Below are 54,210 nucleotides of genomic sequence, written 5' to 3' on the forward strand. Positions count from 1 at the left end.
ATCCAGCGCAGTTCCCGCTCAACGATTGCCTGTCCTGCAGGTAGAATCGGCGCATCTTTCCGAGTACGTACACATGGCCCCCGAACTGACCCCCGAGCAGATACAGCAAGCCTTGCAAGGCATCAGCATTCCCCCGCAACCGCAGATCCTCGTCGACCTGCAGTTCGAGCAATACATGCCCGACCCGGACCTGGGCACCATTGCCCGCTTGATCGCCCAGGACCCAGGCCTCTCCGGCGCGCTGCTCAAACTGGTCAACTCGCCGCAGTTTGGCCTGAGCAACAAGATCGGCTCGATCCAGAAGGCGGTGAACCTGCTGGGCAGCCGTTCGATCATCAACCTGATCAACGCTCAGTCGATCAAGGGTGAGATGAGCGATGAAACCATCGTTACACTCAACCGCTTCTGGGACACCGCCCAGGATGTGGCCAACACCTGCCTGACGCTGGCCAAGCGCACCGGGATCCAGGCGGCCGATGAAGCCTACGCGCTCGGGCTGTTTCACGACTGTGGCGTGCCGCTGATGCTCAAGCGCTTCCCCAACTACATGGACGTGCTGGAGGAGGCCTACGCGCAGGCCAACGAAGGCTGGCGCGTGGTGGACACGGAAAACCGGGCGCTCAACACCAACCATTCGGTGGTCGGCTATTACACCGCCCGCTCGTGGCGTTTGCCGGAGCACCTGATCATGGCCATCGCCAACCACCACAACGCCTTGGCCGTGTTCAGCGATGAGTCCTCGCACAATGCCCATCCGCAGTTGAAGAATCTGCTGGCCATACTCAAGATGGCCGAGCATATCTGCGCCTCCTACCGGGTGCTGGGCAGCCAGAGCGTCGACCATGAGTGGAACGCCATCGCGCCGTTGGTGCTGGACTACATCGGGCTGTCGGAATACGACTTCGACAGCCTCAAACAGAACATCCGAGAATCGAGCGGGCACTGATCCATGCCGGAACTGCCAGAAGTCGAAACTACCCGCCGCGGGATCGCGCCTTTCCTCGAAGGCCAGCGCGTCAACCGTGTGATCGTGCGCAACAGCCGCCTGCGTTGGCCAATCCCCGAAGACCTCGACGTACGCCTGTCGGGGCAACGCATCGTCAGCGTGCAACGGCGCGCCAAATACCTGCTGATCAACGCCGAGGTGGGCACGCTGATCAGCCACCTGGGCATGTCGGGCAACTTGCGGCTGGTCGAGGGGGGCTCGCCGGTGGGCAAGCACGAGCATGTCGATATCGAGCTGGAGTCGGGCCTGGTGCTGCGCTACACCGACCCGCGGCGCTTCGGGGCGATGCTCTGGAGCCTCGACCCGCTCAACCACGAACTGCTGCTGCGCCTGGGCCCCGAGCCGCTGACCGAGCTGTTCGATGGTGAGCGCTTGTTCCAGCTGTCACGCGGGCGCTCGATGGCGGTCAAGCCGTTCATCATGGACAACGCGGTGGTGGTGGGGGTGGGCAACATCTATGCGAGCGAGGCGCTGTTCGCGGCTGGCATCGATCCGCGGCGCGAGGCCGGCGGGATTTCCCGGGCGCGGTATCAGCGCTTGTCGAGCGAGATCAAACGCATTCTGGCGGCGGCTATCGAGCGCGGCGGCACCACGTTACGCGATTTCATCGGCGGCGACGGTCAGCCGGGGTACTTCCAGCAGGAGCTGTTCGTCTACGGACGCGGCGGGGAGCTGTGCAAGGTCTGCGGCACGACCTTGCGCGAGGTCAAGCTGGGCCAGCGGGCGAGCGTGTACTGCCTGCGCTGCCAGCGTTGAGCCGGGCGGCCTGGGCGCTGCAGGAGCGGCTCAAGCCTTGCCGGTGATCTGGCGGTACTTGGCCATCAGCTGTTCTTCGGTTTCCGGGCGGGCTTCATCCAGCGGGATGCAGTCAACCGGGCAGACCTGCTGGCACTGCGGTTCGTCGTAATGGCCTACGCACTGGGTGCACAGGTTGGGGTCGATCACGTAGATCTCTTCGCCTTGAGAGATCGCTGCGTTCGGGCACTCGGGTTCGCAGACGTCGCAGTTGATGCAATCGTCGGTGATGATCAGGGACATGGGGACTCCGGCCGGGGCATCGCGCCTGGGCATGTAGCTAACTGAGCAAGGGCGCAATTGTGCCGCATTCACGCCCGCAGTGCACGCGGGCGCGTCGTTGCGCCCCTGTGGCTATTGCTTGAAGCGCTCGGTCAGCGCCTCGGCCACAACCGGGTGCACGAACTTGGTGATGTCGCCGCCCAGCGCTGCAATTTCGCGCACCAGCGTCGAGGAGATGAACGAATAGCGCTCCGATGGGGTAAGGAACAGGCTTTCCACATCGGGGGCCAGTTGCCGGTTCATGTTCGCCAGCTGGAATTCATACTCGAAATCCGACACCGCCCGCAGCCCGCGCAGCAGCACATTGGCACCCTGCTCCTTGGCAAATGCGGCGAGCAGGGTGGAAAAACCGAGAACGGTGACGTTCGGCAGGTGGCGGGTAACCTCCTGAGCCAGCGCCACCCGTTGCTCCAGCGGGAACAGCGGGTTTTTCTTGGGGCTGGCTGCCACGGCAATGATCACGTGGTCGAACAGCCGTGAAGCACGCTCGACCAGGTCGCCATGGCCCTTGGTAATCGGGTCGAAAGTACCCGGGTACAACACTCGGTTCATCGCTTGATCCTGGCAGGAGTGCGTTGGGGAGTCGGATGGTAGCGCAGCGACTGCGCCCGGCCAAGTCGCACGGCCCAATGATGGCACTGTAGACAGTGCGGGTATTGCCTGTCACGGGGCCGACCGGCGGTAGAGCGGGCATTCGCGGCTGTCGGGCACGTGCGCCTCGGCGCCGCACGCGGCTACACAGCGGGCTGCAGATGACCGTAAGATGAAGCTCGCTATGCGCCACCCCGTCATCGATAAGGAGTTAGTCATGCCGCTTGCGCAATTGATCACCCCGCAGCAGTTGGCCGAGCGTCTGGAGGCGCCCGGGGTGGTGATCCTCGACTGCCGTTTTTCACTGGACGATGTCGACTACGGTCAGCGCAGCTACGCCGAGGGGCACATCGCAGGTGCGCATTTCGCCGATCTTGAGCGTGACCTCAGCGGGGCGGTGAGCAAGGGCCGTACCGGGCGGCATCCGTTGCCAGATCCGGCGCAGCTGTCAGCCCGGCTCAGGGAGTGGGGGATCAGTGCCGACAGCGAGGTTGTGCTGTACGATGATGGCCCAGGGCTGTTCGCGGCGCGAGCCTGGTGGCTGCTGGCCTGGCTGGGCAAGCGCGACGGCGTGGCGCTGCTCGACGGTGGCCTGAAGGCCTGGCATGCGGCGCACCTGCCGCTGAGCCTGGATCCGCCGGACAAGCGCGAAGGCACCTTCAGCGGCGCGGCAAACCCTGCTCTGGTGATCGATACCGAACATTTGCTCAAGCGCCTGCACAACCCGTCCATGACCTTGATCGATGCCCGCGGCCTGCCGCGTTTTCGTGGCGAGGTCGAGCCGATCGATCCGGTCGCCGGGCATATTCCGGGTGCCCAGTGCCAGGCCTTCACCGACAACCTCGATGCCGACGGGGCTTTCCGCACGCCCGAGCAGCTCAAGCAACGCTTTGCCGCCGCCCTGGGCGAGCGCCCGGCCGAGCAGCTGGTGGCGTATTGCGGCTCGGGCGTGTCGGCTTGCCACAACCTGTTCGCCATGGCCTTGGCCGGTTATCCCCTGGGCCGTCTGTATCCCGGTTCGTGGAGCGAGTGGATCACCGATCCAGCGCGTGAAATCGCCACGGGCGACTGAGCCTGCGGCCCGCTAGACCCCGTCCACCAGCCACTGCGGGATGCGCCGTTCCAGATAATAGTGCGGCCGGCGCAGGCTGCCTTCGACAAACCCCACGTGGCCGCCACGCGCATGCAGCTCGAACTGCGTCTGCGGCGCCAGCTCCTCAGGGCTGGGCACGCTGTGGCTGAACACGAAGGGGTCGTCTTTGGCGTGGATGATCAGCGTGGGGGTGCGGTTGTCGGCCAGGTAGTAGCGGCTGGAGGCGCGCTTGTAGTAGTCGTGAACGTCGCGAAAGCCGTTGAGCGGTGCGGTGACCTTGCCGTCGAACTCCCAGAACGTCTTGAGGTTGCGCAGCGAGCCCAGGCCGTCGAGTGTCTCCACCGTGGCGTGATGGCCACCGTCGCGCAGATGGCGCTGCTTGTTCTGCACGTAGGCCAGCATTTCGCGCATGAAGTGCGCCTGGTAGACCTTGGAAAAGCCCAAACCGATGCGATCGGCGCACTGGTCCAGGCGAAACGGCACTGACACCGCCACCGCCGATTGCAGCTGGCTCTGCGCGCCGCGTTCGCCCAGGTATTTGAGCAGCACGTTGCCGCCCAATGAATAGCCCACCGCATGCAGGGGGGGCAGCGGGCGCTTGGCGCGCAGCAGTTCGATGATTTCGGCAAGGTCTTCGCTGGCGCCGGAATGGTAGCTGCGTGGCAGCAGGTTGGGTTCGCCCGAACACCCCCGCCAGTTCACCGCCACGCTGGCCCAGCCGCGCGCCTCAAGGGCCAGTTGCAGGCCTTTGACATAGGGCGAGTTGGACGAGCCGGTCAGGCCATGCAGCACCAGCACCAGCGGCGCCTCGGGCTGGTGCGGGCCGTACCAGTCCAGGTCGATGAAGTCGCCATCGGCCAGCCACAGCCGCTCGCGTTCGCGCTCGATGGGCGCAAGCTTGCGCCACAGCGGCCCCCACAGGGTTTGCAGGTGCGGGTTGGCCAGGCCGGTGGCGGGATGAAAAGGGGAGGTGCGGGTGGACATGCTGTGGGACTCCAGGTAAGCCCTGGCAGCTTGCCACGAAACACCGCCTGTAGGATCAACGCCAGTCAGTTGAATGATGGGGCTGGTAAGCGCCGGCAATCATCAGACGCGGCTCAACTGACGGGTATGGGTCGCGCTATGCGTCGGCAAGGCTGGGCAGATGCTGTTGTGCCTGGCGTGGGCCGACCGTGAAGAAGCTCATCCGCTGCACATCGATCCAGCGTTGCAGGGCCTGGTGCACCTGCGCGGGCGTCAAGGCTTGGAGTTGCTCGAGGTGCCGGGACAGGTAGTCCACCGGCAACCCCAGCTGGCTGTGTTCAGCCAGTTGCGCTGCGCTGCGATCGTTGCGTGCTGCGGTGAGTAGCAGTTCGCCTGCGTACTGGTTCAAGGCGCGTTCCAGCTCGGCCGCGCTGGGGCCTCGCTCGACCAGGCAGCCGATGATTGCCAGGACCCGGCGGCGAGAGGCTTCGGTGTATTGGGCAGCGATGTCCCACTCCACCCGCAGCACGCCCCCGGCGCGCCACAGCGTTAGCACGGCGCTGATGTCATAACTCAATGCACGACGCTCGCGCAGTTCGCTCGACAAGCGCGAACCGAGGCCGCCACCCAACACCTTGCAGCCCAGCACCATCGCTGCGTGGTCGGGATCGCCAGGGTGCAGTTGCAAGGGCATGGCCAGCATCGCCTGCACGCCGCTGCCGGCGCCGGGCAGTTCGCGTCGTGTGGTTTCGCTGGGCCGCGGCGTCGGCAATGCGACCGCGGCCCAGTCCTGCGTCAGCGCCGCGCTCAAGCTGCCCGTGAGGGCGTGTGCCTGGGCCAGGGACAGGTTGCCCACCACGGCGATATCCACGTTCCGCGCGCTGTAGGCGCGGCGGTGGAACGTGCGCAGGTCGTCCTGGGTGAGCGCGCTGACGGCGCTCACGGTACCGTAGACGTAGGATTCATAAGGGTGGTCGGCAAACAACTGGCTCAATACTGCCCGTTGCAATGCGCTGGCGGGGTTTCGCTCGACCTGGCTCAGGTGTGCGAGCAGGCGCGCCTTGATCTTGTCGAGCGCTGGCGCGTCGAAGCGTGGGCGGCTGAGCAGCGTGCTCAGCAGGTGCAGCGCGGGTTCGAGCACATCGGGTTGGTTCAGGCAGCGCAGCGACAACGTCGCGTGGTCCCGGTGCACCTGCCGGGTCACTGATGCGCCAAGGTCTTCGAAGGCAGTGGCCAGGCCTTGGGCGTCATAGTGGTCTGCGCCTTGGTCGAGCATGTACAGGGTTGCCGCAGCCAGCCCAGGGGCAGGCCCGTCCAGACGGCTGCCGGCGTCGAAGCGCAGCACGATGTCGATGATCTCCAGTTCAGCGCTTTCGATGAAGCGCACGCGGCTGTCGTGGGCGGTCTGCCAACGGTGCACAGGGCGATCGATGCTCGGCAGGTGGCTCAAGTCGATGCGCCCGACCGACTCCAGCGTACCGAAATCGATGGCCTCGGTATGCCGCTCGGGATCGATGCAGGTTAGATCGTCGGCCGTCCGGGACGCGGGTTGGATAGCAATCATTGGGCGTTTTCCTCGGGCTGTGTGTAGGTCACGGTCAGGCGCTCACGGGTCAGGTACTGGCGGGCGGCGTGTTGAATGTCTTCGGTGCTGACAGCCTCGATCCAGGCACGCGCCTGCGCGAACGCTTGCGGGCCGGCGCCGCTGACCTGATAGCGGCCAACGTCGTAGGCATGGTCTTGCAAGGCATCACGGCGAAACACCTGGTGTGCGAGCAACTGCGTCTTGGCTCGCTGCAGTTCGGCGGCGGTGACGCAGTGGTGGATGAGACTGTTGACGATGTTCAGGATGCGCTCGCCCGCTTGCTGCGGGGTGATCTGGCCGGGGCTGATGAGCGCCCGCAGGGTGAGCAAGGTGTCGCCGCGAGCCAGCCAGTCGAATTCGCTGAGCACACCTCGCAAGATGGTCTCATCGCGTACCAGCGCGCTGTGCAGTCGTGAGCTGGCGCCCGTGCTGAGCAGCGTCAGGGCCACGTGCAGTGCGTACACGGCTTGCGGGGCCGGCGCCGTGCTCAGGCTAGGGGTGTTGAAACTCAGCGCTACGCCTGGACGCAGGCCTTTGATCTGCACGGTCTGGCGGCGCTCGCCCAGTGCGGTCGAGTGGCTGAAAGCGACGGCGCGCTGGGTCGCGATGGCGGGCAGGTCAGCGAAATGACGCTCGACCCGCGTGCGCAGCTCGGGCAGGGTCAGATCACCGGCGACTACCAACGTGGCGTTGTTGGGGTGGTAATGGCGGGCATACCAGTCCCGAACCTGGGCCAGCGTCATGGCCTGCAGCTCGTCGAGCGCCTCGTATCGTGACCGGGCATACGGGCTCGGGCCGTGCGCCAACCTCAGGTGCTGAAGGTTGGCCTGCTCGTCGGGTGAGATGTCCACACGTAGCCGGTATTCATTGATCAACGTATCGCGGACGGTGCTGAAGGCCTGTGGGTCGAGCAGGGCGTGGGCCATGATGTCGGCCTGCGCTTCGAGCACGATCTCCAGTCGATTCACGGGCAGGGTGGTGACGTAGAGCGTGGCGTCATCGAGCGTGAATGCGCGAGGGTGCGCGCCGAGGCGGGCCAGCACGTTGCTGTACTGCCCCCGAGGCAGCTTGCGGCTGCCCGTGAAGACCAGATGTTCCAGCGTATGGGACAACCCCGACTGCCCGGCAGGCTCATCGCTGGCGCCGACGTGGTACCAGAGCTGGGCCGTGACCAAGGGGGCTCGATGATCTTCCAGCAAGACGACCTGAAAACCGTTGTCCAGCGTGAAGTGGTGCGTGGCAGCAGGCGCGGCGTGCTGCACGAGCGACGTGGCTGCAGGGGAGGTGGGCATGACCGAAGTGCTCCTTGTGTGGGAATCAAGGTGCAGCAGCTTCGGTCAGGCGAGGTGGGGGGCGGTGTTACTTACGTCAGTGCTGTTTGCAGTCAGCCACGCTGCCAGAGCGCGTAATGCACCTGGCCGGTCTTTTTCTCGCGGTGCAGGCGCCAGTTGCCGGGCATCTGCAAGGTGGAAGGCGCGGCCTCGCTTTCGGTATAGATCCACGCGTGCTGGCGCAGCCACTGTTGCGACTCCAGCAGGGCGCAGGTCTCGGTGAGCAGGTCCTTGTGGAAGGGTGGGTCGAGGAACACCAGGTCGAACTGCTGCTTGGCCGGGCCTTGCAGGTAGCGCAGGGCATCGGTTTGCAGAATCTGCCCGCGAGGGCTTCGCAGCAGTTCCAGGTTGTTCTTCAGGTTGGCGATGGCGGCGGCGTTGCTGTCCAGCGCCACGGCGCTCTCGGCGCCGCGCGACAGCGCTTCGAGCACCAGCGCGCCGCTGCCGGTGAAGGCGTCCAGCACGTGGGCGCCCTCGATGTAGGGCGCCAGCCAGTTGAAGACGGTTTCACGAACACGGTCCGGGGTCGGGCGCAGGCCTTCACCGTCAGGCACGGCGAGGCGGCGGCTGCGCCACTCGCCAGCGATGATGCGCAAGTGCCCGGCGCCTTTGCTGGCCGTTGCCGGCCGGTTGGGGGTCGTTGCTCTGGCCATTAGTGCTCCGGTACGCCGAGTGGCTGGTCGGCGGGTCGTTCAGTGGGCGGCGGCAGTGGTTTCTGCGGCACGGTCGGGCCGACCGTGACGATTACCAGCTGGTTGGCGGCCAGGTGCTTGTTCATCGCGGCCTTGACCTGCTCGACGGTGAGCGCCTGGGACTGCTGCATGAAATCTTCCAGCCAGGTCAGTGGCAGGTTGTAGAAGCCGATAGCGCCCAGCTGGCCGACGATGCTGGCATTACTGGCCGTGGACAGCGGGAAGCTGCCGGCCAGTTCACGCTTGGCATCGTCCAGCTCTTGCTGGGTAGGGCCGGTCTTGAGGTAGTCGGTCAGCAGGTCCTGAACCAGCTTGAGCGTGCCTTCGCTCAGCTCGGCACGGGTTTGCAGATCGATGGTGAAGGGGCCGCGCACCTGCATCGGGGTGAACGAGGAGTACACGCCATACGTCAGGCCGCGCTTTTCCCGCACTTCGGTCATCAGGCGCGTACCGAAGGCGCCGCCACCGAAGATCTGGTTACCCATCGACAGCGCGGCCCAGTCCGGGTCGTTACGGTCGATGCCGAGCTCGGCGAGCATCAGGTGGGTCTGCTTGGAGGGGAAGTCGATGTGCTTGACCTCTGCCTTGGGCTCGTCAGGCTGCGCCGGGGCCGCCAGGGCTGGGCCCTTGGGCAGGGCAGCAGAGACTTTTGCGGCGATGCTTTGAGCTTCGCTGCGGCTGAGATCGCCGACCAGGGCAATGACCACGTTACCTGCGGTGTAGGCCTTGGCATGGAAATCGTGCAGTTGCGTCTGGGTGATGCCGGGAATGGACGCTGCGGTGCCTTCGCTCGGCGTGCCATACGGGTGGCTGCCGTAGAGCGCGCTGGACAACGCCTTGCTGCCGAGCTTGGCGGGGTTCTGTTTGTCGTACTCGAACCCGGCCAGCAGTTGGTTCTTGATGCGTTTGAGGGAGTCTTCGGGGAAGGTCGGCTTGCCGACCACGTCAGCGAACAGGTCCAGCGCTGGCGTGCGCTTGTCGGCCGCACTCAGACTGCGCAGGCTGGCCACGGCCATGTCGCGGTACGAGCCATTGCCGAAGTCGGCGCCGAGGTTTTCGAAACCTTCGGCGATGGCGGTGACGTCCTTGCCCTTCACGCCTTCGTTGAGCATGGCGTTGGTCAGGGTGGCCAAGCCCTGGACACCGCCGTCCTGGCTGCTGCCGGCGGCGAAGGTCAGGCGCAGGTCGAACATCGGCAGTTCACGGGCTTCGACGAACAGCACGCGGGCGCCTTCGGCGGTTTTCCAGTTCTGCACGTTGAGCTGGCGGCGGCTGGGCGCCTTGCTGTCGAGCGCTTTGAGCGTTTGCAGGCCGGTGGGCTTGGCGCTGTCGGCGGCGTGAACGGGTGTGGCCAATACGGCCGATACAGCCAGTGCCAAGGCGATCAGGCGGTTGCTGAAAGAGATCTGGCGCGGTGCGCTGCGATCACTCATGAGCGGACTCCTCGGGCAGTACATGGGCAACGCTCAGGCGTTCGCGGGTGAAGTAGGTGCGGGCGGCGTCCTGGATGTCCTTGGGCGTCACGCGCTTGAGGGCATCGAGTTCGCTGTCGATGAGCTTCCACGACAGGCCGACGGTTTCCAGCTGGCCGATGGTGGTGGCCTGGCTGCTGATCGAATCGCGGTCAAAGACCAGCCCGGCAATCACCTGCGCCCGTACGCGCTCGAGTTCCTCGGCGCTGGGCGGGTTGTTCTTGAGGTCGTCGAGCTGCTCCCAGAGGCCTTTTTCGACGTCGGCGAGGGTCTTGTTCTTCTGCACGTTGGGCGTGGCAGAAATCAGGAACAGGCTGTCGCCACGGGTGAAGGCGTCATAACCGGACGAAGCGCCGGCGACCAGCTCCTGGCCACGTTCAAGGCGTGATGGCAGGCGTGCGCTGTAGCCGCCGTCGAGCAGGGCCGAGATCAGCCGCAGGGCATGCACGCTGCGGGCGTCTTCGGCGGTGGCCAGGCCTGGCACGTTGAAGCCGTAGATCAGGCTCGGCAGTTGTGTGGCCACATGCACGGTGAGCTGGCGCTGACCGGGCTCGGCCAGCTCCAGCGGCAACTTGGCGGGCGGTATGTCGCGCTTGGGAATGGCGCCGAAATACTGCTGCGACAGGGCCTTGATCTCATCGACTTTGACATCGCCCACCACCACCAGCGTGGCGTTGTTGGGCGCGTACCAGGATTCGTACCAGTGACGCAGTTCCTCGACCTTCATGCGCTCCAGGTCAGCCATCCAGCCGATGGTGGGCGTGTGGTAGCCGCTGGCCGGGTAGGCCATGGCGCTGAACAGCTCGAAGGCCTTGGCATTGGGTTTGTCATCGGTGCGCAGGCGGCGCTCTTCCTTGATGACTTCGATTTCCCGGGCGAACTCGTTGGCGGGCAGGCGCAGGCTGGCCATGCGGTCGGCTTCGAGCTCGAAGGCCACCGGCAGGCGGTCACGGGCCAGAACCTGGTAGTACGCGGTGTAGTCATCGCTGGTGAAGGCGTTTTCTTCGGCGCCGAGGTCGCGCAGGATGCGCGAGCCCTCGCCTGGGCCAACCTTGGCGCTACCCTTGAACATCATGTGTTCGAGGGCATGGGACAGGCCGGTCTGGCCTGGCGTTTCGTAGCTGGAGCCGACCTTGTACCAGATCTGCGACACCACCACGGGGGCGCGGTGATCTTCACGCACCACCACTTTCAGGCCGTTATCGAGGGTGAATTCATGGGTTGCCTGGGTATCGGCGGCAAGGGCGGCGAATGGCAAGCAAACGGTGCCGAGCAGCAGGCCGACAGCGCGGCGGGCTAGAGCATTCATAGGGGGGTTCAACCTGTTCGGCGGCCCGCTAGGATTTAGCGTCGGCGGGCCTGGAGGTGCTAGGATACTGATCCGGTCGCCTGGCGACCATGCCTGTCGCCGTTCTGGCCTGCGGGCCCTTAAGACAAAACGTTACGCATGAACCAGTCGGATCAAAGATAGTCTGTTCTGCGTCTATTGAATTCCTGATGCGCCACTGCTGGCTCATCGCTGCCTTGAGATAGCCGTCTCCATGTTTGGTTCCAACGACGACAAGAAAGCGCCGGCCGAGGCTGGTCAGAAAAAAGGCCTGTTCAGCTGGTTTCGCAAGAAGCCCCAGGCAGCCGAAGAACAGCCTGCCGCCGAGCCGCCAGCCCAGGCGCTGCCTGCGGCTGAGGTCGAGGCCGAGGTTCTGCAGCCTGCGCCGGAGCCAGCCGCGCCTGTGCAGCCCGAGACGCCGGTTGCACCCCAAGCCGAGACGTTGCGGGCCGTTCCTGGGTCAGTGCCCGAAGGGGTAGCTCCAGCAGCCGAGGCGCCGGTCAGCAACCTGGTCCTGCCGGTTGCCGAAGAGCCCGTGGCGCTGGTGCCGGATCTTGAGCCTGCGCAACCACCGGTGATCCCCGAGCGGGCGGGCCTGACGGAGGCGGAGGTTACGTCAGCGCTGGCACCTGCGCCGACGGCCGCCCCAATTCCAACACCGGCACCTGCGCCGACGCCCGCCCCGGTTCCAACACCGGCACCTGCGCCAACGCCTGCCCCGGTTCCAACACCGGCACCGGCACCTGCGCCGACGCCTGCCCCGGTTCCAGCGCCGGCACCTACGCCTACGCCAGCCCCGACTCCAACACCGGCGCCTGCGCCGACGCCTGCCCCAGTTCCAACACCGGCACCTGCCCCGACGCCAGCCCCGGCTCCAACACCGGCTCCAACACCGGCACCTGCGCCGACGCCAGCCCCGGCTCCAACACCGGCACCTGCGCCAACGCCCGCCCCGACACCGGCACCTGCGCCAACGCCTGCGCCAGCACCCACACCAGCACCTGAGCCGACGCCCGCCCCAGCGCCGATTCCTGCCGCTGTCGCGCCTGTGGTACCTGTCGAGCAACCCGCACAGTCCTTGCCTGCTACGCCGGCAGTAGCGGATCAGACGGCATCCGAGCCTGCTGCTGCGGAGCCGTCCAAGCCCGGCTTCTTCGCCCGCCTCAAACAAGGCCTGAGCAAAACCAGCGCCAGCATTGGCGAAGGCATGGCCAGCCTGTTCCTGGGCAAGAAGGTCATCGATGATGACCTGCTCGAAGAGATCGAAACCCGCCTGTTGACCGCCGACGTTGGCGTCGAGGCCACCTCGGTGATCGTGCGCAACCTCACCCAGAAGGTCGCCCGCAAGCAGCTCACCGACGCCGACGCGCTCTACAAGTCGCTGCAGGAAGAGCTGGCGGCCATGCTGCGCCCGGTCGAGCAGCCTTTGAAAGTGGTGTCGCAGAACAAGCCCTACGTGATCCTCGTGGTGGGTGTGAACGGCGCCGGCAAGACCACCACCATCGGCAAGATGGCCAAGAAGCTGCAGCTCGACGGCAAGAAAGTCATGCTGGCCGCCGGCGACACCTTCCGCGCAGCCGCCGTCGAGCAGCTGCAAGTGTGGGGCGAGCGCAACAACATTCCGGTGATCGCTCAGCACACCGGTGCCGATTCCGCGTCGGTCATCTTCGACGCCGTGCAGGCCGCCAAAGCCCGTGGCGCCGATGTGTTGATCGCTGACACCGCCGGGCGCCTGCACACCAAAGACAACCTGATGGAAGAGCTGAAAAAGGTCCGCCGGGTGATCGGCAAGCTCGATGCCGACGCGCCGCACGAAGTGCTGCTGGTGCTCGATGCCGGTACTGGCCAGAACGCCATCAGCCAGGCCAAGTACTTCCACCAGAGCGTGGAACTCACCGGCCTGGCCCTGACCAAGCTCGACGGCACTGCCAAGGGGGGCGTGATCTTCGCCCTGGCCAAGCAGTTCAACCTGCCGATCCGCTTCATCGGCGTCGGCGAAGGCATCGATGACCTGCGCAGTTTCGAGGCCGAACCCTTCGTCAAGGCGCTGTTCGCCGAGCGGGATACCCCATGATCAAATTCGAACAGGTCGCCAAGCGCTACCCCAACGGCCACATCGGCCTGCACGAGTTGAGTTTCCGGGCGCGCCGGGGCGAATTCCTGTTCGTCACCGGCCACTCCGGCGCCGGCAAGAGCACCTTGCTGCGCCTGCTGCTGGCCATGGAGCGGCCCACCAACGGCAAGCTGTTGCTGGCCGGGCAAGACCTCGGGCAGATCAGCAACGCGCAGATCCCGTTTCTGCGTCGGCAGATTGGCGTGGTGTTCCAGAACCATCAGTTGCTGTTCGATCGCACCGTCTTCAACAACATCGCCTTGCCCCTGCAGATTCTCGGACTGTCCAAGCCCGAGATCGCCAAACGTGTGGACTCGGCGCTGGAGCGCGTCTCGCTCTCCGACAAAGGCGAGCTGTTCCCGGCAGACCTCTCCACCGGGCAGCAGCAGCGGGTCGGCATCGCCCGCGCCATCGTCCACCAGCCAGCGCTGTTGCTCGCAGATGAGCCGACCGGCAACCTCGACCCGCGCCTGGCGGCCGAGATCATGGGCGTGTTCGAAGACATCAATCGCCTGGGGACCACCGTGCTGATCGCCAGCCACGACCTGGCGCTGATCGCCCGCATGCGCCACCGCATGCTGACCTTGCAGCGCGGCCGATTGATCGGTGACGGGGAGGCCGGCCAATGAGCACCATACCGACACGCAAAGTCGCTGAACGCGTCGCGCCCAAAGGCGCCGAACAGCCGAAGAAAAAGGGCGGCAACCACGACGATGACGGCCCGGACCTGCGCAGCCTGCTGCGCGCCTGGGCCGAAAGCCACCGCGCGAGCTTGGCCGACAGCCTGCGCCGCTTGGGCAAACAGCCCATCGGCAGCTTCTTCACCTGCCTGGTGATGGCGGTGGCCCTGAGCATGCCGATGGGCCTGTCGCTGCTGCTGAAGAACGTCGAGGTGCTCGGCGGCTCATGGCAGCGCGCGGCGCAGATTTCTCTGTACCTGAAAATCGACGCCAGCAGCACCGACGGTGAAGCCTTGCGCGATGAGATCAAGGGCATGCCCGGGGTCGAGCAGGCGCAGTACATCAGCCGCGACCAGGCGTTGGAGGAATTCAAGCACCAGTCCGGGCTGGGCGAGGCGATTCGTGAGTTGCCGGAAAATCCACTGCCCGGTGTGGTGGTGGTGACCCCGACCGAGGTCGACAAACCGGCCCTCGAAGCCTTGCGTCAGCGCTTGGCGGAGCTGCCGCGCGTCGATGTGGCGCAGCTCGATCTGCTCTGGGTCGAGCGCCTGGCCGCGATTCTCAAGCTGGGCGACCGCTTCGTGTTCGGCATGGCCGTGATGCTCATTTCTGCATTGCTGTTAGTGATTGGTAACACCATTCGTCTACATATCGAGAACCGCCGCACAGAGATCGAGGTGATCAAGCTGGTGGGTGGTACCGACAGCTACGTACGGCGGCCTTTTCTTTACATGGGCGCCCTCTACGGCCTGGGTGCCGGGGTGCTGGCCTGGGGTATTCTGGCCTTCGGCCTGAACTGGCTGAACGAGGCAGTGGTGGGCCTTTCAGGCCTGTATGGCAGTGATTTCGCCCTCGCAGGCGTACCAGGGTCGGATGGACTTTCACTCTTGATCGGTGCTGTACTGTTAGGGTATATCGGTGCGTGGATTGCGGTAGCTCGCCATTTGAACGAGCTGGCACCGCGCTAGTGTCAGTGGCCAACATAGCGATTTCTTCATCCTGGAACTTGCGTACCGGTTTGCGGGTCAATGTTGGCAGTGCTCACAAGGCACATGTCTTAAAGTTGGAGGTTCTTGAATGACCACATCGTTGCAACCTGCCTATGCCCTGGTACCGGGTGCAAACCTGGAAGCCTACGTGCATACGGTCAACAGCATCCCGTTGCTGACGGTCGAGCAGGAGCGTGATCTGGGCGAGCGTCTCTATTATCAGCAGGATGTCGAAGCCGCTCGCCAGATGGTGATGGCTCACCTGCGTTTCGTTGTGCACATTGCACGCAGCTACGCCGGTTATGGCCTGGCCCAGGCTGACCTGGTCCAGGAAGGCAATGTCGGCCTGATGAAGGCCGTCAAACGCTTCAACCCGGAAATGGGTGTGCGCCTGGTGTCGTTCGCCGTGCACTGGATCAAGGCCGAAATTCACGAGTTCATCCTGCGCAACTGGCGCATCGTGAAAGTCGCCACGACCAAGGCGCAGCGCAAGCTGTTCTTCAACCTGCGCAGCCAGAAGAAGCGTCTGGCTTGGCTGAACAACGACGAAGTGCATCGCGTGGCGGAAAGCCTAGGCGTTGAGCCCCGTGAAGTGCGCGAGATGGAAAGCCGTCTGAGTGGCCATGACATGGCCTTCGATCCGGCCGCCGAGGCGGACGACGACAGCGCTTTCCAGTCGCCTGCGCATTATCTGGAAGACCACCGCTACGATCCCGCCAGTCAGCTGGAAGATGCCGATTGGAGCGATAACGCTTCGACCAACCTGCACCAGGCGCTTAGCGGCCTTGACGACCGTAGCCGCGACATCCTCTACCAGCGCTGGCTGGCCGAGGAGAAAGCGACGCTGCACGAGCTGGCTGACAAGTACAGCGTTTCTGCCGAGCGTATTCGCCAGTTGGAAAAGAACGCGATGAACAAGGTCAAGGCCTTGATCGCAGCCTGATCACGCTGCTGCAAACATGCTGCTGTAAAAAAGCCGCTGCCCTCGACAGGCAGCGGCTTTTTCATGTCCGGGTGGCGTTGGCCATCGCTCTCAGTGAGCGTTCCTGAGGGGTTGTGCTGATGGCAGCCGGTGATGCCCTGCGCTACCTGGGCAGGTCAGTAACCCCCGTCAAAACCGCTGACCTGCTTCCAGTTGCATCAAGTAGCTGTCGCCGCCCAGCTGGCTGATCTGCCGGCTGATCCAACTGGCACGACTTGCCACATAAGCACTTGGCCGGCCGGCATTCCACTTGATCGGGCTAGGCAGTACCGCCGCCAGCTGCGAGGCCTGCTGACGGCTCAGACGGCTGGCATCCACTCCGAAGTGGTACTGCGCCGCCGCTTGTGCGCCAAACACGCCAGGGCCCCATTCGGCGCTGTTCAGGTACACCTCAAGGATGCGTTCCTTCGACCACAGCAACTCCATCAGCCCGGTGAACCAGGCCTCCAGCCCCTTGCGAAACCAGCTGCGCCCCGACCAGAGGAACAGGTTCTTGGCCACTTGCTGGGTCAGGGTGCTGGCGCCGCGCAGCTTGCCGCCGCGTTCGTTGTTGGCGAACGCCGCCTGGATGGCTGGCACGTCAAAGCCCCAATGGCTGGCAAATTTCTGATCTTCGCCGGCGATGACGGCGATCTTCAGATCGTCGGCGATGTGCTCCCAGGGTTGCCATTCGCGCTGCAGGTCGATCGGTTCACCACTGAACCACGATTGCACCTTGCGCTCGACCATCAGCGCCGTGCCGGGCGGCGGCAGCCAACGAAAGACCACTACCAGCACGATGCTGCCAGCGACAAACCACAACAGAGCCCGCGTAAGGCGGCGGATGAGCGATGACAGCATGACGATGGCTTGGCCGGACCGAGGGAAGCGGCCATTATACAGACCCACTTCCAGGAGTCGTCCCATGCTTCGCAGCTTCCTCATGCTCGCCGCAGTCTTCGGCTTTACCGGCGTCGCCCTCGGCGCCTTCGCCGCGCATGGTCTGAAGAACCGCCTGAGCACGGATTACCTGGCCATCTTCCACACCGGCGTCACCTACCAACTGGTGCACGCGCTGGCCATCCTGGCGCTGGCGGTGCTCTCGGTGCAGTTGCCCGGCCGTCTGGTGGGCTGGGCCGGTTGGCTGTTCGCGCTGGGCATCGTGCTGTTCTCAGGTTCACTCTACGCACTGACCCTCAGTGGCATCGGCAAGCTCGGCATCATTACCCCGATCGGCGGCCTGTGCTTCCTCGCAGGCTGGTTGTGCCTGGGGCTGGCGGCCTGGCGCCTGGGCTGACCGATCGGTCGCCATTGAGCCGAATGCTGGTCGTCAGACTTGGGTAAAAAGCCCGTCAGGGGCTAGAATGCTGGCCCCCAAAAGCACAACGGTGGCCGTGCGCATGCGCATTCATTTGAACGGTGAACCTTACGAACTGCCAACCGGCGAAAGCGTTGCGGCCTTGTTGAGCCGTCTCGACATGGCCGGGCGCCGCGTCGCGGTGGAATTGAACCAGGACATCGTGCCGCGCAGCCAGCACGACAGCACGCTGCTCAACGAAGGCGACCAGGTCGAAGTGGTCCACGCCATTGGCGGCGGTTAGGCCGCGCCCCAGCGTTCCCTTGGCAAGCCCTGCACCCTTTCTTCAAGGAGTCCCGATGAGCAACGTTCGCACAGACAAGCCCTTCACCCTGGCCGGCCGCACGTTCCAGTCGCGCCTGCTGGTCGGCACCGGCAAATACCGTGACATGGACCAAACCCGCCAGGCCATCGAAGCCTCGGGCGCCGAAATCGTCACCGTGGCCGTGCGCCGCACCAACCTGGGCCAGAACCCCGGCGAGCCGAACCTGCTCGACGTGTTGCCACCTGACCGCTACACCATCCTGCCGAACACCGCCGGCTGCTATGACGCGGTCGAAGCCGTGCGCACCTGCCGGCTGGCCCGCGAGCTGCTCGATGGCCACAATCTGGTCAAGCTCGAAGTGCTGGCCGACCAGAAAACCCTGTTCCCCAACGTGATCGAAACGCTCAAAGCCGCCGAAGTGCTGGTCAAGGACGGTTTCGACGTGATGGTCTACACCAGCGATGACCCGATCATCGCCCGCCAGCTGGCCGAAGCCGGCTGCATCGCTGTCATGCCGCTGGCCGGTCTGATCGGTACGGGTCTGGGTATCTGCAATCCCTACAACCTGCAGATCATCCTCGAAGAATCCAAAGTGCCGGTGCTGGTCGATGCTGGTGTGGGCACTGCTTCCGATGCCACCATCGCCATGGAAATGGGCTGCGAGGCGGTGCTGATGAACTCGGCCATCGCCCACGCGCAACAGCCGGTGATGATGGCCGAAGCCATGAAGCACGCCATCGTCGCTGGTCGCCTGGCCTACCTCGCCGGCCGCATGCCGAAGAAACTCTATGCCAGCGCCTCGTCGCCGCTGGATGGTCTGATCAAGTAAGAGCCCCTGATGACTGACTCGCAAGAAACGCCGATCCCCGCCGAGGGCGATCAACGCCCGCACCGCCGCATCAAGAGTTTCGTGATGCGTGCCGGGCGCATGACCGAAGGCCAGCAACGCGGCCTGGACGTCGGCGGCCCGCAATTCATCCTGCCGTTGGCCGATGCGCCGGTGGACTACGACCAGGTGTTCGGTCGCAGTGCCCCGCGCACGCTGGAAATCGGTTTCGGTATGGGCCACTCGTTGCTGGAGATGGCCGCTGCCGCGCCTGAGCAAGACTTCATCGGCGTCGAAGTGCACCGGCCCGGTGTCGGCGCGCTGCTCAATGGCGTGCTGACCGACGGGCTGAAGAACCTGCGGGTGTACGACTGCGATGCCATTGAAGTGCTCAACCGCTGCGTGGCTGACAACAGCCTGGACCGCCTGATGCTGTTCTTCCCCGACCCCTGGCACAAGGCGCGTCACCACAAGCGCCGCATCGTGCAACTGGAGTTCGCCGAGCTGGTGCGCAGCAAGCTCAAGCCCGGTGGCGTGTTCCACATGGCCACCGACTGGCAACCGTATGCCGAGTACATGCTCGAGGTAATGAACGCCGCGCCCGGCTACCGCAACCTTGCCGCAGACGGTGCCTACGTGCCGCGCCCGCAAGAGCGTCCGATCACCAAGTTCGAGCGTCGTGGCGAGCGCCTGGGTCATGGTGTGTGGGATTTGAAGTTCGAGAAGCTGGCCTGACCCGCTCAGCAGCGTCAAGCGCCGCCTTGTGCCGTTACCTCAGCCATTCAAAGGCGCCGTAGCAACACGCTCGCTCACAAAAACCTCAATGCAGGAGCGAGCTTGCTCGCGATGAGCGCCTGGGCAACGCGTTCATTGCGGATAAACCCGGTGCTTTGAGGGCTTCGCGAGCGAGCTCGCTCCTACATGATTTGCGTTTGCTGGGGGGAGAGGCGCTTGCGGGCGGTTTTTCCGTGCGCCAGCCAGAGCCGGTTCAGCCGCGCCGATCTGCCACAATGCCGACCAACGCGATCACCACTAGCAACACCGGCGCCAGCGCGTAATTGTTGAACTGGCTCAGCCCCTTCAATACCCAGGGCGTGGCGTAGATCAGCGCAGCGCCGCTACCGATCATCACCAGCAGCGCCATGGCGGGCACCCGCAGGGCCCCGCTGAGGCTGCCCATGCGTTGCTCGGCCCACGCCTTGATGTCGGTGCCGAACAGCACCAGCAGGCAGCCGACGAACGCCAGGGAAATCTCCGAAAGATGGCTGCGGCTCCAGCGCGAAGCGGTTGCAAGCAGGTCAAGTACCACGTCCATGAATCATCCTCAGGTCAGGAAGTACTGCAGCAGGTCATTGAGGAACAATTGGCCACGCGCGGTGGCGGCCAGACGATCCGGTTCGACCTGCAAAAGGCCCTTTTGTTCGGCCAGGCGGCGGGCGGCCGCCAGCTGTGCCAGTGGTTGGCCCGTGCGGCGGGTGAACAGGTCGGCTTCCACGCCCTCGGTCAGGCGCAAGGCGTTGATCAGGAACTCGAATGGCAACTCATCGACGGGTAGTACTTTTTCCCCGGCCTTGTAGGGTTTGTCGGGGTTGAGGTAGTCCTTGGGCAGGCGGGTCTTCCAGGTGCGCACGATGCGCCCGTCCGCCAGCGACAACTTGCCATGCGCCCCCGCGCCGATGCCGATGAAGTCACCAAAGCGCCAGTAATTGAGGTTGTGCCGCGCGGCGCGCCCGGGCTGGGCGTAGGCCGACACCTCGTACTGGGCGAAGCCGTTATCGGCCAGCAGCGCCTGGCCGGCCTCTTGGATATCCCAGAGGATATCGTCTTCAGGCAGCTCCGGCGGCTGGTTCCAGAACACCGTGTTGGGCTCGACGGTGAGCTGGTACCACGACAGGTGCGTCGGCCCCAGGTCCATGGCCTGGCGCAGGTCGCCCAGGGCGTCGTCGAGCGACTGCTCGGGCAGGCCGTGCATGAGGTCCATGTTGAAGTTGTCGAAACCTGCCGCCCGCGCCATGGCGGCCGCGCGGATGGCTTCATCACCATTGTGGATACGCCCCAGCCGCTCCAGCTTGGCCGGTTGAAAGCTCTGCACGCCAATCGACAGGCGATTGATGCCCTGCTGGCGGTAGGCCTTGAACTTGTCCTGTTCGAAGGTGCCGGGGTTGGCCTCCAGGGTGATTTCGATGTCAGGCGCAAAGGCAATGCGCCGCTCCACGCCCCTGAGCAGGCGGCCCAGCTCAGCGGCGCTGAACAGGCTTGGCGTACCGCCGCCGAAAAAGATCGAGCTGATTACCCGGCCCTGAACGGCAGGCAGTTCCTGGTCGAGATCGGCCAACAACGCATCGATGTACGCCGCTTCCGGCAGCTCCGGCCCGGCCTGGTGCGAGTTGAAGTCGCAGTACGGGCATTTGCGCACGCACCACGGGATATGGATGTACAGCGCCAGCGGGGGCAGTTCGGGCAGTGCGAGGCCAGTCGCTCGCGGATGGAGCAACTGGAGGGACGGCGTGTCGGTCATGCCAGGCCCAGACGCTGACGCAGCAGCACCATGGCGCGCGCGCGGTGGCTCAACTGGTTCTTTTCCAGCGGCGCCAGTTCAGCGCTGGAGCAATCGCGCTCGGGCACCCAGAACAGCGGGTCGTAGCCAAAACCGTGCTCGCCGCTCGCTGCGGTCAGAATGCGCCCGTGCCACAGGCCTTCGCAGAGGATCGGCAGCGGGTCATCGGCGTGGCGCACCAGCGCCAGCACGCAGACGAACTGCGCGCCGCGCTGCTCGGCGGGCACATCCTTCAACGCCGCCAGCAGCTTGGCGTTGTTCGCCGCATCGCCCTGGCCATCGGCATAGCGCGCCGAATAGATGCCCGGCGCACCGCCAAGGAAATCCACCGCCAGCCCGGAGTCGTCGGCCAGCGCCGGCAGGCCGGAGATACGTGCCGCATTCCGTGCCTTGAGGATGGCGTTCTCGACGAACGACAAACCGGTTTCTTCGGGTTCGACCTGGCTGAACTCGCCAATCGAGCGCAGTTGCACCGATTGGCCGAGCATGGCCTGGAGTTCTTTGAGTTTGCCGGCGTTGTGGCTGGCCAATACGAGCTGCTGGAAATTCATCATTCGCCTGGGAACACTTCCTGGTTGAAGCTGAGGGTATGGCTGACGCCGCCGGTCTCGAGGGTGAGGTCAAAGACCATCACCTGGGCCTGATCCACCTTGAACTGCGCCACGTACGACACCGCGCCCTGGCTGCTGGTCTGGCGGAACGACAGCGGGCTGCTGCGCCCGGTGAGGTCCTTGACGGTGCCGCTGACCACCGCCATGCCGGGCTTGTCGGCCTTGAGCACAGCGACGGTGAGCACGCCCAGGTTCTTGCTGCGCACCAGGCCCGCATCGGTGGCGACCTGAGCCTGCAGCATGCTGGAGGAAAACGCGTTGTAGTACACCGTCACGTCGCCGAAGGCTTGCTTGCGTTCAGGGCGGGCGGCATCGGCAGCGAGCACCGGGAGGGCCAGGCACAGGCTGATCAGGAACACGGCGAGACGGCGCATGGGCCAGTTACTCCATTAGGCAGGTGACGCGGGGCGGCCGGGGGAGGCGGGCCCGCGTCGGAGGTCAGACGGCGACCCGGTGGGCATCCAGGCCGGGGCTGCTGACACGGTAGATACCAATTTCCCCGAGAAGATTAGGCCAGATCCTACCCCCCAAACCGTTGCGGTGCAGCCGGTCGACCGCCAGACGGTCGAGCACCTGCGCATCGCGTTCGCGGCACAGCTGCTCGAAGTCGGCAAAGGTGCAGAAGTGGATGTTCGGCGTGTTGTACCAGGTGTAGGGCATGAAGTCCGAGACCGGCATGCGGCCTTTGGTCGCCAGGTACCAGCGGCAGCGCCAGTGGCCGAAGTTGGGGAAGGTGATGATGCATTCCCGGCCCACGCGCAGCATTTCTTCGAGGATGCGGTCGGGGTATTCCACAGCCTGCAAGGCCTGCGTCATGACCACGATGTCGAAGCTGTTGCTGGCGAAGTTGCCCAAGCCTTTGTCGAGGTCCTGCTCGATGACGTTGACGCCCTTGGCCACGCAGGCTGCGATGTTGTCAGCGTCGATTTCCAGGCCGTAGCCATGCACCTGCTTGCGGTCGCGCAGCGAGGCCAGCAGTTCGCCGCTGCCGCAGCCGAGGTCGAGCACTCGGCTGCCGGCGGGGATCCAGTCGTGGATGATTTCCAGGTCGGCTCTCATGCGGTCCTCAGATGACGATGCGATTCATGTAGTTGGCAAACCCCTGCATGTAGCGCGGTGTGGGGATGAGGAAGGCATCGTGGCCATAGGGCGAGTCGATATCCAGGTAGCAGACGTTCTTGCGCGCCGCCATCAGCGCATCGACCATTTCCCGCGAGCGGGCCGGCGAGAAGCGCCAGTCGGTGGTGAACGACATGATGCAGAAGTCGGCCTTGACCCCGGCCAGGGTCGCCGCCAGATCACCCCCGTGGGCGGCGGCGGGGTCGAAGTAATCCAGCGCCTTGGTCATCAGCAGGTAGGTGTTGGCGTCGAAACGCCCGGAGAACTCTTCGCCCTGATAGCGCAGGTAGCTTTCGACCTGGAACTCGACGCTGTGGAAGTCGTAGTTGAGCTTGTCGCTCTTGAGCTCGCGGCCGAATTTCTCGCCCATCGAATCATCCGACAGATACGTGATGTGGCCGACCATGCGCGCCAGCATCAGGCCGCGCTTGGGGATCACGCCCTGGTCCTGGAACGAGCCGCCGTGGAACTCCGGGTCGGTGAGAATGGCCTGGCGGGCAACTTCGTTGAAGGCGATGTTCTGCGCCGAGAGCTTGGGCGCCGAGGCGATATCCACGCAATGGCGAATACGTTCGGGGTAGGTGATGGCCCATTGCAGCGCCTGCATGCCGCCCAGGCTGCCGCCGACGACCGCGGCCCATTGGCCGATGCCCAGGCGGTCGGCCAGGCGCGCCTGGCTGTGCACCCAGTCTTGCACCGTGAGCACCGGAAAGTCGGCGCCGTAGGGCTTGCCGGTGACGGGGTTGAGGCTGCTGGGGCCGGTGCTGCCGTTGCAGCCGCCCAGATTGTTCAGGCTGACCACGAAGAAACGGCGGGTGTCGATCGGCTTGCCCGGGCCGATGCAGCTGTCCCACCAGCCCGGCTTGCGGTCGCTGTCGCTGTGAAAGCCGGCGGCATGATGATGGCCAGACAAGGCGTGGCAGATCAGCACCGCGTTGCTCGCGGTGGCATTGAGGGTACCGTAGGTTTCGTAGGTCAGTTCGTACGTGGCCAGGGAGCGGCCACAGGCCAGCGGCAGCGGCTCATCGAATCGGGCAACCTGCGGGGTTACCAGACCGACGGAATCTTCGGGAAAGACAATGGACATCGACCCTGCTCACGCGTGAATGAGGCGTAAGTCTAAAGAGCGCTACCCCCAGCGGCAAGCCACCGGGGGCAGTGGTGGGTCAGATCATGCGAAACAGTTCTGGCGGCATGCCGATCTGCGCGGCCAGCGGAGGCAGCACGAACGACTGGATCACCTGGATCGCCAGGAAGGCGAAGATCGGCGAGATGTCCATCCCGCCGATGTTCGGCACCCAGCGGCGGAACGGCGCCAGCACCGGTTCGGCGATCTGGTAGGCCAGTTCTGCAGCCGGGTTGCGGGTGCCTGGCGCGACCCACGAGACGATCACCATGACGATCATCGCCACCCAGAAGATCTTCAGGAACAGCGAGGCCACGCCCAGCAGCGACCACAGCAGCAGGTGCAGGATGTCACCGAAGGTGCCGTAGGTGACCATCAGCACGAAGGCCATCAACAGCCCCTGCAGCAGCACCGCCAGCAGCAGCGAGGAGGTATCCAGGCCACCAATGCTCGGAATGATGCGGCGGATCGGCTTGAGCAGCGGCTGGGTGGCACGCACCGCGAACTGGCTCAGCGGGTTGTAGAAATTGGCTTTGACCAGTTGCAGCACGAAGCGCAGCAGGACGATCACCAGGTACAGGCTGACCAGGGTTTGCACCACGAAAATCGCGGCGCCGGACAGTGCATTCATCGACAGCTCCTTATTTGCCCAGTTCTTCGGCCAGTGCCGCAGAGCGCTGCGCAGCAGCCTCCAGGGCCTGATCGACCAGTGTCTGGAAACCATTGTTCTGGAATGAGTTGATCGCCGCCTCGGTGGTGCCACCGGGCGAGGTCACGCGGCGGCGCAGCTCGGCGGCATCGTGCTCGCTGGCGGCGGCCATGTGCGCGGCGCCCAAGGCGGTCTGCAAGGTCAGTTGCGAAGCGGTTTCGCGCGGCAGGCCAAGCTTTTCACCGGCAGCGGTCATGGCTTCGATCAACAGGAAGAAATACGCCGGGCCGCTGCCGGACACCGCCGTGACGGCATCGATCTGCTGCTCCTGCTCCAGCCACAGCACGGTGCCGACGGCGCACAGCAGCGTTTCGGCCTGTTCGTGTTGCTCGGCCGAGACCTGCTCGGTGGCATACAGCCCGCTGGCACCCTTGCGCAGCAGCGACGGCGTGTTGGGCATGCAGCGCACTACGGGTACCTCGCCCAGCCAGGCCTGCAGGCTGGCACAGGTGATGCCGGCGGCGATGGAGACGATCAGTTGATGCTGGCCCAACGAGGGCGCCAGGGACTGGCACACGGCCTTCATCACCTGCGGCTTGACTGCCAGCACGACGACATCGGCGTCGGCCACGGCCTGGGCGTTGTCTTCGAAGACCTCGATGCCGTGCTCGGCCTGGAGCCGCGTACGGGTGTCGGCACCCGGGTCGCTGGCGCGAATCTGCGCGGCGTCCATGCCTTGGGCGCGCAGACCGCCGATGAGGCTCGCGGCCATGTTGCCGGCGCCGATGAAGGCGATACGTGTCTTGCTCATGTCAGGTCCTTGCGGGAAAGGGTGATTGAAACATGCATTTAGACGGCCCCGTAATCACGGGCGCCGAACAGGGCGGTGCCGATGCGCACCCAGGTCGCTCCCTGGGCGATGGCGGCCTCCAGGTCGTGGCTCATGCCCATCGACAGCGTGTCGAGATTCGGATCGACCTGCTCCAGCAACAGGCGCAAACGTGCAAACGCCTGTTCCTGCTCGGCCCGGTCATCGGTGGGTTCGGGGATTGCCATCAAGCCGCGCAGTTTGACGTTGGGCAGTGCCTGCACGGCCGCGACCAGGGCCGGCAGCTCATCCGGGCTGCAACCGGACTTGCTGGCCTCACCGCTGACGTTCACCTGCAAGCAGATGTTCAACGGCTCACAGTCGGTGGGGCGCTGCTCTGATAGGCGTTGGGCAATTTTCAGACGGTCCACCGAGTGCACCCAGTCGAAGTTTTCCGCAATGGCGCGGGTCTTGTTCGACTGAATGGGGCCGATGAAGTGCCAGGTCAAGGCCAGGTCGGTCAATTCGGCCTGTTTGCCCAGCGCTTCCTGCAGGTAGTTTTCCCCCACGTCGCGGGCCCCGGCAGCGTACAGCTCGCGCACGGCGCTGGCGGGTTTGGTCTTGCTCACCGCCAGCAGTTTCACGCTGGCAGGGGCCCGCCCGGCGGCCTCGGCGGCGCGCTGGATACGGGCGGCGAGGGTATTGAGGTTGTCTGCTAGGGTGGACATGGTTCAACGCCGGCGGCTCGAGGGTCGCCGCATTCTACCTGCTCTATTGCCCTTGGGGAGTCTCATGGACGTGACTGCACTCCTGGTCGAGGCCGCCTGCGCGGGCGCCTCCGACCTGCACCTGGCGACCGGCGAACCGCCGGTGATGCGCATCGATGGCGAGCTGCAGCGCCTGGACCTGCCGCCGTTGCTCGGTGCCGATCTGCTCAGCGCCCTGGCGCCCTGGCTCAGCGACGAGCAGCAGCGGCAGTGGAGCGACGGCGCAGAGCTCGACCTCGCGCTCGATCTGCCCGACCGTCGCCGCGCGCGCTTGAATCTATTCCGCCAAGCCCACGGCCCCGCAGCCAGCCTGCGGCTCATCGCCGACGCGATCCCCAGCCTCGATCAGCTCGATCTACACGCCGTGTATGAGGCCATCGCCCCCCTGCATGACGGCCTGGTGATCATCGGCGGCCCCACCGGCAGCGGCAAATCCAGCACCCTCGCCGCACTCATCGACCAGCTCAACCGCGACCGCCCCCTGCACATCATCACCCTCGAAGACCCCATCGAGATGATCCACACCCCCCAGCGCAGCCTGATCAACCAGCGGGAAATCGGCCGCCACAGCGCAAGCTTCACCCAGGCCCTGCGCAGCGCCCTGCGCCAGGACCCCGACGTGATCATGCTCGGCGAGCTGCGCGATCTGGATTCGATTCTCCTGGCCCTGCGCGCAGCCGAAACCGGCCACCTGGTACTCGCCACCGTGCACACCCGCTCGGCGGTGAGCAGCATCGAGCGGTTGGTGGAAGTGTTCGCGGCGGAGGAAAAAGCGCTGGTGCGGGCGATGCTGGCCGACTCGCTGCGTGTTGTCGTTGCTCAGGTGCTGGTCAAGCGCTCAGGCGGAGGCCGTGTGGCCGCGCGCGAGGTGCTGATCAGCACACCCGCCGTGCGCAATCTGATCCGCGAAGGACGGTTGGCGCAGGTGTATTCGGCGATGCAGATGGGGGGCGGGGTGGGGATGGTGACGATGGAGGGGGCGCTGGAGCGGTTGCGGCAAACGGTGGAGGCGGTGACGTAATGGGCGTTCGGATGAAGCGCTCGCCATCGTGAATTCGCGTAGAGTTTGGCGCTCTTGTTGGCGATAACTTGAGATTGCACAGGCGTTGCAACAGCTGGAGGGTTCAAGTGTGTTTCTGGCTTCAACGGTAAAGCACTACGAAGAAGATGAAGTGCTCATTCTGGCGCTCACTGATGATGCGATGGAGCCCGAGCATTTCATCATCATTGCGCGGCTGGACGAAGATACGAACGCTGCGGTTGATGAAGGAATAGGATTACAGACTCAAGATGCCGCCTATGAAATGGCGCAGGCCATTTCGAGTGTGACGTTTGATGGAAACAGGTTTGAGATCGGCCTTCGTGACGCAGTAGTCGAGCACTTTGGTACTTCAGTCATTGCAGCAGAGTTAGTGGGTGAGGCGCGGGCTTTGGCCGAGCATCAGGCGACGCTCAGGCAAGCGATCAAGGTGATTTTCGAGGGGAGCGACGTCCAAATGAGGCTGGGAGCTGTGGATAACGTCTGATCATTGATGAGAGCGAATCGACAAGTGTCATTCGCGCTGACGGAGGGCCGTATGTTACGCAACAACCAGTACTACTCACTGGCTGAGATCATTGACGATGTCAGAGTGCACGGCAACACCGGGGATGATTTCTGCCTGTATGGGCAGGATAAAGAAGGTATGGACCTGCAACAGCCTTATATGGTCGCTGATTATCCCGATGTAGTCGGCGATCGCGTCGTCAACCCTGACGCGGTACAGGCAGAAGGGCTGGGTTATGTGTATTCAGGACAACAGTTCGCGGATGTGATTTCAGTGGTGATGATGCAGAAGCCTGAGGCGGGGTATGCGGAGTGTGTCAGGGCGTTGGACCATTATCTGGAGCATGATGCGTTTTTGGAGTTGTGAGGCTGCGGGTTCAGGATGAAGCAATCATCCGATTCAAGAGCGGGCCCATATGGCCAATGCCCGTCAATTAATAATGCGCGTTGCAGACAGTGGGGCTGCATCGCAGCCCATCGCGGCTGGAGCCGCTCCCACAGATTTTGTTGGAGCGGCTTCAGTCGCGATGGAGCGCAAGCGGTCGCTGCAATATAACTGACTGGGATTAGGCCATAGGGCCCCTCGAGTTTTGCGCTAGCGCGCTGTCTTGTCTTCTGACAGAACACGGAGAGCTGCTGCCGCGAGGAAGCCAGATCGGCTTCTTTGTTCAGGATGACTGGCGACGTAGTTATCGATCCGTTGCAGCAGGTGTTCAGGCAGCGTGGCGTTGAAGCGAACGGATTTGCCGAGATACGGCGTAATGTCGAACTCGACGACGGCCCAGACGCCGCCGGCGAAGTCTGGATTGCCGAGGTGAGCGTCGATTGGCTGGCTTTGAGGCAGGGGCTCCCCATCAGCAACGGACCCCTCACAGTAAAGCGCCAAGGCTTCAAGCACATTGTCCAAAGCCTCTTCGACGGTGTCTCCACCGCTAAAGCAGCCTGGGGCGTCTGGGACGATCACGCCGTAATCAGAGTCGGGGTCCTTGTGGATCACCACTGGAAATTTCATTGGGTTCTCCTGATAGAGAAAGGGTGTACCACCCTGCGGGTGAGCTGCGCTGCGATTCTGCTGATCGACGTCATTTGAGCCCAGCCGTCTTGAGAATGCTGTTCAATGTGCCTATTGGAAGCTGGACTTTCGGATGGGGCACGACCACCTTTCCGGGTTTCGATGGGTGTTTGAAGTAGTGATGGCTGCCTCTGATGCCGGTTAACTTCCACCCGTCGGCTTCCATCAGTTCGATCACCTCTCGACTCCGCATGCGCTCTCCGTTGTATTTTGTGTGTATGGTACACATCGGGCCGTGACAAGTCAGCCGATGTGGCACAGCACAGGCCTATGTCGATGACCTACTCATGCCTTGCGCTCATGCGAGCAGCGACCACATTGATCCGATCGTTCCCTGGTTCGTGGCTCAGAAAGCGTTCAAGGTGGCGTGCGTGCAGGACTCTCATTGCAGGTCTGGCGATACCTGACAGAACACTTCTGCAGCTTCTGTGTGGCTCAACCCTATTGCGATTACTGGCAGCGCTTCAGAAATAGCCCGCCCTCATCCGTCTAGACATGACGCGACCGATTCTCCCTCACGGCCCCAGCGAGAGCCCGGTCGCGGGGGCGCGTGTAGTCATCCGATCACGATGGGGTCAGGCCTGAAACCTATGATTCGCATACTCGCTGGACTCTTGGGCGCATGCCTGCTTTTCGCTGCAACGCTGAGCGTTGCAGCACCCGTGACCCTGGACGGCACCGAACAGTGGTCCATGAAAAGCGCCGAAGGCCGTGAGTACCGCATCATGATCAGCCTGCCCGAGGGCGATGCGCCGCCCACTGACGGCTACCCGGTGATCTACCTGCTCGACGGCAATGCGTACTTTCCCACCTTCCACGCGGCCAAACGCGCTCAAGTACGGTTTCGAAGTTCGATTCTGGTCGCCATCGGCTACCCCAGCGACACCCCGCTGGACTTCACGCGACGTGCCTTCGACCTGACGCCTCCCGCACCGCCCGAGCGCAACACACCGCCACAGGGTGGCCGTGACCTGCTGCTGACCTTCATCGAAACGCGCCTCATGCCCAAGGTTTCCAAGCAATTCAAGGTCGATCAGGCGCAGCGCAGCCTGATCGGTCACTCGTTCGGCGGCATGTGGGGCATCTACGCGCTGTTCACGCGGCCAACGCTGTTCCAGCAAGTGGTCGCCGTGAGCCCGAGCCTATGGTGGCGTGACCAGCACCTGCTGGCGCCCGAGCGCGTCTTCACCGAGCGTGCGCGCAGCGAGCGACTGGATCTGACGCAAACCAGCCTCAGCATCGTGATGGCAGAACGGGATTCGGTACAGATGATCCGCGATGCCCGCAGCTTGTCTACGCGATTGCAGATGTTGTCGGATTTGGGAATGCGCACCGGGTTCATGATCGAAACGGGGGAGGATCACACTTCGGTGCCGTTCCGCATTCCCAATCAGGTACTCGGCGAGCTGCTGGGCAACCGGCGTTGAGCGATAGCAGGCGCGGCGGTCCTGCTCATCGTTGAGGGTGTGGGTTGCACAGCGAACCGAGCGTCATGCAGATGGATGAACGGTCGACGCGCGCCCAGTGGCGCAAGCGCAAATGATTCTCCTTTGTGATATTTTCCCGCGCCTGCTTCCCTGCCCCCAAGGTTGCGTTCATGTCCGGCTCTGATCTCAAGGCGTTGTACCTTGCCCATCGCGGCGAAATTCAGGCGTACCTGGATCGGCGCCTGCGTTGCAGAGAAACCGCCGCCGACCTCACCCAGGACACCTTCATTCGCCTGTCCGAGCAGATGAAGCGGACCCCCATCGCCAACTTCCGCGCCTACCTGTTCTCCAGCGCCCGCAACCTGTTCATCGACCACATCCGCCGTCAGGTGCACCGCAAGGGCAAACCCCTGGACGATCAAGCTGCTGACAGCCTTGAGGCATCGACGCCCACCCTCGAACAGGCCGCCATCGCTCACCAACGACTGGCCACCTTGAACCAGGTCATCGAAAGCATGCCCGCCCCGTGCCGCGAAGTGTTTTTGTTGGTACGGGTCGAAGGGCTGACCTACGCCGAGATCGGCCAGCGCCTGGGCATCCCGTCGAAGACCGCCTACAGCCGCATGGTGCGGGCGCTCGACCTGCTCAAGATCGGCATGGCCGAATGAGCGCCGCGCCAAGCTTGCGCGCCAACGCGCCTCAGACGCGCACACCCTCGCTGGACTACAATCCGCCACCCGCCCAAGCCGAATACCACCCTGATGAGTGCTGAGCCTCCACCCACAGACATGCTGCCCCCCGTCGATGCCATCAGCCATCAGGCGAGTCGCTGGTTCGCCCTGAGCCAGGGCGGCTCACCGACCCAGGCCGAGCGTGCCGCGCTGGCTGCGTGGCTGGCCGCAGACCCCCGGCATCGGGCGGCCTATGGCGAGCTGGAGCAGCTCTGGGCGGTGACGGCTCAACTGCATCCAGGGCAGCCTGCCGCCGCGCCTGCGCTGTCGCGACGACGTTTCGTCGGCCTGGGCATCGCCGCCAGTGTGGTCGCGGTCACGGCCGGGACTTCAGCGCTGTGGCTGAGCGGCACGAGCCTGGCGATGGCAGATATCCGTACTGCCGTGGGCGAGCGGCGCACGGCGACGCTGGCGGATGGCTCCACGGTGGACATGGCTGGCAACACAGCGTTGAACGTGGATTTTGCAGCGGGTAGACGCTCGGTCGAACTGCTGCAGGGCGAGGCCTACTTCAACATCGTGCCGTCCACGGGCGGCGAGTTCGAGGTCACTACGCCCTATGGCCAGGTCACCGCCGCCGAGGGCGAGTTCTGCCTGTCGTGCGAGCGCACGTCGGTGCTGCTGGCGGTGAGTCGCAAGACGGCCAGCGTGGTGACGGCAAACCAGCATCTGGACCTTGGTGAAGGCCTGTCGCTGCGTTTCAGCCACGGCCACGCCGGCCCGATCCAGCATGCCGAGCTGGAACAGATCCTCGCCTGGCGCAGCGGCCGCCTGGTGTTCTTTGACACCCCGCTCAGAACCGTGACCGAACAGCTGCAACGCTGGCGCCCCGGGCGAATCTTCGTCATGGACGAGCAACTGGCCACGCGCCGGGTCAGCCTGATCCTCAATCTGGAGCGGCCTGATCAGCTGATCGACGCGCTCACCAGCGCCCTGTCGGTACGCGCTCGGCACTACACCGATCTGGTCACGCTGATCTATCCCGCCTGACCCCCGCAGAAATATTTCGCATTGCCTCAAGAATCTCGATCAGCCTGATCAGCTGATCGATGCGCTTACCAGTGTCCTGTCAGTACGCGCCCGGCACTACACCGATCTGGTCACGCTCATCATCCCGCCTGACCCCCGTAGAAATATTTCGCAGCGCCTCAAGACATTGCGCGCACTCGTGCGTCTTTGCCTGACTGATTGGTATTCGCATCGTGCGCCTTTTCCTGAGGAACCCCCGTAATGGCCGTGCAACCCCCCTTGGTATCCCGACCCGATGGCCGCTGGCAGCGCAGCGCCCTGAGCACCGCGCTGGCGTGCACCTTGCTGCTGGGTACGCTGCAGGCCCATGGGGCAGCCGTGGCGCAACCTGCCGCCTCTGCAAACACGCTGGCCCTGAACATCCCGGCTCAGTCGCTGCGCCAGGCGCTGTTGCAGTTCAGCCAGCAGTCAGGCCAGAACGTGATGCTCGACGGCAATCTCGATGCAACGCTGCGCAGCCCCGGCGTGGTCGGTCGCTACTCGGCCGAAGAGGCACTGGCCAGACTGCTGCAAGGCAGCGGCTACCACTTCGCCCGCACCGATGCCGCCACTCTCTACCTGGTCCCGCAGCAGAATGCGCAAGGCAATGGCCAGGTGAACCTCGGCCTCACGCAAATCCAGTCCCAGGCCGACTGGGACGCCACCCCCGCGCGCGGCAACACCGCCCCCAGCACCACGCGCCTGGGCCTGAGCGACAGGCAGACTCCGCAAGCGATCACCGTGGTGACCCGCGAGCAGATGGACGACTTCAAGCTCAACAGCGTCAAGGACGCCCTGCGCAACGCGCCCTCGGTGACCGTGGAGCAGTTCGAGACTGATCGCACGGCCTTCACTTCACGCGGCTTCAAGATCGAGAACTTCGAGTTCGACGGCATGAGCCTGCCGTTTTCCGGCGGCGTGCTGGTCGGCGACCAAGACATGACCGAGTTCGAGCAGGTCGACGTGCTGCACGGGGCCAACGGCCTGATGAGCGGCACCGGCGACCCCTCGGCCACCGTCAACCTGATCCGCAAACGGCCCACCGACACCTTCCAGGCCCGCGTCGACAGCAGCGTAGGCTCTTGGGACAACCGCCGCCTGAGCCTCGACCTCTCCGGCCCGCTGACCAACAGCGGCAACGTGCGCGGGCGCTTGATCACCTCCCACGACAAGGGCAATTCCTACCTCGACCAGTACGGCCACGAGGTGAACGTGGCCGCCGGCCTGCTGGCCTTCGACCTGTCCGACGCCGACACCCTGACCGTCGGCTTCACCCAGCAGAACAGCTACTCCAACGGCAGCACCTGGGGCGCTCTGCCCATCGCCGACTTTGCCGGCAAGCGTATCCACTACACCAGCCGCAGCTCCAGCGTCGGCCAACCCTGGACCTACTGGGACGTGCACACCCAGCGCGCCTTCGCCGAACTCACCCACGGCTTCGACAACGGCTGGAACAGCACCCTGACCGTGACCGGAATGAAGCAGGATTCCGACACCAAGATGCTCTACGCCATCCCGGCGACCGCCACCAGCGCCTACGCCTACGTCAACCGCACCACCAGCACTGAAAACCAGGTCACCGGCGAAGCCAAGCTGGCCGGCCCGTTCGATTTCCTCGGCCGCGAACACGAGCTGACCCTCGGCGCCAACTACGGCCGCACCCACCACGACGAGCGCGGCCACTACTTCAGCGCCGCAGGCTTCATTCCTGTCAGCCTGGCCGACGCCCTGTCCGGTAACGTCATAGAGCCCGCCTTCGACTACACCGACGACCTCAACACCCAGCTGTTCACCGACCGCCAGAAAAGCCTGTTCGCCGGCGCCCGCTTCAGCCTCGCCGACGACCTGCACTGGATCGCCGGCGCGCGCATGCTCAGCGCAGACGGCGATGGCGCCGGCTACGGCTCGCCGCACGACACCCGCGTACACGGCAAGGTCACGCCCTACACGGGCCTGGTCTACGACCTCACCCCGCAGTGGAGCCTGTACACCAGCTGGACCAAGATCTTCAAACCGCAATACGTGCGCAGCACCACGGGCGGCGTGGTCGAGCCGCTCGAAGGCAAGAGCCTGGAAGTGGGCGTGAAAGGCCTGCTGCTCGACGACCGCCTGACCGTGACCGCCGCTGCGTTCAAGACCGACCAGGAAAACGTCGCCGAGCTGACGGGTGAAATCGTCGGCGGGCAATATGTGTATCGCGGTACCAACTTCAAAAGCCGCGGCTTCGAGCTTGGGGCGTCTGGCGAAGTGCTGACCGGCCTGGAACTGGCCGGCGGCTACAACTTCGTGCGCATCGAAGACGACAACGGCGAAGATGCCCGCAAGTACATCCCCACCCACACCCTGCGCGGCAGCCTGACCTACCGCTTGCCGAGACTGCCCCAGGCGAAAGTGGGCACACGCGTGCAATGGCAGAGCGGGACCGAGCTGGATAACAACAGCAACGTGCGGCAGGACGCCTATGCGCTGGTGGATCTGATGGCGAGTTACGACTTCGATGAGCACTGGAGCGCGGGATTGAATGTGAACAACGTGACGGACCGGAAGTATCTGTTGTCGCTGTATCAGTCGGCGGGTTCGACGAATTACGGGGCGCCGCGGAATGTGATGGCTTCGGTGAGTTGGAAGTACTGACAGGTGGGCCCGATTTGAGGGTGGAAAGGGCGGAGGTGTCAGTTTTTGCGAGCGCTGACTCCAAACACTGACACCTCCGGTAAGCCTGGCTCTTCCTGCCCCAACCGTGCTGACGAAGAAGCCAAAACCCCACCGTTTTCAGACCCAAAACGCAGCTCCCCAACCCACCGCCGCCCCCCTTGTGGGAGCGGCCGGTCCGGCGCTCCGGTTAGCCGCGATGGCCGGCACCGCCGGCCCAATCGCCCCGCACTGGCCCGTCCAGTTGAAACAAGCTACGAGCCGTCCAGCAACTTGCCGCATTCCTCCCCCACCAATCTGCCAATGATCCTCACCGCATGATGAACACCGGCTACGTGCCGCGAACTCAGACCTGGCGAATCATCCGACCCCAGCGCATCGTCATGCTCGACGAGCGCCTCACCCAATAATTCCAAAGTCCATCCATAAGCTTGCAGCTGGATCAGACGCTCTCGCTCAGTCATCGGCGCACCGCCTTTGCAGCACGGATGTCGTCTGCTTGTGATTGATGGGAAAGGCCTAGGGGTGATGGGGCGATGACCCCAGGGCGGCGAACGGATGCGCGGTTCTTGCTCAAACTGCCTGTCAGCATGCATGAGGCTCCAAGTTACTTGTCAGGAGCTGCGACCGTCCTTCCTACGGGATTGGGTGGCAGCTGTGTGTGGGGTAGGAATACCGGGAAACTTGGAACCCGGCCAGGCCGAAGCCTGCCCACACACAGCCGCCATGACACGAATCGGCGAGCATGAAAAAAGCGCCAGCCGAGGTGATGGGGCGCTTAGTGCGAGCGCCAAGTTTACCAGCAGGTTCCTACACCTGACCGCAGGATTGACTGCGGTTGGGGGAATTTAGTGGGTAGTGGGAGCGGGTGCAATGGGCGGGGGTGTGGGATGAGACTTGATAATTTGTAGGATAAAACCTGCAGCGAGCAAGGTTCGGCTAAGCCAACGCTATTGAGATGAACGATCACGGGTTTGGCCTTGCCGTTTTTAATCCTGCGTGCGCATCTTCCCAGCGGCACTACAGAACTACTGAACTATCAAGACTTCGGTGGTTGTGACGGTCCTAGCTTCTTTCGTGACAGCTCGACATGACCATCGCACGACACCAAAGCGAAATAGTCTTTGTCCGGAGTATTGGCAGACACCGTCCACATTTTTGCAGTCGCGTCATAATGCTCATCCGACAATACATTGACTGACGTTCCGCCAATGGCAGGGTACGTTCTGTCGAAGTATGTACGAACTGACGTTTCTATAAAGGCCCGGCCTGCCTCGGGGCAAGATTCGAGCGGGTCCTTACCGCAGCCAGTCACTGTGGAAAGCGTTAGAAGCGCTAAGATGCTTGCTGAAACTCTCATGTGAATCCCTTCGTTTCAATGGTTTTGGCAGGCTGGCCAGTAGTCCATCATCCAAAAAAATGACGATTGTCCGATTGCGAACAGGGCTTCGTTTTTCACTACTCGATGCCATGAGGCCACGCCAAAGAAACGAGCGGCGAAGCAGAATCGTTACTACACGGCCCTCACATGCCCTTTTCTAATCGTATCGTCTCTGATGGCTTTGGTCTTGCCATGCTTGGCCAACCCCTCCAACAACTGCTCCTCTATCTACGAATTTTCAAGTAGGCTTTTCATGGAATCAAATCGGCGTGCAGCGGCCTTGTCCTCCGTCGGCTTGTGCTCCTAGACCACTTGTCTGTCGCTCAGAATTACGTCACCGTAAAGACAATTGTCATTACAGTGAGTGAGCCATCATGGCATCCATCACTGTCCGTATCGACGACGATCTCAAAATCCGAGCGTACCGTGAGCTTGAGCGGCTGGGTGTTACGCCCTCCGAGCTCATGCGCCAAGCACTGCAGTATGTCGCCGAGCGGGGGCAGTTGCCCTTCAAGCCTGTGCTCATGACCGATGGAGATGAGGCGCTGTTAGCCACCGTTCGCGAGCGCCTTGCCGCACCTCAGCGAGTGAGGGTTGCTTTGGATGACCTATAGCCTTGAGTTCGATGCGCGAGCGCTAAAGGAATGGCAAAAGCTGGGGGGATACGGTCCGGCAGCAACTCAAGAAAAAACTTGTCTCGGTTTTGCTGAATCCGAGGGTCGAGGCGAACCGACTGCATGGCCTGCCGGACTGCTACAGGATCAAGCTGCGCAGTAGCGGCTACCGATGGGTTTATCAGGTGATTGATCAGGAGGTTGTTGTTTTTGTGGTAGCTGTGGATAAGCGCGAGCGAGAACAGGTTTATCGCAAGGCGGCAGAGCGATTGGTAGGCAAAGCTTCCAGCTAAACGCCAAAACGAAAAAACCCGCCAGAAGGCGGGTTTTTCGAGGATTCCAGAGATTTTGAAAACCTTCTCTGGAATCTTGTGTGGTGCCGGCACCAGGAGTCGAACCCGGGACCTACTGATTACAAGTCAGTTGCTCTACCAGCTGAGCTATACCGGCAATGGGGCGTCATTATAGCTATCGCGCGGCGCGTGTAAACCCCTTACTTCTGCCAGGGCGCAATTAACCTAACTGCCCGTCAGAAAAGGAGAATTTTCTCACCAGCCGCGGTGCAGGGTGGTGGCGTCGGGTTCGGGTTTTGCGGGGTTGAAGAACAGCTTGTGGTTGTCGCAGCCGCGGCGTCGGCACGGTTCGGTGGCCTGCGGCAGGCCGCGGTGGTCGCCCAGCTGGGCGGCGGGCATCGGCCAGTTCAGCGACGGCTCTGGTTCGCGTGGGGTGGGGTGGGAGCAGGCGGTCAAGAGGAGGACAAGCGGCAAGGCGAGGACTTTGAGATGAGTCACGGCGATGTTCTTCAGGGATCACGGAGTTAGCGGTGATTTTACGGCTTTATGACACGGGTTGCAGCGTTTGCATGACATTTTGTGAACGAAATCGTTTCATCGGGACATTCCGGTATTCCGCACGTCTGCTAGGCCTTTTTATGCGCATCGGAAAAAAGCTTATTCACAACGGGCATGCCAAAGTTGCCCACAATCGTTACCGTTGGTCGCCAGGCCTGGGCTTGACGCAAATGCCTGATTTTGTTGGCTTGCGTTAGGTCCGCCGTCAGTGGTAGGTCGGTGTGATGCTGTTTTTTTCACACCTTTGCCACATTCCATCACAAGCTTGTACACAGACTTATCCACAGGTTGTGCGGCGCATCAGCGCTCGGCCAGCAGCAGCAGGTTTCGGGGCGTCAGGCGGTGTGCGCAGAAACTGCCCACGCGCACGCGGTAATTTTGTTGCTGCAGAAACAGTGCGCGGTCGAGCACCAGCCACAGCTCCAGTGGCCGGCGGAACAGGTTGCGCACGCGTTCCAGGTTGCGCACCTCGGCCAGGCGGTGCCAGCCGGCGGCTTCAAGGGTGGGCCAGTCGGGTTGCCCTTGCAGGGGCAGCGCTTTTAGCGCGGCGAGGTCTTGGCAGTACTGGTCGAACGGTTTGTGCAGCCAGTCGACCGGCAACGATGGCGTTGGCAGGTAGTCATCGCATCCGCGTTGCTCGCGCTGTAGCAGGTCGAAGCTAAGGCGGCGGCTCATCGACAGGTCGCGTTGGCGGCGGGTGCGGGCGCTGGCGGTGACGGTTTCGCTCAGGGGCAGGGCGAGATCGTCGAGGGTGAGGTGCAGAGGGCTGGCCTGGGCCGGGGCGGACAGCGCCCGGTAGTGTGCGCCGCTGATGCGGTTGTAGCAGCAGGGGGCGATGGCGATCTGTGGGCAGCCGCGCTCGCTGGCCAGTTGCAGCAGGCGTACGTGCAGGTCGCCGCAGGCGTGCAGGGCGACCACGCTGGCCTCGGGCGTGAGGCGCTGGGCGCAGTGGGGGGCCATGACGTCTTGCTGAATGTGCTCGGCGGGTAGCTGGTGGTGCTGGCTGAGGGCGGCGCCGGCGGTGACCAGTGCGGGGTCGTATTCCAGGCACGTCAGGTGCTGGCCGGGTTGCAGCAGGCGGCGGCCGAGGTGGCCTTTGCCGGCGCACCAGTCGATCCAGTGGGTGGGGGTGCAGCGGTAGTCGAGGCGGCGGGTGAAGGCTTCGATCTGTTGCCATTTGCGGCCGGGCACGTTGACGTCTAGGCGGTGGGGGGCAGCAGGGAGGCCGATGTCGGGGAGGTCGGCGGTGAGTGAAAGATCGCGGGCTTCGTTGGCCCAGCTGAGGAAGGGCTGGGGTGGCGCGTCCAGGGTGGTGTCGACGTCGGCGGCTTCGGCGTGGTCGAGGGTGCATTGGCGTAAGTGCGTGGCCAGTTCGGGGTGGTCGGCTTCCCATGGGAGTTGCAGGTGGTGGAAAGGGCGTGGGCGCCATAACGGTTGGTGACGCGCCAGGAAGTGGTCCAGGGCTTGGAAGCGGTCGAGGAGTAGAGGGCCTTGGAGGATTTGGGGGGTGGGCATGGGGCTATGGCCGGGGCGAGTTCTGTTGGGGGGTGGAGGTGGTGCTGGGTGACGTGGCATCCGGGGGTATTACTGGGGATCGTGGTTGCGGTTTTGGGGCTGCTTTGCAGCCCATCGCGGCAATAGCCGCTCCAGAGACCGCCTATCACTGTAGCTGGTCAGCTGAAAGCCCGTGAGGACGGCGTATCCGGCCCTTTGGTTGGGCGCCTTGGCTGGCTGGGCCGGCGCCATTGGAGCTGGGCACTTCAGGTATCGCCGATCGGCTGGTCAAAACCCTGTATTCGCCCATAGGGCATTACGTTGCCCGTCGCGGTTGGCGGGAGCGCCGGGGTCGCCGCGCTCCATGGCGTGCTTTGCGGGAAGGTGCTGCGGGGCTGCGTTCACTGGGGCGCCATCAGCCATCGGCAACGCCATGGACTGGCTGAATCTTTTCGGCGGTCGGCAAGATTGCAGTACAGCGTCGAAACGTCCACGCCTCAGGCGTTCAGCTTCGCGGCTCGGCCGCCTGCTCACCGCCCCTGGCAGGCATCCACCCGCAACCACCGCTCGAGCACCTTGAACCCTTGCACCAGCACGAACGAGATCAGCAGGTAGAACACCCCGGCGGCAAAGAAGATCTCTACCGGCAGATAGGTGCGGGCAATGATCGTGCGTGCCATGCCGGTCAGCTCCAACAACGTCACGGTGCTGGCCAGGGCGCTGGCCTTGAGCATCAGGATCACTTCGTTGCTGTAGGCCGGCAGGCCGATACGCGCGGCGCGGGGCAGGAGGATGTAGTACATGGCCTTGGCCTTGGACATGCCGAGCGCCCGGGCCGCTTCCACTTCACCGCGCGGGATGGCCTGCAAGGCGCCGCGCAGGATTTCGGCGATGTAGGCCGCAGTGTGCAGGGTCATGGTCAGCACGGTGCACCAGAACGGATCGCGCAGGTACGGCCACAGCGCGCTGTTGCGCACGGCGTCGAACTGCGCCAGGCCGTAGTACACCAGGAACAGCTGCACCAGCAGCGGGGTGCCGCGGAAGAAGAAGATGTAGCCGTAGGGCAGGGCGCGCAGCCAGGGTCTGTGCGAGGCGCGGGCAATGCCCATGGGGATCGCCAGGATCAGCCCGGCGATCACGGCGATGGCCACCAGCTCCAACGTCAGGATCGCGCCGTCGGCCAGCCGTGGCAGGTACTTGATGATCACGTCCCAGTTCATTGCGTGGCCTCCATGGAGCCTTGAACGGCACGTTTTTCCAGGCAGCGCAGGGTGGCGTCAGGCGAGGCCAGTTGCGGCAGATACTTGATGATCACGTCCCAGTTCATTGGGCGGCCTCCATGAAGCCTTGAACGGCACGTTGTTCCAGGCAGCACAGGGTCGCGTCTGGCGAGGCCAGCCGTGGCAGGTACTTGATGATCGCGTCGCAGTTCATTGCCCGGCCCTCATGAAGCCGCGAGCGGCGCGTTTTTCCAGGAAGTGCATGCCAGTCATGGCGACCACGGTCAGGGCCAGGTACATGCAGGCGGCGACCATGTAGAAGGTGAAGGGCTCTTTGGTCACGGTCACGCCGATCTGCGCGTGGCGCATGATTTCTTCGAGGCCGATCACCGACACCAGCGCGGTGTCCTTCATCAGGATCATGAACAGGTTGCCCAGGCCCGGGAGGGCGATGCGCCACATCTGCGGCAGGATGATGCGCGAGAGGATGCGCCCGCGTGACAGACCCAGGGCCAGGCCCGCTTCGCGGTGGCCCTTGGGGATGGCCAGGATGGCGCCGCGGAACACTTCGGTGGCATAGGCGCCGAAACACAGCCCCAGGGCGATAACGCCTGCGGCGAAGGCGCTCAGCTCGAGGCCGGGCATGTCCAGTGCGTCACCCAGGCTTCTGACCAGGTTGACGGTGCCGAAGTAGATCAGCAGTACCCAGAGCAGTTCGGGCACGCCGCGAACCAGGGTCGAGTAAGCGCCGCCCAGCCATTGCAGGGGCTTGGCGGGGGAGGTCTTGGCCAGGGCGCCGAGCAGGCCGAGAACCAGGCCAAGCAGCAGCGCGCAGAGCGCGAGTTTTACCGTCATCAGCGTGCCAGCCAACAGGGCCGGGCCGAATCCGTGCAGGTCGATATTCATGGGCAGGTGTTTTCCAGGTACCCGCGCGCCCTCAGGCGCGCAGGTCGGGGAGGATCATTCGATGCTGAACGGGAAGTACTTGTCGTTGATCTTCTTGTAGGTGCCGTCGGCCTTGATTTCCTTCAGCGCGGCGTTCAGGTGGTTGCGCAGCTTGTCGTCACCCTTGCGCACGGCGATGCCGATCTTGTCGCTGTCGACCACAGGCTCGCCCTTGAATTCATAGGCTTGACCCTCTGGGCTCTTGAGCCAGTCGTACTGGACGTACTTGTCGGCGAGGATCGCGTCGACCCGGCCCGAGGTCAGGTCGAGGTAGGCGTTTTCCTGGGTGTCGTACAGCTTGATCTGGATGTCGTCGCCGTAGGTGTCTTCCAGCCAGCTACCGGCCAGGGTGGCGCGCTGGGTGCCGATGATCTTGCCTTTGAGCGAGGCCTTGTCGGTTTTGAAGTCGGTGGTCTTCGGGGCGATGAACTGCAGCTTGTTGGAGTAGTAGGGGTCGGTGAAGTCGACGGCCTGCTTGCGCTCGTCGGTGATCGACAGCGACGACACCAGGAAGTCGAACTTCTTGGCGTTGAGGGCCGGAATGATGCCGTCCCAGTCGGAGGTCACGACCGAGCATTCGGCTTCCATCTTGGCGCACAGGGCGTCGCCGATGTCCTTGTCGAAGCCCACCACGTTGCCGCTGGCGTCCTTGTTGTTGAACGGCGGGTAGGCCGCTTCGATACCCATGCGCAGTTTTTCTGCGGCCATGGCATTGGCGGAGAAGACCAGCGTGGCGGCAGCTGCCAGGAGGAATTTCTTATAGGTCTGCATGTGTTGCTCCGTTAGCGGTGGCTGGACATGAATTGCTTGCAACGCGCCGAGGTCGGGTTCTCGAAGACCTGTTGCGGCGATCCTTGCTCTTCTACCAAGCCCTGGTGCAGGAAGACGACTTCACTGGACACCTGGCGGGCGAAATTCATTTCGTGGGTCACCAGCAACATGGTGCGGCCTTCTTCGGCCAGCGCGCGGATGACATTAAGCACTTCCTGGACCATTTCCGGGTCGAGCGCCGATGTGGGCTCGTCGAACAGGATGACCTTGGGCTTCATCGCCAGGGTGCGGGCGATTGCGGCGCGTTGCTGCTGGCCGCCGGAGAGCTGTGCGGGGTAGCTGTGGCGCTTGTCATAGATGCCGACCTTGTTCAGCAGCGCTTCGGCCGCCTCCACCGCCTCGGCCTTGCTCTGGCCGAGCACACGGCGCGGGGCCTCGGTGATGTTGTCGAGCACCGACATGTGCGGCCACAGGTTGAAGTTCTGGAACACGAAGCCGATTTCGCTGCGCAGACGGTTGATCTGGCGGTTGTCGGCGGCGAGCAGGTCGCCGTTCTTGGCGGCTTTGAGCTTGAGCGACTCGCCGGCCAGGAGGATTTCACCCTGGTGCGGGTGTTCCAGCAGGTTGATGCAGCGCAGCAGCGTCGACTTGCCGGAGCCTGAGGAGCCCAGGATCGAGATGACGTCACCGTCACGGGCGGTCAGCGAGATGCCTTTGAGAATCTCTTGGTCGCCGTAGCGTTTGTGCAAGTTGCGGATTTCCAGCGCGGGCGTGGCCTGAGCCATGTGCGGTCCTCATGTATTCGGGTGCATTCCCAGCTGTTGGACGGCCTTCCGGGCCTGCGCAACGCTAGCATGTGGCGCTTGGACAGCCAACCGGGGTGCGGGGAACGAAGCGCGTCGGTGCGGCAGTGTGTCGCATCGCTGCAGCGGACTGTCGCGAGGATGACCGCAGAAGGATGGCCGACGCCTCAGCCTCGACGGAAAAAAGGCGCGATGGTGCCAGTTTTGTCCTGACGTGGGAAGCCGTTTGTAAAAGGGTGGCGCTGACGGCGGCGATGGGCCTGGTAAAAGTTGCAACCGGCGGTTGCTCCTTTTTTGCCACTTTTGCGTGCGCGGGTGTTACCGAGGGGCACCGATGGTGCACTTGTAAGTGGGTATTTCTGTAATCCAGACCATTAACGTGGATTTGATGACCTTTCGGTCACGCGATGGCCGAAGCCCGGCAAGGCACAGAGGGCGTAGGTTTCAAGATGTTTCCAAAAAACGCGCTTGCGCCTTGGCCCGCTTATTGCCATCTGGAAATCACCGAACACTGCCGCGCCTAAATTGCGCAGAGCGCATGACGTTCATCGGGTTCGGGTAGGTCCACTCCTTACAAAGGTAGGTTTATGAGCGGTAAGCACAATTCCAACGACCTCGCTCAGGGGCTCAAACCACGGCATGTGACCATGCTGTCCATCGCCGGCGTGATCGGCGCCGGCCTGTTCGTCGGCTCCGGCCACGCCATCGCGGCCGCAGGGCCGGCGGTGCTGCTGGCCTATGCGGCCGCGGGCACGCTGGTGATTCTGGTGATGCGCATGCTCGGCGAGATGGCCATCGCCTCGCCGGACACTGGGTCGTTCTCGACCTACGCAGACCGCTCCATCGGCCGCTGGGCCGGCTTCACCATCGGCTGGCTGTACTGGTGGTTCTGGGTGCTGGTGATTCCCCTGGAGGCCAACGCCGCAGCGGCGATTCTGCATGCGTGGTTCCCGGCGGTAGAGCTGTGGATGTTCTCCTTGCTGATCACCTTGGCGCTGACGGGTACCAACCTGTTCAGTGTGAAGAACTACGGTGAGTTCGAGTTCTGGTTCGCACTGCTCAAGGTGCTGGCGATCATCGCGTTCATCGTGGTGGCGTGCGCGGCCATGTTTGGCCTGGTGCCGGGCAGCCAGGTCAGCGGTGCCAGCCACCTGTTCGATACCCAAGGCTTCATGCCTAATGGCTTGGGCGCGGTGCTGGCGGCGATGCTCACTACCATGTTCTCGTTCATGGGCACCGAGATCGTCACCATTGCGGCTGCCGAGTCCAAAGACCCCGGCAAGCAGATCACCCGCGCCACCAACTCGGTGATCTGGCGGATCTGCCTGTTCTACCTGGTGTCGATCTTCCTGGTCGTGGCCCTGGTGCCGTGGAACGACCCGGCGCTGGCCGAAACCGGTTCCTATCAGACCGTGCTGAGCCGCATCGGCGTGCCGAACGCCAAGATGATCGTCGACATCGTGGTGCTGATCGCCGTGACCAGCTGCCTGAACTCGGCGCTGTACACCTCCTCGCGCATGCTCTTCTCGCTGAGCAAGCGTGGCGACGCCCCTGCCCTGGCCCAGCGCACCACCCGTGCCGGTACGCCGCACTGGGCGGTGCTGCTGTCGACCGCGGCGGCGTTCCTCACCGTGTTTGCCAACTTCGTGGCGCCGGCTGAGGTGTTCGAGTTCCTGCTGGCCAGCTCCGGTGCCATCGCGCTGCTGGTGTACCTGGTGATTGCCGTGTCGCAACTGCGCATGCGCAGCCAGCGTGAGGCACGCGGCGAGCACATCGACTTCAAGATGTGGCTGTTCCCGGGGCTGACCTGGCTGACCATCGCGTTCATCGTGGCAGTACTGGCGGTGATGGCGCTGCGTGAAGACCATCGCGCCGAGATCATCGCCACTGCCTTGCTGAGCATCGGTGTGGTGGTGACCGGGCTGCTGGTGCACCGTAAGCGTGGGGTGGCGGGCAAGGCGGCGCTGGATCACTGATTCGATCGCAGCCGAAACTGAGGAGGCCGTGTCCTGTAAGGGAGGCGGCCTTTTTCGTTGGGGCGGGATTGGGTTTTTCGGGCCGGCTTTGCTGGCCATCGCGGCAATCCGGAGCGCCGGACCGGCCGCTCCTGCAGGATCCTGTGAATCTCAGTGTAGGAACGAGCTTGCTCGCGAAGCCGGCCCAAGGCTGTGGCCTCTGTCTACGTGCTGTCGCGCGGTGTCCGAGTCAGGCCGGCTCGCCGAGCATCGCAGCCAGCCAGGGCGCCGAACCGACCGCTTCTGCACCCACCGCACGTCCCAGCGCTGACCAGGCCCCGTGCCTCAGCCGTACTGCTTCTGCTGTTGCTGCTGACGCGCCACCACTTCCGAGGCTTCGATATACGCGGTTTGGAACTCGTCGCTTTCCAGCCAGGCCATGGTGGTGTCGGCGTCGGTGCCGTCCAGCCAATCGCGGTAGGCGGTGAAGACCATGACGATGTAGTCGGTCGCGTGCTCTTCCTTGTGGCCCTTGAGCACCAAGGCCAGCAAGGGGTCGACCAGGAATACCGAGATCATCGGCACCAGCCCGCCGTCCTGGGCTTCCTTCATTTTTTCAAACAGGTTGTCGTAGCTGCCCGAGTCCATCGCCTTGGTGTACACCTGCTCGACGCTGGCGCTGTCACCGCTGCTCGCCTTTACAGTCTGGCCGCTGCGCACCATGCGGTTCTGCTTGGCCTTGCTGGCGGCGCGCTTGGCGCGTTTCTGTTGTTTGCTGGAGGTGGCCATCGGGCGAATCCTTGGGAGCAGTCGTGAGGGCGCGTATTGAAGCGCAGCGCGCGTGCGGATTCAACTTCCTGCGCAGTGGATACGTGGACTCAGCTTCATGCGCGGCGCTTACGCGGACTCAGCTTCCTGCGCAACACGCGCGCGGACTCAATTTCATCCACAGTGCGCACGTGAATGCAGCTTCCAGTGCAGCGCATGAGGTGCGCTCAACCTGCCAGCGGCGTCTGTTCATCCTCCTCAAAGCCCCGCGAGGCGCGGCCGACCAGCAGTGGGTCAGGCGCGCGGGCCACGCTCAGGTCTTTGTCGGGGTAGTCGAGCGAATGCAGGAAGTGGCGGATGCAGTTGAGCCGTGCGCGTTTCTTGTCGTCGGACTTGATCACCGTCCACGGCGCATCGGCGGTGTCGGTGTGGAAGAACATCGCCTGCTTGGCGGCGGTGTAGTCGTCCCACTTGTCCAGCGACTTGATGTCGATGGGTGAGAGCTTCCAGTGCTTGAGCGGGTCATCGCGGCGGGAGATGAAGCGGCGCAGTTGCTCCTCACGGTTCACCGAGAACCAGTACTTGAACAGCAGTACGCCGCTGTTGCACAGCATGCGCTCCAGCTCCGGGGCTTGACGCATGAATTCGAGGTACTGCGCCGGGCTGCAGAACTCCATCACCCGCTCGACACCTGCGCGGTTGTACCAGGAGCGGTCGAAGAAGACCATTTCCCCTGCGGTGGGCAGGTGCTGGATATAGCGCTGGAAATACCACTGGCCGCGCTCCTGGCTGGACGGTTTTTCCAGCGCCACGATGCGCGCGCCGCGTGGGTTCAGGTGCTCCATGAAGCGCTTGATGGTGCCGCCCTTGCCAGCAGCGTCACGGCCTTCGAACAGGATCACTATGCGTTGGCCGCTTTCCTTGACCCAGTTCTGCACCTTGAGCAGCTCGATCTGTAGAGCGTGTTTGGCTTTCTCGTATTCGGCGCGGCGCAGGCGGGTGCGGTAGGGGTAACTGGCGGGCAGGCGAGCGGTGCTGCTGTCCTCACCGCTGCCTTTGCGGGCGGTGGCCACTTCCAGCGCGGTGGGCTGCTGGCTCACGTGCAAAAGGGTTGGATCGGGCTTGCGCTGGCGGGGGCGCCTGGGGCGTGGAGGCGGTGGGGCGACAGGTGTCGCTTCAGTGGGGGTCGGGAAGTTGGCTTCATCGTTCATGAGGGTCCTTTTGGTCGAGTGTCCTTCGGACAGTCTAAGGCGCCTGCATGGTGGCTATATGATGCTAGTCAACAGTTGCTGCATGTTTTGCCCTGGGGTCGTTCGCCTGTTCTGCGCTGCGCTCTAGGGCAGGAGGGTGGTTAGCAATTCCATGACCTGTATCCAAGGCCTTGGCGCTGAGCGATAGCGGGGATGCCGGCGGCCGGCGGGGCAGATCGGAGGTGGCGAACTGCGCACGGTTGGCGGACCTGCATAGGAGGAGGCCGGCGCACGCGGGGTGCTCCTGCGCAATCCGTCACAGAGTAGTGTCTGAAAGAGTAGCGCCTGAACCTTAAAAACTGCAGACAACAAAAAACCCGCACGGGGCGGGTTTCTTGTGTCGCTTCGAGTGACGTTGGAACCACCAGAAGCTGAAGGTGGTGCCCAGAGACGGAGTCGAACCGCCGACACGAGGATTTTCAATCCTCTGCTCTACCGACTGAGCTATCTGGGCGACGGGGCGAATTAAATAGCTTTTCAGATGTTGCGTCAACGACTTTTTGAAAATTTATTAAATTAATTCCGTCGCTTACGATTTTTCAGTCACTCGCTGGGCGGCACGTAGCCTTCTGCCTGAGCATAGTCTTCGCCGGCGAAGAACTTGTCCATTTCCGCCTGGAGGAATTTGCGGTCCTCGGCGTTCATCATGTTCAGGCGCTTCTCGTTGATCAGCATGGTCTGGTGCTTCTGCCAGTCTTCCCAGGCTTGGCGGGAGATGTGGTCGAAGATGTCCTGGCCCTTGGCGCCGGGGTAGGGCGGGCGCTCGAGGCCGGGCAGTTCCTGGTTGAGCTTGCGGCACATCACGGTGCGAGTCATGGGGCGTCTCCTGCAGCGAGTTGGTCGGCTGCGCGTTTGAGCAAAGTCTTGACCGGGGCAGCGAGGCCCAGGCGCGGCGGGGTGGCGAGGTTATACCAGAGCCAGTCGGCCTCGGCCACGTGGCCCCCGGCCTGCTCGACCCGGACCAGCCACGGCTCGATGGCCAGCTGGAAGTGGCTGAAGGTGTGGGTCAGGCCGGGCAGCGCATGGCGCTGTTGCAGGTGCAGGCCGTGCTGGTCAGCGAGGGCATCGATCTGTTCCAGGCTGTCGAGCTCCGGCAGGCTCCACAATCCGCCCCAAAGCCCGGTGGAAGGGCGCCGGTAAAGCAGGATCGCGCCTTCGTGGTTGGCCAGCAGTGGCATCAGCGTGCGGCGCTGGGGCAGGGCCTTGCGCGGCTTGGGTTCTGGGTAGTGGGTTTCCTGGCCAAGCAGGTGCGCCTGGCAGCCCTGCTGCAGCGGGCAGATCAGGCAACTGGGGCGGCTGCGCGTACAGACCGTCGCGCCCAGGTCCATCATCGCCTGGGTGTAGTGGTTCACCCGGGTCATGGGCGTGAAGCGCTCGGCGGCGGCCCATAGCGCGTTGGCCACCTTCGGCTCGCCGGGGTAACCCGCCTGCGCGGTGTAGCGGGCCAGCACACGCTTCACATTGCCGTCGAGGATCGGCGCGCGCAGGTTCATGCTGATGCTGGCGATCGCGCCTGCCGTGGAGCGGCCGATGCCCGGCAGCTCGGTCAGGGCCTCGACGCTGCGGGGGAATTCCCCACCGTGGTTGGCGACGACGAGCTTGGCGGCCTTCTGCAGATTGCGCGCCCGGGTGTAGTAGCCCAGGCCTGTCCACAGGTGCAGCACTTCGTCTTCCGGTGCCTCGGCCAGTGCCTGCACCGTGGGCAGCGCTTGCATGAAGCGGTCGAAGTAGTTGAGCACGGTGCTGACCTGGGTCTGTTGCAACATGATTTCCGACACCCACACCCGATACGGGTTGATGCCCTGCTGCCAGGGCAGGCCGTGACGGCCGTGGCGGTCGAACCAGTCCAGCACTGCGTTGGAGAACTGCGTGGGGCTCATCGCTTGAACAGCCCCTTGAGCGCGTCTTTGAGTTCAGGGCTCACTTTGTCTCCCAGTTTTTCATCGAGTTTTTCGTCAATCTTGTCTTTGAGGCGATTGCCGGCCAGTTTTGCCGCCACTTGGCCCAGGCCGTCCTTGTCCAGGCGGCAGGCTTTGGCGCCTAGCTCCATCGGCCCGCGGCAGCGCAGTGGCAGCTCTACGCCCACATAGCGCTCGTTGACCTGGCAAGCCGGGTCGGGCATGGCGCGTTGGTCGCCTTCGACGATGACTCCGACGCGGTAGTCCATGCCCAGCACGCGCAGGTCGAGGTCACCGTTGCCGTTGAGGGTCAGGCCTGGGATGCGCACTTTCAGATCGGGGTTGCTGGCCACGCCATTGCGGATCACCACGTTGCCGCGCAGCTCGTTGAACGGCGTGTCCTTGCCGCGCGCCTCACCGCTGAGCTGCTTGCGGTTGAGGGTGGCGATGGCCTGGCACAGTTGCTGTTCGATGTTGGCATCGACCAGCACGCCGTTGTTGACGGTGAAGCTGGCGTTGCCGTTGAGCGTGTCGATCAGAGCCTTCTGGCTGTTGCCGGTGGCGGTGAGGTCGCTCGACAGTGTCAGCAGGCCCTTGAGGGGCGGCGCCTTGTCGGGGTTCTGCGAGGCGATGAAGTGCTCCACCGGCACGCGGTTGATCTGCGTGTTCACACCGATCTGCGGCACGGCCGGGCGCACGTCGGCACTGCCACGGGCGGCGAAGGTGCCGTTGTAGAGATTGCCGCGCAGGGTCTGCAGGGTCAGCAGGCCGCCCTGGCCGGTGGCCTTGAGCTCGGCCTGCTTGATCGGCAGTTTGTTCAGGGTCAGCGCGCCAAAGCTCAGCTGCGCCTGCAGGTCGAGGGCGCGCAGACGGTCGACGGGCAGCAGTTTGTCGGTGCTCCAGGCCACTTGGGTCGGGGCGTCGGGCAACGGCGTGCTGCCTGCGCCAGCGACGGCTTCCTGCTGGCTGACTTCGGCCTGGCGCGCCGCTTTGGCGCCCTTGGCCTCATCGCTCTTGGCCGGCACGTAGCGGTCGGCATCGAAGGTGTCGCCCTTGAGGTTCACGCGCAGCGCCTGGCGGGCGAAGTCTTCGACGGCCACGCGGCCGGTGAAGGTGCTGTCGTCCAGTTTCACGCTCAGCTCATCCAGCGCCAGGCTGGTCTGGCTGCCCTGCAGGCGAGTGACTACCTCCAGCGTGTTGAAGGCCGTGGGATCGGCGGTGGCCGGGAGCGGGTGGCCGATGCCATCGAGGAAGGTACGCACATCGAACTGGGCAATCGACAAACCGCCGCTGATCTGCGGCGTGCTGTTCAGGTCACGCGCGCTCAGCTCGCCGAGCGCACGCAGCTGGTTGGCAGAAACCTTCAGGCCTGTCCATTCGGCGACGTTCGCTGCCAAGTCGACCATGACTTGGCCCTGGGCAACGAAGGTCAGGGTTTTGCCCGACAACGGCTCGCCCGAGGTTTCACCCGACAAACGCATGTCATCGAGGTTGTAGCGCTTGGCCTGGCGGTCGAAGCGCAGGTCGCCGCTCAGCTCGCTGCGCACTTTGAGGTTCGGCTGGCCAAGGCTGAAGAAACCGCTGGCCTTGAGCGGGATGGTCGCGCCCTGGTGCACGGCGCCGGTACTCAGCTGGATGCTTTCGGCATTGAAGGTCTGGCCGCTCTTCTGATCGGTGTACTGCACGCGAGCGTTGTTCACGGTGAGGCTGTCGATGTCGAGCTTGACCGGCCGCTCGTTGCCCGGCTGCGCCGATTCAGTGGCCGCAGGCGGCGTTTGCGCAGTGCTGCCGGGCGCTGCGCTGCCCTCGGCGGGCAGCGGCTTGCCGAAATCTTCCCAGTTGCCATGCCCTTCGGCGTCGCGGTTGAGGGTCAGGTTGAGGCCCTCGACCCGCACGTCGCTCATCTGCACTTCCTTGCGCAGCAGCGGCAGCACGCGCACCGAGAGGCCGAGCATCTGCAAGTCGGCGAACGGCGCCTTGGGCGCGTTCAGGGTGGCGATGCTGGCGTCATGCAGCTCCAGGCCCAGCCAGGGGAACAGGCTCCAGCCGATGTCGCCATTGAGCGTCAGCTCGACATGCGCTTTGTCTCGGGCCAGCTGGCGGATCTCGTCTTTGTAGTCGTTGGGATCAAAAAGGTGGGTCAGGGCAAAGCCCAGCGCCACGATGATCAGCAGCAACCCGAGCAGCCCCAACCCCAGGATTTTGCCGAACGCTTTCATGGGCGAGTCCTTGTAGTTCAGTTTCTGAAAAAGTGAAGCGCCAGAGTATAGCGCCGCAGCGCGTGTCCTCGACTACTCGGCAGGGCAGTGAACGCCCCTGTCGACGTCTGCAGCACGATGAAGGTGCGGTTTCGACAGTCGCGCCGGGCACAGTTCCTCATTCGTCTAATGAGCGGGCAAATAACGATGGCCAGATGATCTCACCGCCCCCCGCAACTGCTACCCTTGCAACGTGTTCGCAGCGACCGCGACCCTTTGTCGCGCACGTTGCCCTCAACGGCCGCTGCTGCCTCGCGTGCAGCCGCCCAGAGCCGGGCATTCAATTGGCGAACACGACCCTACTTATAAAAGGAACAACCTATGTCTAGCAGCACGACTGCAGGAGGCCAGGCCCACCGTCCTGGCTTCCTGTCCAAGGAGCGGATCATCGCCCGGCCCGGTTTCAACCGCTGGCTGGTTCCACCGGCAGCATTGGCCATTCACTTGTGTATCGGTATGGCCTACGGCTTCTCGGTGTTCTGGCTGCCGTTGTCGCAGTCACTGGGCATCACCGCGCCGATCGTCTGTTCGCCGGACATGGGGTTCATCGCCAAGCTGTTCACCAACGAGTGTGACTGGCCGATCTCGATGCTCAGCTGGATCTACACGCTGTTCTTCGTCTTCCTCGGTTGCTCGGCCGCCGTGCTCGGCGGCTGGCTGGAACATGCCGGGCCGCGCAAGGCGGGCCTGGTGTCGGCGCTGTGCTGGTGTGGCGGCATGCTGATCTCGGCCATTGGCGTGAAGACTCACCAGCTGTGGCTGATGTGGCTCGGCTCGGGTGTGATCGGCGGCATCGGCCTGGGGCTGGGCTACATCTCGCCCGTGTCGACCCTGATCAAGTGGTTCCCGGACAAACGCGGCATGGCCACCGGCATGGCGATCATGGGCTTTGGTGGCGGCGCGATGGTCGGCGCACCCTTGGCCACTGCGCTGATGGGCCACTTCGCCACTGGGCAGGACGTGGGTGTGTGGCAAAGCTTCATGGTGATGGCCGCGATCTACTTCGTGTTCATGACCGCAGGTGCCTTGACCTACCGTGTACCGCCGACCGGATGGAAGCCTGAAGGCTGGGTCGCGCCAGCGAAAAAAGCGGGCAATGGCATGGTCACCGACCGCCATGTGCATGTCAGTGTGGCCTGGAAAACCCCGCAGTTCGCACTGGTCTGGCTGGTCTTGTGCCTGAACGTGTCGGCCGGTATCGGCATCATCGGCATGGCCTCGCCGCTGCTGCAGGAAGTGTTCGCCGGCAAGCTGCTGGGCAATGGCCTGAGCTTCAGCGAGCTGAACGCGGCGCAATTGGCGCAGATTGCAGCCATCGCTGCGGGCTTCACGGGTTTGCTGAGCCTGTTCAACATCGGTGGGCGCTTCTTCTGGGCGTCGTTCTCCGACTACATCGGGCGCAAGAACACCTACTTCGCGTTCTTTGCCCTGGGCGTGGCGCTGTACAGCCTGGTGCCGAACATGGGCCACCTGGGCAACGTGGCGCTGTTCGTCGCGGCGTTCTGCATCATTCTGTCGATGTACGGCGGTGGTTTCTCGACGGTCCCTGCGTACCTCGCCGACCTGTTCGGCACGCAGATGGTCGGCGCCATCCATGGTCGTCTGCTGACCGCCTGGGCCGCTGCCGGGGTGCTGGGACCGGTGCTGATCACTTACCTGCGCGAGTCGCAACTGGCCGCGGGTGTGCCGCGTGCGGCGGCTTATGACATGACCCTGTACATCCTGGCCGGCCTGTTGGTGCTGGGTTTCTTCTGCAACGCGCTGATTCGCCCGGTGGCCGACAAGTACTTCATGACCGACGCGCAACTGGCCGCCGAGCGCGCCCTGAGCCACGACAAGGGCGCCGATGGCGCGCAGTCGCTGGAGTGGCGCGCGGCACCCGGCAGCGCACCGCTGGTGCTGCTGGCCTGGGCTGTGGTGGTGATTCCGTTGGCGTGGGGCGTGTGGATCACCCTGCAAAAGACGGCGGTGTTGTTCCACTAAGGTGATGGGGGGCCGGTCTGGCGCAAGGCTGACCGGCTCCCCATGTGGCTGCCCAGACATTCCCTCAGCGGTTGCGGGGCGTTTGACGTCTACGCGATCGAGGTGGGATGCGCTGGTTCTGTATCCAGCGCCGCCCCCCTCCAAGCCGCCCGCATGAATTCACGCTACACGACTGCAGCCATTGGACCTGCAACCCCGCCCCCTGCAATCCCCGAACCGCCTCGCATGACCCGCCCCCAAGCAAACCCGTCTTGCACAACCCGCCGCGTGTCGCTCTGCCATATGTCATGCGCGTATCAAGCCGTCGCCATCTGGGCCTATAATGTTGCCCTTTTCGCCCAATGATTCTGCGGAGCTGGTGATGGTTGAACGTATGGCGTCCGTCGAGCGCAACACCCTGGAAACTCAGGTCAAGGCCTCGATCAACTTGGATGGTACTGGCAAGGCCCGGTTTGCTGTCGGCGTGCCCTTCCTCGAACACATGCTCGACCAGATCGCCCGTCACGGGCTGATCGATCTGGACATCGAGTGCAAGGGTGACCTGCACATCGACGATCACCATACCGTCGAAGACGTCGGCATCACCCTCGGCCAGGCCTTCGCCCAGGCCGTCGGCGACAAGAAAGGCATCCGCCGCTACGGCCACGCCTACGTGCCGCTCGATGAAGCGCTGTCACGCGTGGTCATCGACTTCTCCGGCCGCCCTGGCCTGCAGATGCACGTGCCGTACACCCGGGCCAGCGTCGGCGGTTTCGATGTCGACCTGTTCCAGGAGTTCTTCCAAGGCTTCGTCAACCACGCCCAGGTGACCCTGCACATCGACAACCTGCGCGGGCACAACACCCACCACCAGATCGAAACCGTGTTCAAGGCCTTCGGCCGCGCGCTGCGCATGGCCGTAGAGCAGGACGAGCGCATGGCCGGGCAGATGCCTTCGACCAAAGGGTGCCTGTAAATGCAGACGGTAGCGGTAATCGACTACGGCATGGGCAACCTGCACTCGGTGGCCAAGGCACTCGAGCATGTCGGTGCTGGCAAGGTACTGGTCACCAGTGATGCCGCCGTGATCCGCGAGGCCGATCGGGTGGTGTTCCCAGGCGTCGGTGCGATCCGTGACTGCATGGCTGAAATCCGCCGCCTGGGCTTTGACAGCCTGGTGCGCGAGGTCAGCCAGGACCGTCCGTTTCTCGGCATCTGCGTCGGCATGCAGGCCTTGCTCGAACACAGCGAAGAAAACCAGGGTGTTGATTGCATCGGCCTGTTCCCGGGCCAAGTGCGCTTCTTCGGCAAAGGCCTGGAAGAAAACGGCGAGCACCTGAAGGTGCCGCACATGGGCTGGAACGAAGTCAGTCAGGCCATGGCCCACCCGCTGTGGCACGACATCCCCGACCGTGCCCGCTTCTATTTCGTCCACAGCTACTACATCAATGCCAGCAAGGCGGGGCAGGTGGTGGGCCGCGGTCACTACGGCGTCGATTTCGCCGCAGCCCTGGCCGAAGGCTCGCGCTTCGCCGTGCAATTCCACCCGGAGAAGAGCCATACCCATGGTCTGCAATTGCTGCAGAACTTCATTGCCTGGGATGGACGCTGGTAGATGGCCGCCTCACGCACCAAGGCC

General features: G+C 63.7%; 56 protein-coding genes, 2 tRNA genes and 1 pseudogene (1 of these 59 cut by a window edge). 25 read left to right on the forward strand and 34 right to left on the reverse strand.

What is annotated here, in order from left to right:
• Positions 1–127 precede the first annotated feature (127 nt).
• Entirely contained in the window at positions 128–946 is an 819-nt protein-coding gene (locus tag SJI00_RS14530) for an HDOD domain-containing protein (protein ID WP_322462635.1), read from the forward strand.
• 3 nt (positions 947–949) lie between these two features.
• Entirely contained in the window at positions 950–1,762 is an 813-nt protein-coding gene (gene mutM, locus SJI00_RS14535; protein WP_322462410.1) for a bifunctional DNA-formamidopyrimidine glycosylase/DNA-(apurinic or apyrimidinic site) lyase, read from the forward strand.
• A gap of 30 nt (positions 1,763–1,792) precedes the next feature.
• Here mutM and SJI00_RS14540 read toward each other — a convergent pair whose 3' ends face one another.
• Both SJI00_RS14540 and coaD read right to left on the reverse strand, forming a co-directional pair.
• Positions 1,793–2,044, reverse strand: coding sequence for a YfhL family 4Fe-4S dicluster ferredoxin (locus SJI00_RS14540; RefSeq protein WP_322462411.1), 252 nt, complete (start codon positions 2,042–2,044; stop codon positions 1,793–1,795).
• 111 nt (positions 2,045–2,155) lie between these two features.
• Positions 2,156–2,635 carry a pantetheine-phosphate adenylyltransferase gene (gene coaD / locus SJI00_RS14545; RefSeq protein ID WP_322462412.1) on the reverse strand — a complete coding sequence of 160 codons (480 nt, stop codon included), beginning with the start codon at positions 2,633–2,635 and terminating at the stop codon, positions 2,156–2,158.
• A 256-nt stretch (positions 2,636–2,891) separates the two neighbouring features.
• Here coaD and SJI00_RS14550 point away from each other — a divergent pair, with 256 nt between their 5' ends.
• A complete protein-coding gene (locus tag SJI00_RS14550) occupies positions 2,892–3,746 on the forward strand; it encodes a sulfurtransferase (RefSeq protein ID WP_322462413.1) in 855 nt (284 codons plus the stop codon).
• 12 nt (positions 3,747–3,758) lie between these two features.
• Here SJI00_RS14550 and SJI00_RS14555 read toward each other — a convergent pair whose 3' ends face one another.
• The 6 genes from SJI00_RS14555 to SJI00_RS14580 form a co-directional block, all read right to left on the reverse strand.
• Positions 3,759–4,751, reverse strand: coding sequence for a hydrolase (locus tag SJI00_RS14555; protein WP_322462414.1), 993 nt, complete (start codon positions 4,749–4,751; stop codon positions 3,759–3,761).
• 136 nt (positions 4,752–4,887) lie between these two features.
• Positions 4,888–6,294, reverse strand: coding sequence for a M16 family metallopeptidase (locus SJI00_RS14560; protein WP_322462415.1), 1,407 nt, complete (start codon positions 6,292–6,294; stop codon positions 4,888–4,890).
• The gene (locus SJI00_RS14565; protein WP_322462416.1) at positions 6,291–7,607 is read right to left on the reverse strand and encodes a M16 family metallopeptidase; all 1,317 of its coding nucleotides are present in this window, start codon (positions 7,605–7,607) and stop codon (positions 6,291–6,293) included. The genes SJI00_RS14560 and SJI00_RS14565 overlap by 4 nt, the downstream gene beginning before the upstream one ends.
• A gap of 92 nt (positions 7,608–7,699) precedes the next feature.
• On the reverse strand, positions 7,700–8,299 hold the full coding sequence (gene rsmD, locus SJI00_RS14570; RefSeq protein WP_322462417.1) for a 16S rRNA (guanine(966)-N(2))-methyltransferase RsmD: 600 nt from the start codon (positions 8,297–8,299) through the stop codon (positions 7,700–7,702).
• The gene (locus SJI00_RS14575; protein ID WP_322462418.1) at positions 8,299–9,771 is read right to left on the reverse strand and encodes a M16 family metallopeptidase; all 1,473 of its coding nucleotides are present in this window, start codon (positions 9,769–9,771) and stop codon (positions 8,299–8,301) included. Before SJI00_RS14575 ends, rsmD begins: the two co-directional genes overlap by 1 nt.
• On the reverse strand, positions 9,764–11,119 hold the full coding sequence (locus SJI00_RS14580; RefSeq protein ID WP_322462419.1) for a M16 family metallopeptidase: 1,356 nt from the start codon (positions 11,117–11,119) through the stop codon (positions 9,764–9,766). Before SJI00_RS14580 ends, SJI00_RS14575 begins: the two co-directional genes overlap by 8 nt.
• A gap of 667 nt (positions 11,120–11,786) precedes the next feature.
• On the opposite strand from SJI00_RS14580, the gene ftsY reads away from it, so the two are divergent.
• The 4 genes from ftsY (at position 11,787) to rpoH (ending at position 15,862) form a co-directional block, all read left to right on the forward strand.
• The gene (gene ftsY, locus SJI00_RS14585; RefSeq protein WP_491630669.1) at positions 11,787–13,211 is read left to right on the forward strand and encodes a signal recognition particle-docking protein FtsY; all 1,425 of its coding nucleotides are present in this window, start codon (positions 11,787–11,789) and stop codon (positions 13,209–13,211) included.
• Positions 13,208–13,879 (forward strand): cell division ATP-binding protein FtsE, encoded by a 672-nt coding sequence (ftsE, locus tag SJI00_RS14590; protein ID WP_322462421.1) that lies wholly within the window; start codon positions 13,208–13,210, stop codon positions 13,877–13,879. Before ftsY ends, ftsE begins: the two co-directional genes overlap by 4 nt.
• Positions 13,876–14,898, forward strand: a complete 1,023-nt coding sequence (gene ftsX, locus SJI00_RS14595) for a permease-like cell division protein FtsX (RefSeq protein ID WP_322462422.1) — start codon at positions 13,876–13,878, stop codon at positions 14,896–14,898. The genes ftsE and ftsX overlap by 4 nt, the downstream gene beginning before the upstream one ends.
• A gap of 109 nt (positions 14,899–15,007) precedes the next feature.
• Positions 15,008–15,862, forward strand: a complete 855-nt coding sequence (gene rpoH / locus SJI00_RS14600) for an RNA polymerase sigma factor RpoH (RefSeq protein WP_312935976.1) — start codon at positions 15,008–15,010, stop codon at positions 15,860–15,862.
• Between the two features lie 168 nt (positions 15,863–16,030).
• On the opposite strand, the gene mtgA is transcribed toward rpoH, so the two are convergent.
• A complete protein-coding gene (gene mtgA / locus SJI00_RS14605; protein ID WP_322462636.1) occupies positions 16,031–16,741 on the reverse strand; it encodes a monofunctional biosynthetic peptidoglycan transglycosylase in 711 nt (236 codons plus the stop codon).
• 64 nt (positions 16,742–16,805) lie between these two features.
• Between mtgA and SJI00_RS14610 the strand changes: the two genes are divergently transcribed.
• From SJI00_RS14610 to trmB, 4 genes are all read left to right on the forward strand, one after another.
• Positions 16,806–17,177, forward strand: a complete 372-nt coding sequence (locus SJI00_RS14610) for a DUF423 domain-containing protein (protein WP_322462423.1) — start codon at positions 16,806–16,808, stop codon at positions 17,175–17,177.
• Between the two features lie 103 nt (positions 17,178–17,280).
• Positions 17,281–17,481: a sulfur carrier protein ThiS gene (gene thiS / locus SJI00_RS14615; protein WP_322462637.1), complete on the forward strand. Its 201-nt coding sequence runs from the start codon at positions 17,281–17,283 to the stop codon at positions 17,479–17,481.
• A 55-nt stretch (positions 17,482–17,536) separates the two neighbouring features.
• Positions 17,537–18,331 carry a thiazole synthase gene (locus SJI00_RS14620; RefSeq protein WP_322462424.1) on the forward strand — a complete coding sequence of 265 codons (795 nt, stop codon included), beginning with the start codon at positions 17,537–17,539 and terminating at the stop codon, positions 18,329–18,331.
• 9 nt (positions 18,332–18,340) lie between these two features.
• The gene (trmB, locus tag SJI00_RS14625) at positions 18,341–19,063 is read left to right on the forward strand and encodes a tRNA (guanosine(46)-N7)-methyltransferase TrmB (RefSeq protein ID WP_322462425.1); all 723 of its coding nucleotides are present in this window, start codon (positions 18,341–18,343) and stop codon (positions 19,061–19,063) included.
• Positions 19,064–19,316: 253 nt separating this feature from the next.
• Here the strand turns inward: trmB and SJI00_RS14630 are convergent, their stop codons facing one another.
• From SJI00_RS14630 to SJI00_RS14670, 9 genes are all read right to left on the reverse strand, one after another.
• A complete protein-coding gene (locus SJI00_RS14630) occupies positions 19,317–19,643 on the reverse strand; it encodes a DUF3392 domain-containing protein (protein WP_312935981.1) in 327 nt (108 codons plus the stop codon).
• Positions 19,644–19,652: 9 nt separating this feature from the next.
• Positions 19,653–20,846, reverse strand: coding sequence for a radical SAM family heme chaperone HemW (gene hemW, locus SJI00_RS14635; protein ID WP_322462426.1), 1,194 nt, complete (start codon positions 20,844–20,846; stop codon positions 19,653–19,655).
• Complete coding sequence (gene rdgB / locus SJI00_RS14640) at positions 20,843–21,439, reverse strand: RdgB/HAM1 family non-canonical purine NTP pyrophosphatase (protein WP_322462427.1); 597 nt, start codon at positions 21,437–21,439, stop codon at positions 20,843–20,845. The genes hemW and rdgB overlap by 4 nt, the downstream gene beginning before the upstream one ends.
• Positions 21,436–21,870 (reverse strand): DUF4426 domain-containing protein, encoded by a 435-nt coding sequence (locus SJI00_RS14645; protein ID WP_322462428.1) that lies wholly within the window; start codon positions 21,868–21,870, stop codon positions 21,436–21,438. The genes rdgB and SJI00_RS14645 overlap by 4 nt, the downstream gene beginning before the upstream one ends.
• Positions 21,871–21,934: 64 nt before the next feature.
• Positions 21,935–22,555, reverse strand: a complete 621-nt coding sequence (metW, locus tag SJI00_RS14650; RefSeq protein ID WP_322462429.1) for a methionine biosynthesis protein MetW — start codon at positions 22,553–22,555, stop codon at positions 21,935–21,937.
• A gap of 7 nt (positions 22,556–22,562) precedes the next feature.
• Entirely contained in the window at positions 22,563–23,702 is a 1,140-nt protein-coding gene (gene metX, locus SJI00_RS14655; protein ID WP_322462430.1) for a homoserine O-succinyltransferase MetX, read from the reverse strand.
• Positions 23,703–23,781: 79 nt separating this feature from the next.
• Entirely contained in the window at positions 23,782–24,372 is a 591-nt protein-coding gene (locus SJI00_RS14660; RefSeq protein WP_322462431.1) for a YggT family protein, read from the reverse strand.
• A 10-nt stretch (positions 24,373–24,382) separates the two neighbouring features.
• Positions 24,383–25,201: a pyrroline-5-carboxylate reductase gene (proC, locus tag SJI00_RS14665; protein WP_322462432.1), complete on the reverse strand. Its 819-nt coding sequence runs from the start codon at positions 25,199–25,201 to the stop codon at positions 24,383–24,385.
• 38 nt (positions 25,202–25,239) lie between these two features.
• Complete coding sequence (locus SJI00_RS14670; RefSeq protein WP_322462433.1) at positions 25,240–25,926, reverse strand: YggS family pyridoxal phosphate-dependent enzyme; 687 nt, start codon at positions 25,924–25,926, stop codon at positions 25,240–25,242.
• A gap of 64 nt (positions 25,927–25,990) precedes the next feature.
• Between SJI00_RS14670 and SJI00_RS14675 the strand changes: the two genes are divergently transcribed.
• The 3 genes from SJI00_RS14675 to SJI00_RS14685 all read left to right on the forward strand — a co-directional run bounded on the left by SJI00_RS14675 (position 25,991) and on the right by SJI00_RS14685 (position 27,878).
• Positions 25,991–26,986, forward strand: a complete 996-nt coding sequence (locus SJI00_RS14675) for a type IV pilus twitching motility protein PilT (RefSeq protein WP_322462434.1) — start codon at positions 25,991–25,993, stop codon at positions 26,984–26,986.
• Positions 26,987–27,095: 109 nt separating this feature from the next.
• On the forward strand, positions 27,096–27,491 hold the full coding sequence (locus tag SJI00_RS14680) for a hypothetical protein (RefSeq protein ID WP_322462435.1): 396 nt from the start codon (positions 27,096–27,098) through the stop codon (positions 27,489–27,491).
• Positions 27,492–27,542: 51 nt separating this feature from the next.
• Positions 27,543–27,878 (forward strand): DUF7716 domain-containing protein, encoded by a 336-nt coding sequence (locus SJI00_RS14685; RefSeq protein WP_322462436.1) that lies wholly within the window; start codon positions 27,543–27,545, stop codon positions 27,876–27,878.
• A gap of 228 nt (positions 27,879–28,106) precedes the next feature.
• On the opposite strand, the gene SJI00_RS14690 is transcribed toward SJI00_RS14685, so the two are convergent.
• The gene (locus tag SJI00_RS14690) at positions 28,107–28,523 is read right to left on the reverse strand and encodes a type II toxin-antitoxin system HicB family antitoxin (RefSeq protein ID WP_322462437.1); all 417 of its coding nucleotides are present in this window, start codon (positions 28,521–28,523) and stop codon (positions 28,107–28,109) included.
• Positions 28,524–28,593: 70 nt separating this feature from the next.
• Positions 28,594–28,812, reverse strand: a complete 219-nt coding sequence (locus SJI00_RS14695) for a type II toxin-antitoxin system HicA family toxin (protein WP_322462438.1) — start codon at positions 28,810–28,812, stop codon at positions 28,594–28,596.
• Positions 28,813–29,173: 361 nt separating this feature from the next.
• Here SJI00_RS14695 and SJI00_RS14700 point away from each other — a divergent pair, with 361 nt between their 5' ends.
• The 4 genes from SJI00_RS14700 to SJI00_RS14715 all read left to right on the forward strand — a co-directional run bounded on the left by SJI00_RS14700 (position 29,174) and on the right by SJI00_RS14715 (position 34,383).
• The gene (locus SJI00_RS14700; protein ID WP_322462439.1) at positions 29,174–30,010 is read left to right on the forward strand and encodes an alpha/beta hydrolase; all 837 of its coding nucleotides are present in this window, start codon (positions 29,174–29,176) and stop codon (positions 30,008–30,010) included.
• A gap of 170 nt (positions 30,011–30,180) precedes the next feature.
• Positions 30,181–30,678: an RNA polymerase sigma factor gene (locus tag SJI00_RS14705; RefSeq protein WP_322462440.1), complete on the forward strand. Its 498-nt coding sequence runs from the start codon at positions 30,181–30,183 to the stop codon at positions 30,676–30,678.
• A gap of 93 nt (positions 30,679–30,771) precedes the next feature.
• The gene (locus SJI00_RS14710; protein ID WP_322462441.1) at positions 30,772–31,731 is read left to right on the forward strand and encodes a FecR family protein; all 960 of its coding nucleotides are present in this window, start codon (positions 30,772–30,774) and stop codon (positions 31,729–31,731) included.
• Between the two features lie 240 nt (positions 31,732–31,971).
• Positions 31,972–34,383: a TonB-dependent siderophore receptor gene (locus tag SJI00_RS14715; RefSeq protein ID WP_322462442.1), complete on the forward strand. Its 2,412-nt coding sequence runs from the start codon at positions 31,972–31,974 to the stop codon at positions 34,381–34,383.
• Positions 34,384–34,655: 272 nt separating this feature from the next.
• Here the strand turns inward: SJI00_RS14715 and SJI00_RS14720 are convergent, their stop codons facing one another.
• Positions 34,656–34,865, reverse strand: coding sequence for a hypothetical protein (locus tag SJI00_RS14720; RefSeq protein ID WP_322462443.1), 210 nt, complete (start codon positions 34,863–34,865; stop codon positions 34,656–34,658).
• Positions 34,866–36,156: 1,291 nt separating this feature from the next.
• On the opposite strand from SJI00_RS14720, the gene SJI00_RS14725 reads away from it, so the two are divergent.
• Together SJI00_RS14725 and SJI00_RS14730 are read left to right on the forward strand one after the other, a co-directional pair.
• A complete protein-coding gene (locus tag SJI00_RS14725) occupies positions 36,157–36,396 on the forward strand; it encodes a type II toxin-antitoxin system RelB/DinJ family antitoxin (RefSeq protein WP_322462444.1) in 240 nt (79 codons plus the stop codon).
• Positions 36,386–36,689, forward strand: a pseudogene (locus SJI00_RS14730) (type II toxin-antitoxin system RelE family toxin). The gene SJI00_RS14725 and the pseudogene SJI00_RS14730 overlap by 11 nt, the downstream one beginning before the upstream one ends.
• Before the next feature lie 81 nt (positions 36,690–36,770).
• Here SJI00_RS14730 and SJI00_RS14735 read toward each other — a convergent pair.
• From SJI00_RS14735 to SJI00_RS14765, 7 genes are all read right to left on the reverse strand, one after another.
• Positions 36,771–36,846, reverse strand: a tRNA-Thr gene (locus SJI00_RS14735).
• 98 nt (positions 36,847–36,944) lie between these two features.
• Positions 36,945–37,187 (reverse strand): hypothetical protein, encoded by a 243-nt coding sequence (locus SJI00_RS14740; RefSeq protein WP_322462445.1) that lies wholly within the window; start codon positions 37,185–37,187, stop codon positions 36,945–36,947.
• 360 nt (positions 37,188–37,547) lie between these two features.
• Positions 37,548–38,762 (reverse strand): methyltransferase, encoded by a 1,215-nt coding sequence (locus SJI00_RS14745; RefSeq protein ID WP_322462446.1) that lies wholly within the window; start codon positions 38,760–38,762, stop codon positions 37,548–37,550.
• 509 nt (positions 38,763–39,271) lie between these two features.
• Entirely contained in the window at positions 39,272–39,961 is a 690-nt protein-coding gene (locus SJI00_RS14750) for an ABC transporter permease (RefSeq protein ID WP_322462447.1), read from the reverse strand.
• Between the two features lie 210 nt (positions 39,962–40,171).
• Complete coding sequence (locus SJI00_RS14755; RefSeq protein WP_322462448.1) at positions 40,172–40,867, reverse strand: ABC transporter permease; 696 nt, start codon at positions 40,865–40,867, stop codon at positions 40,172–40,174.
• A gap of 54 nt (positions 40,868–40,921) precedes the next feature.
• Positions 40,922–41,677, reverse strand: a complete 756-nt coding sequence (locus SJI00_RS14760; protein WP_322462449.1) for an ABC transporter substrate-binding protein — start codon at positions 41,675–41,677, stop codon at positions 40,922–40,924.
• A gap of 11 nt (positions 41,678–41,688) precedes the next feature.
• Entirely contained in the window at positions 41,689–42,462 is a 774-nt protein-coding gene (locus tag SJI00_RS14765) for an ABC transporter ATP-binding protein (RefSeq protein ID WP_322462450.1), read from the reverse strand.
• 605 nt (positions 42,463–43,067) lie between these two features.
• Between SJI00_RS14765 and gabP the strand changes: the two genes are divergently transcribed.
• Positions 43,068–44,456 (forward strand): GABA permease, encoded by a 1,389-nt coding sequence (gene gabP, locus SJI00_RS14770; protein WP_322462451.1) that lies wholly within the window; start codon positions 43,068–43,070, stop codon positions 44,454–44,456.
• A gap of 324 nt (positions 44,457–44,780) precedes the next feature.
• Here gabP and SJI00_RS14775 read toward each other — a convergent pair whose 3' ends face one another.
• The 6 genes from SJI00_RS14775 to SJI00_RS14800 form a co-directional block, all read right to left on the reverse strand.
• Complete coding sequence (locus SJI00_RS14775) at positions 44,781–45,224, reverse strand: hypothetical protein (protein ID WP_322462452.1); 444 nt, start codon at positions 45,222–45,224, stop codon at positions 44,781–44,783.
• Between the two features lie 206 nt (positions 45,225–45,430).
• Positions 45,431–46,414 (reverse strand): polyphosphate kinase 2, encoded by a 984-nt coding sequence (gene ppk2 / locus SJI00_RS14780; RefSeq protein ID WP_322462453.1) that lies wholly within the window; start codon positions 46,412–46,414, stop codon positions 45,431–45,433.
• Between the two features lie 417 nt (positions 46,415–46,831).
• Positions 46,832–46,907: transfer RNA gene (locus tag SJI00_RS14785), tRNA-Phe, on the reverse strand.
• A gap of 89 nt (positions 46,908–46,996) precedes the next feature.
• Positions 46,997–47,269: an oxidative damage protection protein gene (locus SJI00_RS14790; RefSeq protein ID WP_322462454.1), complete on the reverse strand. Its 273-nt coding sequence runs from the start codon at positions 47,267–47,269 to the stop codon at positions 46,997–46,999.
• Complete coding sequence (gene mutY, locus SJI00_RS14795; protein ID WP_322462455.1) at positions 47,266–48,333, reverse strand: A/G-specific adenine glycosylase; 1,068 nt, start codon at positions 48,331–48,333, stop codon at positions 47,266–47,268. The genes SJI00_RS14790 and mutY overlap by 4 nt, the downstream gene beginning before the upstream one ends.
• Entirely contained in the window at positions 48,330–50,570 is a 2,241-nt protein-coding gene (locus SJI00_RS14800) for an AsmA family protein (RefSeq protein WP_322462456.1), read from the reverse strand. The genes mutY and SJI00_RS14800 overlap by 4 nt, the downstream gene beginning before the upstream one ends.
• Before the next feature lie 360 nt (positions 50,571–50,930).
• Here SJI00_RS14800 and SJI00_RS14805 point away from each other — a divergent pair, with 360 nt between their 5' ends.
• From SJI00_RS14805 to SJI00_RS14820, 4 genes are all read left to right on the forward strand, one after another.
• A complete protein-coding gene (locus SJI00_RS14805) occupies positions 50,931–52,592 on the forward strand; it encodes an OFA family MFS transporter (protein ID WP_322462457.1) in 1,662 nt (553 codons plus the stop codon).
• Positions 52,593–52,953: 361 nt separating this feature from the next.
• Positions 52,954–53,547: an imidazoleglycerol-phosphate dehydratase HisB gene (hisB, locus tag SJI00_RS14810; RefSeq protein WP_322462458.1), complete on the forward strand. Its 594-nt coding sequence runs from the start codon at positions 52,954–52,956 to the stop codon at positions 53,545–53,547.
• Positions 53,548–54,186, forward strand: a complete 639-nt coding sequence (gene hisH, locus SJI00_RS14815; RefSeq protein ID WP_322462459.1) for an imidazole glycerol phosphate synthase subunit HisH — start codon at positions 53,548–53,550, stop codon at positions 54,184–54,186. It begins immediately after the preceding gene.
• Positions 54,187–54,210: the start of a DUF2164 domain-containing protein gene (locus tag SJI00_RS14820; RefSeq protein ID WP_322462460.1), read on the forward strand. It continues 237 nt past the right edge of the window; the window shows 24 of its 261 coding nt (coding positions 1–24); the start codon lies at positions 54,187–54,189; its stop codon lies beyond the right edge, outside the window. It begins immediately after the preceding gene.

Origin of the sequence: Pseudomonas gebzensis (genome assembly GCF_034427815.1) — a bacterium.
Taxonomy (GTDB): domain Bacteria; phylum Pseudomonadota; class Gammaproteobacteria; order Pseudomonadales; family Pseudomonadaceae; genus Aquipseudomonas.

Excerpts from the sequence above, each read along its gene's own strand:
- mutM (WP_322462410.1), top strand. The coding sequence starts at position 950 with ATGCCGGAACTGCCAGAAGTCGAAACTACCCGCCGCGGGATCGCGCCT.
- SJI00_RS14540 (WP_322462411.1), bottom strand. The coding sequence starts at position 2,044 with ATGTCCCTGATCATCACCGACGATTGCATCAACTGCGACGTCTGCGAA.
- coaD (WP_322462412.1), bottom strand. The coding sequence starts at position 2,635 with ATGAACCGAGTGTTGTACCCGGGTACTTTCGACCCGATTACCAAGGGC.
- SJI00_RS14550 (WP_322462413.1), top strand. The coding sequence starts at position 2,892 with ATGCCGCTTGCGCAATTGATCACCCCGCAGCAGTTGGCCGAGCGTCTG.
- SJI00_RS14555 (WP_322462414.1), bottom strand. The coding sequence starts at position 4,751 with ATGTCCACCCGCACCTCCCCTTTTCATCCCGCCACCGGCCTGGCCAAC.
- SJI00_RS14560 (WP_322462415.1), bottom strand. The coding sequence starts at position 6,294 with ATGATTGCTATCCAACCCGCGTCCCGGACGGCCGACGATCTAACCTGC.
- SJI00_RS14565 (WP_322462416.1), bottom strand. The coding sequence starts at position 7,607 with ATGCCCACCTCCCCTGCAGCCACGTCGCTCGTGCAGCACGCCGCGCCT.
- rsmD (WP_322462417.1), bottom strand. The coding sequence starts at position 8,299 with ATGGCCAGAGCAACGACCCCCAACCGGCCGGCAACGGCCAGCAAAGGC.
- SJI00_RS14575 (WP_322462418.1), bottom strand. The coding sequence starts at position 9,771 with ATGAGTGATCGCAGCGCACCGCGCCAGATCTCTTTCAGCAACCGCCTG.
- SJI00_RS14580 (WP_322462419.1), bottom strand. The coding sequence starts at position 11,119 with ATGAATGCTCTAGCCCGCCGCGCTGTCGGCCTGCTGCTCGGCACCGTT.
- ftsE (WP_322462421.1), top strand. The coding sequence starts at position 13,208 with ATGATCAAATTCGAACAGGTCGCCAAGCGCTACCCCAACGGCCACATC.
- ftsX (WP_322462422.1), top strand. The coding sequence starts at position 13,876 with ATGAGCACCATACCGACACGCAAAGTCGCTGAACGCGTCGCGCCCAAA.
- rpoH (WP_312935976.1), top strand. The coding sequence starts at position 15,008 with ATGACCACATCGTTGCAACCTGCCTATGCCCTGGTACCGGGTGCAAAC.
- mtgA (WP_322462636.1), bottom strand. The coding sequence starts at position 16,741 with ATGCTGTCATCGCTCATCCGCCGCCTTACGCGGGCTCTGTTGTGGTTT.
- SJI00_RS14610 (WP_322462423.1), top strand. The coding sequence starts at position 16,806 with ATGCTTCGCAGCTTCCTCATGCTCGCCGCAGTCTTCGGCTTTACCGGC.
- thiS (WP_322462637.1), top strand. The coding sequence starts at position 17,281 with ATGCGCATTCATTTGAACGGTGAACCTTACGAACTGCCAACCGGCGAA.
- SJI00_RS14620 (WP_322462424.1), top strand. The coding sequence starts at position 17,537 with ATGAGCAACGTTCGCACAGACAAGCCCTTCACCCTGGCCGGCCGCACG.
- trmB (WP_322462425.1), top strand. The coding sequence starts at position 18,341 with ATGACTGACTCGCAAGAAACGCCGATCCCCGCCGAGGGCGATCAACGC.
- SJI00_RS14630 (WP_312935981.1), bottom strand. The coding sequence starts at position 19,643 with ATGGACGTGGTACTTGACCTGCTTGCAACCGCTTCGCGCTGGAGCCGC.
- hemW (WP_322462426.1), bottom strand. The coding sequence starts at position 20,846 with ATGACCGACACGCCGTCCCTCCAGTTGCTCCATCCGCGAGCGACTGGC.
- rdgB (WP_322462427.1), bottom strand. The coding sequence starts at position 21,439 with ATGATGAATTTCCAGCAGCTCGTATTGGCCAGCCACAACGCCGGCAAA.
- SJI00_RS14645 (WP_322462428.1), bottom strand. The coding sequence starts at position 21,870 with ATGCGCCGTCTCGCCGTGTTCCTGATCAGCCTGTGCCTGGCCCTCCCG.
- metW (WP_322462429.1), bottom strand. The coding sequence starts at position 22,555 with ATGAGAGCCGACCTGGAAATCATCCACGACTGGATCCCCGCCGGCAGC.
- metX (WP_322462430.1), bottom strand. The coding sequence starts at position 23,702 with ATGTCCATTGTCTTTCCCGAAGATTCCGTCGGTCTGGTAACCCCGCAG.
- SJI00_RS14660 (WP_322462431.1), bottom strand. The coding sequence starts at position 24,372 with ATGAATGCACTGTCCGGCGCCGCGATTTTCGTGGTGCAAACCCTGGTC.
- proC (WP_322462432.1), bottom strand. The coding sequence starts at position 25,201 with ATGAGCAAGACACGTATCGCCTTCATCGGCGCCGGCAACATGGCCGCG.
- SJI00_RS14670 (WP_322462433.1), bottom strand. The coding sequence starts at position 25,926 with ATGTCCACCCTAGCAGACAACCTCAATACCCTCGCCGCCCGTATCCAG.
- SJI00_RS14675 (WP_322462434.1), top strand. The coding sequence starts at position 25,991 with ATGGACGTGACTGCACTCCTGGTCGAGGCCGCCTGCGCGGGCGCCTCC.
- SJI00_RS14685 (WP_322462436.1), top strand. The coding sequence starts at position 27,543 with ATGTTACGCAACAACCAGTACTACTCACTGGCTGAGATCATTGACGAT.
- SJI00_RS14690 (WP_322462437.1), bottom strand. The coding sequence starts at position 28,523 with ATGAAATTTCCAGTGGTGATCCACAAGGACCCCGACTCTGATTACGGC.
- SJI00_RS14695 (WP_322462438.1), bottom strand. The coding sequence starts at position 28,812 with ATGTGTACCATACACACAAAATACAACGGAGAGCGCATGCGGAGTCGA.
- SJI00_RS14700 (WP_322462439.1), top strand. The coding sequence starts at position 29,174 with ATGATTCGCATACTCGCTGGACTCTTGGGCGCATGCCTGCTTTTCGCT.
- SJI00_RS14705 (WP_322462440.1), top strand. The coding sequence starts at position 30,181 with ATGTCCGGCTCTGATCTCAAGGCGTTGTACCTTGCCCATCGCGGCGAA.
- SJI00_RS14710 (WP_322462441.1), top strand. The coding sequence starts at position 30,772 with ATGAGTGCTGAGCCTCCACCCACAGACATGCTGCCCCCCGTCGATGCC.
- SJI00_RS14715 (WP_322462442.1), top strand. The coding sequence starts at position 31,972 with ATGGCCGTGCAACCCCCCTTGGTATCCCGACCCGATGGCCGCTGGCAG.
- SJI00_RS14720 (WP_322462443.1), bottom strand. The coding sequence starts at position 34,865 with ATGACTGAGCGAGAGCGTCTGATCCAGCTGCAAGCTTATGGATGGACT.
- SJI00_RS14725 (WP_322462444.1), top strand. The coding sequence starts at position 36,157 with ATGGCATCCATCACTGTCCGTATCGACGACGATCTCAAAATCCGAGCG.
- SJI00_RS14745 (WP_322462446.1), bottom strand. The coding sequence starts at position 38,762 with ATGCCCACCCCCCAAATCCTCCAAGGCCCTCTACTCCTCGACCGCTTC.
- SJI00_RS14750 (WP_322462447.1), bottom strand. The coding sequence starts at position 39,961 with ATGAACTGGGACGTGATCATCAAGTACCTGCCACGGCTGGCCGACGGC.
- SJI00_RS14755 (WP_322462448.1), bottom strand. The coding sequence starts at position 40,867 with ATGAATATCGACCTGCACGGATTCGGCCCGGCCCTGTTGGCTGGCACG.
- SJI00_RS14760 (WP_322462449.1), bottom strand. The coding sequence starts at position 41,677 with ATGCAGACCTATAAGAAATTCCTCCTGGCAGCTGCCGCCACGCTGGTC.
- SJI00_RS14765 (WP_322462450.1), bottom strand. The coding sequence starts at position 42,462 with ATGGCTCAGGCCACGCCCGCGCTGGAAATCCGCAACTTGCACAAACGC.
- gabP (WP_322462451.1), top strand. The coding sequence starts at position 43,068 with ATGAGCGGTAAGCACAATTCCAACGACCTCGCTCAGGGGCTCAAACCA.
- SJI00_RS14775 (WP_322462452.1), bottom strand. The coding sequence starts at position 45,224 with ATGGCCACCTCCAGCAAACAACAGAAACGCGCCAAGCGCGCCGCCAGC.
- ppk2 (WP_322462453.1), bottom strand. The coding sequence starts at position 46,414 with ATGAACGATGAAGCCAACTTCCCGACCCCCACTGAAGCGACACCTGTC.
- SJI00_RS14790 (WP_322462454.1), bottom strand. The coding sequence starts at position 47,269 with ATGACTCGCACCGTGATGTGCCGCAAGCTCAACCAGGAACTGCCCGGC.
- mutY (WP_322462455.1), bottom strand. The coding sequence starts at position 48,333 with ATGAGCCCCACGCAGTTCTCCAACGCAGTGCTGGACTGGTTCGACCGC.
- SJI00_RS14800 (WP_322462456.1), bottom strand. The coding sequence starts at position 50,570 with ATGAAAGCGTTCGGCAAAATCCTGGGGTTGGGGCTGCTCGGGTTGCTG.
- SJI00_RS14805 (WP_322462457.1), top strand. The coding sequence starts at position 50,931 with ATGTCTAGCAGCACGACTGCAGGAGGCCAGGCCCACCGTCCTGGCTTC.
- hisB (WP_322462458.1), top strand. The coding sequence starts at position 52,954 with ATGGTTGAACGTATGGCGTCCGTCGAGCGCAACACCCTGGAAACTCAG.
- hisH (WP_322462459.1), top strand. The coding sequence starts at position 53,548 with ATGCAGACGGTAGCGGTAATCGACTACGGCATGGGCAACCTGCACTCG.